At 69.6% G+C, this 49,592-nt stretch carries 49 protein-coding genes and 1 pseudogene (1 of these 50 running past the window's edge); 25 read left to right on the top strand and 25 right to left on the bottom strand.

The window, feature by feature from the left end:
- Positions 1-91: 91 nt before the first annotated feature.
- Both serC and IJ15_RS0113440 read right to left on the bottom strand, forming a co-directional pair.
- Complete coding sequence (serC, locus tag IJ15_RS0113445) at positions 92-1,210, bottom strand: phosphoserine transaminase (protein WP_031938862.1); 1,119 nt, start codon at positions 1,208-1,210, stop codon at positions 92-94.
- Between the two features lie 44 nt (positions 1,211-1,254).
- Complete coding sequence (locus tag IJ15_RS0113440; RefSeq protein WP_031938861.1) at positions 1,255-2,382, bottom strand: citrate synthase 2; 1,128 nt, start codon at positions 2,380-2,382, stop codon at positions 1,255-1,257.
- A 236-nt stretch (positions 2,383-2,618) separates the two neighbouring features.
- On the opposite strand from IJ15_RS0113440, the gene pdxH reads away from it, so the two are divergent.
- The 6 genes and pseudogenes from pdxH to IJ15_RS26700 all read left to right on the top strand — a co-directional run bounded on the left by pdxH (position 2,619) and on the right by IJ15_RS26700 (position 7,579).
- The gene (gene pdxH / locus IJ15_RS0113435; protein ID WP_031938860.1) at positions 2,619-3,269 is read left to right on the top strand and encodes a pyridoxamine 5'-phosphate oxidase; all 651 of its coding nucleotides are present in this window, start codon (positions 2,619-2,621) and stop codon (positions 3,267-3,269) included.
- Complete coding sequence (locus IJ15_RS0113430; RefSeq protein ID WP_031938859.1) at positions 3,269-4,549, top strand: MFS transporter; 1,281 nt, start codon at positions 3,269-3,271, stop codon at positions 4,547-4,549. The genes pdxH and IJ15_RS0113430 overlap by 1 nt, the downstream gene beginning before the upstream one ends.
- Positions 4,542-5,462, top strand: a complete 921-nt coding sequence (locus IJ15_RS0113425) for a carbohydrate kinase family protein (RefSeq protein WP_031938858.1) — start codon at positions 4,542-4,544, stop codon at positions 5,460-5,462. The genes IJ15_RS0113430 and IJ15_RS0113425 overlap by 8 nt, the downstream gene beginning before the upstream one ends.
- A gap of 57 nt (positions 5,463-5,519) precedes the next feature.
- The gene (locus IJ15_RS0113420) at positions 5,520-6,818 is read left to right on the top strand and encodes a citrate synthase (RefSeq protein ID WP_031938857.1); all 1,299 of its coding nucleotides are present in this window, start codon (positions 5,520-5,522) and stop codon (positions 6,816-6,818) included.
- A gap of 35 nt (positions 6,819-6,853) precedes the next feature.
- A pseudogene (locus IJ15_RS26705) lies at positions 6,854-7,192 on the top strand (FKBP-type peptidyl-prolyl cis-trans isomerase); the annotation flags it as partial.
- Between the two features lie 6 nt (positions 7,193-7,198).
- Positions 7,199-7,579 carry an FKBP-type peptidyl-prolyl cis-trans isomerase gene (locus IJ15_RS26700; RefSeq protein WP_269321482.1) on the top strand — a complete coding sequence of 127 codons (381 nt, stop codon included), beginning with the start codon at positions 7,199-7,201 and terminating at the stop codon, positions 7,577-7,579.
- Between the two features lie 157 nt (positions 7,580-7,736).
- Here IJ15_RS26700 and IJ15_RS0113410 read toward each other — a convergent pair whose 3' ends face one another.
- The 6 genes from IJ15_RS0113410 to IJ15_RS0113385 form a co-directional block, all read right to left on the bottom strand.
- Positions 7,737-8,828, bottom strand: a complete 1,092-nt coding sequence (locus IJ15_RS0113410) for an alpha/beta hydrolase (protein WP_031938855.1) — start codon at positions 8,826-8,828, stop codon at positions 7,737-7,739.
- Between the two features lie 154 nt (positions 8,829-8,982).
- Positions 8,983-11,376, bottom strand: coding sequence for a lysylphosphatidylglycerol synthase transmembrane domain-containing protein (locus IJ15_RS0113405; protein ID WP_031938854.1), 2,394 nt, complete (start codon positions 11,374-11,376; stop codon positions 8,983-8,985).
- On the bottom strand, positions 11,366-12,673 hold the full coding sequence (locus tag IJ15_RS0113400) for a sensor histidine kinase (RefSeq protein WP_031938853.1): 1,308 nt from the start codon (positions 12,671-12,673) through the stop codon (positions 11,366-11,368). The genes IJ15_RS0113405 and IJ15_RS0113400 overlap by 11 nt, the downstream gene beginning before the upstream one ends.
- The gene (locus IJ15_RS0113395) at positions 12,670-13,368 is read right to left on the bottom strand and encodes a response regulator transcription factor (RefSeq protein ID WP_031938852.1); all 699 of its coding nucleotides are present in this window, start codon (positions 13,366-13,368) and stop codon (positions 12,670-12,672) included. Before IJ15_RS0113395 ends, IJ15_RS0113400 begins: the two co-directional genes overlap by 4 nt.
- Complete coding sequence (locus tag IJ15_RS0113390) at positions 13,365-13,856, bottom strand: MarR family winged helix-turn-helix transcriptional regulator (RefSeq protein ID WP_081880725.1); 492 nt, start codon at positions 13,854-13,856, stop codon at positions 13,365-13,367. The genes IJ15_RS0113395 and IJ15_RS0113390 overlap by 4 nt, the downstream gene beginning before the upstream one ends.
- A gap of 76 nt (positions 13,857-13,932) precedes the next feature.
- On the bottom strand, positions 13,933-14,790 hold the full coding sequence (locus IJ15_RS0113385) for a fumarylacetoacetate hydrolase family protein (protein ID WP_031938850.1): 858 nt from the start codon (positions 14,788-14,790) through the stop codon (positions 13,933-13,935).
- Positions 14,791-14,902: 112 nt separating this feature from the next.
- Between IJ15_RS0113385 and IJ15_RS0113380 the strand changes: the two genes are divergently transcribed.
- From IJ15_RS0113380 to IJ15_RS0113370, 3 genes are read left to right on the top strand one after another with little or no spacing between them, the layout of a single operon-like run.
- Positions 14,903-15,565, top strand: coding sequence for a GntR family transcriptional regulator (locus IJ15_RS0113380; RefSeq protein WP_031938849.1), 663 nt, complete (start codon positions 14,903-14,905; stop codon positions 15,563-15,565).
- The gene (locus IJ15_RS0113375; RefSeq protein ID WP_197059820.1) at positions 15,565-15,939 is read left to right on the top strand and encodes a BlaI/MecI/CopY family transcriptional regulator; all 375 of its coding nucleotides are present in this window, start codon (positions 15,565-15,567) and stop codon (positions 15,937-15,939) included. Before IJ15_RS0113380 ends, IJ15_RS0113375 begins: the two co-directional genes overlap by 1 nt.
- Positions 15,936-16,889: a M56 family metallopeptidase gene (locus IJ15_RS0113370; RefSeq protein ID WP_051918851.1), complete on the top strand. Its 954-nt coding sequence runs from the start codon at positions 15,936-15,938 to the stop codon at positions 16,887-16,889. The genes IJ15_RS0113375 and IJ15_RS0113370 overlap by 4 nt, the downstream gene beginning before the upstream one ends.
- On the opposite strand, the gene IJ15_RS0113365 is transcribed toward IJ15_RS0113370, so the two are convergent.
- Positions 16,865-17,341: a hypothetical protein gene (locus IJ15_RS0113365; RefSeq protein WP_031938846.1), complete on the bottom strand. Its 477-nt coding sequence runs from the start codon at positions 17,339-17,341 to the stop codon at positions 16,865-16,867. The genes IJ15_RS0113370 and IJ15_RS0113365 overlap by 25 nt on opposite strands.
- A 116-nt stretch (positions 17,342-17,457) precedes the next feature.
- Between IJ15_RS0113365 and IJ15_RS0113360 the strand changes: the two genes are divergently transcribed.
- The 4 genes from IJ15_RS0113360 (at position 17,458) to IJ15_RS0113345 (ending at position 21,756) form a co-directional block, all read left to right on the top strand.
- A complete protein-coding gene (locus IJ15_RS0113360) occupies positions 17,458-18,189 on the top strand; it encodes a DsbA family protein (RefSeq protein ID WP_031938845.1) in 732 nt (243 codons plus the stop codon).
- On the top strand, positions 18,186-19,091 hold the full coding sequence (locus tag IJ15_RS0113355; RefSeq protein ID WP_031938844.1) for a cytochrome c biogenesis CcdA family protein: 906 nt from the start codon (positions 18,186-18,188) through the stop codon (positions 19,089-19,091). The genes IJ15_RS0113360 and IJ15_RS0113355 overlap by 4 nt, the downstream gene beginning before the upstream one ends.
- Positions 19,092-19,135: 44 nt before the next feature.
- Complete coding sequence (locus tag IJ15_RS0113350; protein ID WP_031938843.1) at positions 19,136-20,467, top strand: cryptochrome/photolyase family protein; 1,332 nt, start codon at positions 19,136-19,138, stop codon at positions 20,465-20,467.
- A gap of 95 nt (positions 20,468-20,562) precedes the next feature.
- Positions 20,563-21,756, top strand: a complete 1,194-nt coding sequence (locus IJ15_RS0113345) for an NADH:flavin oxidoreductase (protein WP_031938842.1) — start codon at positions 20,563-20,565, stop codon at positions 21,754-21,756.
- 22 nt (positions 21,757-21,778) lie between these two features.
- Here the strand turns inward: IJ15_RS0113345 and IJ15_RS0113340 are convergent, their stop codons facing one another.
- The 4 genes from IJ15_RS0113340 to IJ15_RS0113320 form a co-directional block, all read right to left on the bottom strand.
- The gene (locus tag IJ15_RS0113340) at positions 21,779-22,618 is read right to left on the bottom strand and encodes a hypothetical protein (protein ID WP_031938841.1); all 840 of its coding nucleotides are present in this window, start codon (positions 22,616-22,618) and stop codon (positions 21,779-21,781) included.
- Positions 22,619-22,856: 238 nt separating this feature from the next.
- The gene (locus tag IJ15_RS0113335; protein ID WP_031938840.1) at positions 22,857-24,770 is read right to left on the bottom strand and encodes a propionyl-CoA synthetase; all 1,914 of its coding nucleotides are present in this window, start codon (positions 24,768-24,770) and stop codon (positions 22,857-22,859) included.
- 228 nt (positions 24,771-24,998) lie between these two features.
- Positions 24,999-26,003 carry an NADP-dependent oxidoreductase gene (locus tag IJ15_RS0113325; RefSeq protein WP_031938839.1) on the bottom strand — a complete coding sequence of 335 codons (1,005 nt, stop codon included), beginning with the start codon at positions 26,001-26,003 and terminating at the stop codon, positions 24,999-25,001.
- Between the two features lie 29 nt (positions 26,004-26,032).
- Complete coding sequence (locus IJ15_RS0113320; protein WP_031938838.1) at positions 26,033-26,419, bottom strand: DUF1304 domain-containing protein; 387 nt, start codon at positions 26,417-26,419, stop codon at positions 26,033-26,035.
- Positions 26,420-26,497: 78 nt separating this feature from the next.
- On the opposite strand from IJ15_RS0113320, the gene IJ15_RS0113315 reads away from it, so the two are divergent.
- Positions 26,498-27,106 carry a TetR/AcrR family transcriptional regulator gene (locus IJ15_RS0113315; protein WP_031938837.1) on the top strand — a complete coding sequence of 203 codons (609 nt, stop codon included), beginning with the start codon at positions 26,498-26,500 and terminating at the stop codon, positions 27,104-27,106.
- 4 nt (positions 27,107-27,110) lie between these two features.
- Here the strand turns inward: IJ15_RS0113315 and IJ15_RS0113310 are convergent, their stop codons facing one another.
- From IJ15_RS0113310 to IJ15_RS0113285, 6 genes are all read right to left on the bottom strand, one after another.
- Entirely contained in the window at positions 27,111-27,959 is an 849-nt protein-coding gene (locus IJ15_RS0113310; RefSeq protein ID WP_081880724.1) for an SAM-dependent methyltransferase, read from the bottom strand.
- Positions 27,960-28,038: 79 nt separating this feature from the next.
- On the bottom strand, positions 28,039-29,553 hold the full coding sequence (locus tag IJ15_RS0113305) for an acetyl-coenzyme A carboxylase carboxyl transferase subunits beta/alpha (RefSeq protein WP_031938835.1): 1,515 nt from the start codon (positions 29,551-29,553) through the stop codon (positions 28,039-28,041).
- Between the two features lie 75 nt (positions 29,554-29,628).
- Positions 29,629-30,840 (bottom strand): ABC transporter permease, encoded by a 1,212-nt coding sequence (locus tag IJ15_RS0113300; protein WP_031938834.1) that lies wholly within the window; start codon positions 30,838-30,840, stop codon positions 29,629-29,631.
- Positions 30,837-31,736, bottom strand: a complete 900-nt coding sequence (locus tag IJ15_RS0113295) for an ABC transporter ATP-binding protein (protein ID WP_031938833.1) — start codon at positions 31,734-31,736, stop codon at positions 30,837-30,839. The genes IJ15_RS0113300 and IJ15_RS0113295 overlap by 4 nt, the downstream gene beginning before the upstream one ends.
- The gene (locus tag IJ15_RS0113290) at positions 31,733-32,278 is read right to left on the bottom strand and encodes a hypothetical protein (RefSeq protein ID WP_031938832.1); all 546 of its coding nucleotides are present in this window, start codon (positions 32,276-32,278) and stop codon (positions 31,733-31,735) included. Before IJ15_RS0113290 ends, IJ15_RS0113295 begins: the two co-directional genes overlap by 4 nt.
- 1 nt (position 32,279) lies before the next feature.
- Entirely contained in the window at positions 32,280-32,558 is a 279-nt protein-coding gene (locus tag IJ15_RS0113285) for a helix-turn-helix transcriptional regulator (protein ID WP_031938831.1), read from the bottom strand.
- Positions 32,559-32,659: 101 nt separating this feature from the next.
- Between IJ15_RS0113285 and IJ15_RS0113280 the strand changes: the two genes are divergently transcribed.
- The 3 genes from IJ15_RS0113280 (at position 32,660) to IJ15_RS0113270 (ending at position 35,103) form a co-directional block, all read left to right on the top strand.
- Complete coding sequence (locus tag IJ15_RS0113280) at positions 32,660-33,202, top strand: hypothetical protein (protein WP_031938830.1); 543 nt, start codon at positions 32,660-32,662, stop codon at positions 33,200-33,202.
- A gap of 151 nt (positions 33,203-33,353) precedes the next feature.
- Positions 33,354-33,920 (top strand): copper chaperone PCu(A)C, encoded by a 567-nt coding sequence (locus tag IJ15_RS0113275; protein ID WP_031938829.1) that lies wholly within the window; start codon positions 33,354-33,356, stop codon positions 33,918-33,920.
- Complete coding sequence (locus tag IJ15_RS0113270) at positions 33,913-35,103, top strand: Dyp-type peroxidase (RefSeq protein WP_031938828.1); 1,191 nt, start codon at positions 33,913-33,915, stop codon at positions 35,101-35,103. The genes IJ15_RS0113275 and IJ15_RS0113270 overlap by 8 nt, the downstream gene beginning before the upstream one ends.
- A gap of 11 nt (positions 35,104-35,114) precedes the next feature.
- Here the strand turns inward: IJ15_RS0113270 and IJ15_RS0113265 are convergent, their stop codons facing one another.
- Positions 35,115-36,752: an ABC-F family ATP-binding cassette domain-containing protein gene (locus IJ15_RS0113265; RefSeq protein ID WP_031938827.1), complete on the bottom strand. Its 1,638-nt coding sequence runs from the start codon at positions 36,750-36,752 to the stop codon at positions 35,115-35,117.
- 162 nt (positions 36,753-36,914) lie between these two features.
- Here IJ15_RS0113265 and IJ15_RS0113260 point away from each other — a divergent pair, with 162 nt between their 5' ends.
- From IJ15_RS0113260 to IJ15_RS0113240, 5 genes are all read left to right on the top strand, one after another.
- Positions 36,915-37,886 carry a quinone oxidoreductase family protein gene (locus IJ15_RS0113260; RefSeq protein WP_031938826.1) on the top strand — a complete coding sequence of 324 codons (972 nt, stop codon included), beginning with the start codon at positions 36,915-36,917 and terminating at the stop codon, positions 37,884-37,886.
- 12 nt (positions 37,887-37,898) lie between these two features.
- Positions 37,899-38,825, top strand: a complete 927-nt coding sequence (locus tag IJ15_RS0113255; RefSeq protein WP_051918845.1) for an FAS1-like dehydratase domain-containing protein — start codon at positions 37,899-37,901, stop codon at positions 38,823-38,825.
- A gap of 203 nt (positions 38,826-39,028) precedes the next feature.
- Positions 39,029-40,045, top strand: coding sequence for a TIGR03617 family F420-dependent LLM class oxidoreductase (locus tag IJ15_RS0113250; protein ID WP_031938824.1), 1,017 nt, complete (start codon positions 39,029-39,031; stop codon positions 40,043-40,045).
- On the top strand, positions 40,042-40,854 hold the full coding sequence (locus IJ15_RS0113245; RefSeq protein ID WP_031938823.1) for an enoyl-CoA hydratase/isomerase family protein: 813 nt from the start codon (positions 40,042-40,044) through the stop codon (positions 40,852-40,854). The genes IJ15_RS0113250 and IJ15_RS0113245 overlap by 4 nt, the downstream gene beginning before the upstream one ends.
- Complete coding sequence (locus IJ15_RS0113240) at positions 40,851-41,774, top strand: SDR family NAD(P)-dependent oxidoreductase (RefSeq protein WP_051918843.1); 924 nt, start codon at positions 40,851-40,853, stop codon at positions 41,772-41,774. Before IJ15_RS0113245 ends, IJ15_RS0113240 begins: the two co-directional genes overlap by 4 nt.
- Positions 41,775-41,838: 64 nt before the next feature.
- Here the strand turns inward: IJ15_RS0113240 and IJ15_RS0113235 are convergent, their stop codons facing one another.
- Together IJ15_RS0113235 and IJ15_RS0113230 are read right to left on the bottom strand one after the other, a co-directional pair.
- Positions 41,839-42,636 (bottom strand): SDR family NAD(P)-dependent oxidoreductase, encoded by a 798-nt coding sequence (locus IJ15_RS0113235; RefSeq protein ID WP_031938821.1) that lies wholly within the window; start codon positions 42,634-42,636, stop codon positions 41,839-41,841.
- Positions 42,637-42,697: 61 nt separating this feature from the next.
- Positions 42,698-43,495 carry an SDR family NAD(P)-dependent oxidoreductase gene (locus IJ15_RS0113230; protein WP_031938820.1) on the bottom strand — a complete coding sequence of 266 codons (798 nt, stop codon included), beginning with the start codon at positions 43,493-43,495 and terminating at the stop codon, positions 42,698-42,700.
- 220 nt (positions 43,496-43,715) lie between these two features.
- Between IJ15_RS0113230 and IJ15_RS0113225 the strand changes: the two genes are divergently transcribed.
- Positions 43,716-45,422 carry a 3-ketosteroid-delta-1-dehydrogenase gene (locus IJ15_RS0113225; RefSeq protein ID WP_031938819.1) on the top strand — a complete coding sequence of 569 codons (1,707 nt, stop codon included), beginning with the start codon at positions 43,716-43,718 and terminating at the stop codon, positions 45,420-45,422.
- Between the two features lie 70 nt (positions 45,423-45,492).
- Here IJ15_RS0113225 and IJ15_RS0113220 read toward each other — a convergent pair whose 3' ends face one another.
- Together IJ15_RS0113220 and IJ15_RS0113215 are read right to left on the bottom strand one after the other, a co-directional pair.
- Positions 45,493-46,101: a class I SAM-dependent methyltransferase gene (locus tag IJ15_RS0113220; RefSeq protein WP_031938818.1), complete on the bottom strand. Its 609-nt coding sequence runs from the start codon at positions 46,099-46,101 to the stop codon at positions 45,493-45,495.
- Between the two features lie 108 nt (positions 46,102-46,209).
- Entirely contained in the window at positions 46,210-47,007 is a 798-nt protein-coding gene (locus tag IJ15_RS0113215; protein WP_031938817.1) for an SDR family NAD(P)-dependent oxidoreductase, read from the bottom strand.
- A 195-nt stretch (positions 47,008-47,202) separates the two neighbouring features.
- On the opposite strand from IJ15_RS0113215, the gene IJ15_RS0113210 reads away from it, so the two are divergent.
- Positions 47,203-48,375 (top strand): acyl-CoA dehydrogenase family protein, encoded by a 1,173-nt coding sequence (locus tag IJ15_RS0113210; protein WP_031938816.1) that lies wholly within the window; start codon positions 47,203-47,205, stop codon positions 48,373-48,375.
- 146 nt (positions 48,376-48,521) lie between these two features.
- Positions 48,522-49,391: an IclR family transcriptional regulator gene (locus IJ15_RS0113205; protein ID WP_051918842.1), complete on the top strand. Its 870-nt coding sequence runs from the start codon at positions 48,522-48,524 to the stop codon at positions 49,389-49,391.
- Positions 49,392-49,448: 57 nt separating this feature from the next.
- Here the strand turns inward: IJ15_RS0113205 and IJ15_RS0113200 are convergent, their stop codons facing one another.
- A protein-coding gene (locus tag IJ15_RS0113200) for an MFS transporter (RefSeq protein ID WP_031938814.1) crosses the window boundary here: on the bottom strand, positions 49,449-49,592 show its final stretch. 1,323 nt of this gene lie beyond the right edge of the window; 144 of the gene's 1,467 nt are visible here — the last part of the coding sequence; its start codon lies beyond the right edge, outside the window; its stop codon occupies positions 49,449-49,451.

Raw genomic sequence — 49,592 nt, 5'->3', positions numbered from 1 at the left:
GCGCGGGGGAGGGAGGGGAGACGCAACGAGGGCGGGCACGCCTGCGCGCGCCCGCCCTCGAATGCGGAAGTTGCCGGGATCCGGCCGGAGATCAGCCGAGCTGCGAGACGACCCAGTCGATGCTCTTGGTCAGCTGGGTGATGTCCTCGGGATCGATCGCCGGGAACATGCCGATGCGCAGCTGGTTGCGGCCCAGCTTGCGGTACGGCTCGGTGTCGACGATGCCGTTGGCGCGCAGGATCTTCGCGACCGCAGCCGCATCGACCGAGTCGGCGAAGTCGATGGTGCCGACAACCTGCGAGCGGTTGGCCGGATCGGCGACGAACGGCGTCGCGTACTCGGACGCCTCGGCCCACGAGTACAGGCGGTCCGACGAATCCTTGGTGCGCGCGGTGGTCCAGTCCAGGCCGCCGTTGGAATTCATCCATGCGATCTGGTTCTCGAACATCAGCAGCGTCGCGAGCGCCGGGGTGTTGTACGTCTGGTCCTTGGTGGAGTTGTCGACCGCGATCGGCAGCGACAGGAACTCCGGGGTCCAGCGGTTCGACGCCTTGATCTCGGCGACACGCTCGAGTGCGGCCGGGCTCATCAGCGCGATCCACAGGCCACCGTCGGCGGCGAAGCACTTCTGCGGGGCGAAGTAGTAGACGTCGGCGTCGGCGGCGTTGACCGGCAGACCGCCGGCACCCGAGGTGGCGTCGATCGCGATGAGCGCGTTCTCCGAACCCGCCGGGCGGGTCACCGGCACGGCGACACCCGTCGAGGTCTCGTTGTGCGCCCAGCCGATGAGGTCGACGGAACCGTCGGCGACGATCGCCGGCGCGGTGCCCGGATCGCTCGACACGACGATCGGATCACCGATGAACGGGTTGCCCTTGGCGACCGACGCGAACTTCGACGAGAACTCGCCGTACGTGAAGTGCTGCGAGCGCTCACGGATCAGACCGAATGCGGCCGCATCCCAGAACGCGGTGGAACCGCCGTTGCCGAGCACGACCTCGTAGCCCTCGGGCAGCGCGAACAGGTCGCGCAGACCCGAACGGACGCGGGCGACGACGTCCTTGACCGGCTTCTGCCGGTGGCTGGTGCCGAACACCGAGGCGCCGACGTCGACCAGGGACTGCAGCTGTTCCGGGCGGACCTTCGACGGTCCGCAACCGAAGCGGCCGTCTACGGGCTTGAGGTCGGCGGGGATGATCGGTGTGCTCATCGGTGCGAGTTGTCCTTCTCGGTTGTGGTGACGGTCCAACTGGTCTAGCTGTGCGAGATCTGGTCCCAGCCCTCGACCGAGTCGGGGGTGCGGGGCTCCGGGCCCGTGTAGATCGCGGCCGGGCGGACGAGCTTGCCCAGGCGCTTCTGCTCCATGATGTGCGCGCACCAGCCGGCGGTGCGGCCGCACGTGAACATCGCGGGCATCATGTGCGCCGGCACCTCGGCGAAGTCGAGGATCACCGCCGCCCAGAACTCGACATTGGTCTCGATCGCGCGGTCGGGGCGACGCTCCCGCAGTTCGGCGAGCGCGGCCTGCTCGAGGGCGGCGGCCGCCTCGAAGCGGGGCGCATTCAGGCGCTTGGCGGTGGCGCGGAGCACGCGGGCCCGGGGATCCTCGGCCCGGTACACCCGGTGCCCGAAGCCCATGAGCTTCTCCTTGCGGTCGAGGATGCCCTTGACCAGTGCGCGGGCGTCGCCGGTGCACTCGGTCTCCTCGATCATCGGCAGCACGCGGGCCGGGGCGCCGCCGTGCAGCGGGCCGGACATCGCACCGATCGCGCCGGACAGCGAGGCCGCGACGTCGGCGCCGGTGGACGCGATGACGCGCGCGGTGAAGGTGGAGGCGTTCATGCCGTGCTCGGCGGCCGACACCCAGTAGGCGTCGATGGCCTCGATGTGCGCGGGGTCGGGATCGCCCTTCCATCGCGTCATGAAACGTGCTGTGACGGTGGGGCATTCGTCGATCAGCTTCTGGGGGACGGCGGGCTGGTAGATGCCGCGCGCCGACTGTGCGACGTAGGACAGCGCCATGACGGACGCGCGGGCGGCCTGCTCGCGGGCGGTCTCGTCGTCGATGTCGAGCAGCGGCTGATAACCCCAGATGGGTGCCAGCATCGCCAGACCGGCCTGCACGTCGACGCGGACGTCGCCGGTGTGGATGGGCAGCGGGAACGGCTCGGCAGGGGGCAGGCCGGGGCCGAACTTGCCGTCGACCAGCAGCGCCCACACATTGCCGAACGTGACGCGGCTACCGACGAGATCCTCGATGTCGACACCGCGGTAGCGCAGCGCGCCGCCGTCCTTGTCGGGTTCGGCGATGTCGGTGGTGAAGGCGACGACGCCCTCCAGGCCGCTGACGAAATCCTCGGGTACTACAGCGCTTGGTGCCATTGCTCCTGGACTCTCCTCATCCGAGTGCATCCCGCTTCAGGGGTTGCACTGCCTTCGACCGAATCAGCCTTCGACTACTGCGGTAACTGTCAGGTGCGGGATGCGCCGCCGGGCCTGGTACCCAAACTTTAGCCGGTGTCACCGGTCACCTGGTCAGCGCATACCCGGGGGTACCGTCTGAGGCTGTGCCACCAGATTCCCCACGCGAGGGTCCCCGGAAGTCCGACCTCTCCTCGATGCGGGTGAGCTACGGAGAGATCGGGCCGGAGCGCCCCGTCGTCGACCCCGACCTGGAGCCGTCGTGGCTCGACGACGGTTGGTCCGCGCTGGCGAGGCGCTGGGTGGAGGACGCCGTCCAGGCCGCACTGCCCGAACCCAACGCGATGGTGCTCGGCACCGTCGACGCCGACGGGCACCCCTGCACGCGCACGGTGCTGTGCAAGGGTCTCGACGCCGACGGGGTGCTGTTCTTCACCAACTACGAATCCGACAAGGGCCGTCAGCTCGCGGCGACTCCCTACGCGTCGGTGACGTTCACGTGGATTCCGCTGGCCCGGCAGATCACCGTCCGCGGCCCTGTGGAGAAGACCGGCGAGGACGTCACTTCGGAGTACTGGGCCAGCCGCCCCCGCGGTTCCCGGCTCGGGGCGTGGGCGTCGAACCAGTCCCGCCCGATCGGCACACGCGCGGACCTCGAGGCCCAACTCGTCGCCGCCGGTCAACGTTTCGGCGTCGACTCCGACATCCCGGTCCCGGCGCACTGGGGCGGATTCCGGATCCGACCGGAGTCGGTGGAGTTCTGGCAGGGCCGCCCCAACCGCATGCACAACCGGATCCGCACCCGTCTGGTCGACGGCGCGTGGATCGTCGAACGCCTCCAGCCGTGATGCGGGGACTGCTCGCCGACACCACACCGCTGCGTAACCCCGACTACCGCAGGCTGTGGACCAGCGGCATCGTCACGGTCATCGGCGGCCAGCTCACCGTCGTCGCGGTGCCGGTGCAGATCTACGCGATGACGCAGAACTCGGCGTACGTCGGCCTGGCCGGACTGTTCGGGCTGGTCCCGCTCGTCATCTTCGGGCTGTGGGGCGGCGCGCTCGCCGACGTCATGGACCGTCGCAAGCTGATCATCATCACGACCGTCGGGTTGATCGGCACGTCGGTGCTGCTGTGGCTGCAGGCCGCGTCGGGTGCGGACAACGTGTGGCTGCTGCTGTGCCTGTTCTCGCTGCAACAGGTGTTCTTCGCGGTGAACTCGCCCACCCGCAGCGCGATCATCCCGCGACTGCTGCCGTTGAAGGACCTGCCCGCCGCGAACTCGCTCAACATGACGGTGATGCAGTTCGGTGCGATCGCCGGACCCCTGCTCGCGGGCGTGCTCATCCCGCACCTGGGTTTCGCGCTGATCTACCTGCTGGACTCGATCGCGCTGCTCGCGACGCTGTGGGCGGTGATCAAACTGCCCGCGCTGCCGCCGACCGGAGTGGCGCGGCGCGTCGGCCTGCGGGTGCTGGGGGAGGGCTTCGCGTACCTCGCGACCCAGAAGGTACTGCTGGCGTCGTTCGTCGTCGACATCATCGCGATGGTGTTCGGCATGCCGCGGGCACTGTTCCCGCAGATCGCCGAGGACACGTTCGGCGACCCGAGCGGCGGCGGCCTCGCCCTGGGACTGCTGTTCGCCGCGATGTCGGCGGGCGCGGTCCTCGGCGGCGTCTTCTCCGGCTGGCTGCCGCGCATCCGCTACCAGGGCCGCGCGGTGCTCGTCTGCATCGTGCTGTGGGGGCTGGCGATGGTGGGCTTCGGCGTCGTCGTCGGCATCGCCACCCCGGGCAGTTCCGCGGTGCTGTTGTGGCTCGCGCTGGGCTTCCTGGCGTTCGGCGGCGCCGTCGACATGATCTCCGCGGCACTGCGCTCGACGATGCTGCAGCAGGTCGCCACCGACGACATGCGCGGCCGACTGCAGGGCGTGTTCACCGTCGTCGTCGCGGGCGGCCCGCGGATCGGTGACGTGCTGCACGGCGGCGCGGCGTTCCTGTTCGGCACCGCCGTCGCCTCCGCGGGTGGCGGCGTCCTGGTGGTGATCGGGGTGGTCGTCTCGATGCTGGCGTTCCCGGCGTTCGTCCGGTACCGCGTCGGCCGAACGGGCAGACCCGAACATGTCTGAGCCGCGGATCGTCGTGTGCGGGGAGGCCCTCGTCGACCTCGTACCGACGGGGGAGACCACGTTCGCGGCGCACCTCGGCGGCGGCCCCTTCAACGTCGCGACCGCACTCGGCCGCCTCGGCAGTCGCGTGGCCTTCTGCTCCCGGCTGTCCACCGACCCGTTCGGGGACCGGCTCGTCGCGGCGCTGGTCGCGTCGGGCGTCGACGTCTCGACGACGCAGCGCGGGCCCGAACCGACGACGCTCGCGGTGGCCGCCGTCGGCCCCGACGGTGGTGCCCGATACACGTTCCACGCGGCCGGCACCGCCGACCGTCTCGTCACCGATCCCGGACCGTGGCCGGCGTCGGTGGCGGCGGTGTCCTTCGGCACGCTCTCGTTGGTGTTCGAACCCGGTGCGAGCGTGTACGCCGACCTGCTGCGCCGCTCCCGGGCCACGGGACGGCTCACGATCGTCGACCCCAACATGCGGCCGGACGTGTTTCCCGCCGACTACCGCCGCCGTTTCACGGAGCTGCTGCCGTCGATCGACATCGTCAAGGTCTCCGACGACGACGTCCAATGGTTGGGACGGGGCCCGGACGGCACCACGCCGGCGCAATGGCTCGATCGCGGCGTGTCCGCCGTCGTCACCACCCACGGCCCCGACGGACTGAGCGTGCGCACACGTCGGCTCCACGTCGATGTCCCCGGTCGCCGGGTGACGGTCGCGGACACCATCGGTGCAGGTGACACGGTCCACGGTGCGCTGCTGCACTGGCTCGACGCGCACCGGGCGCTGGATTCCGATTCGGTCCGGGGCCTCGGCGGGGGACAATGGCAGGACGCCCTGGATTTCGCGGCACGTGCGGCCGAGATCACAGTTTCCAAGCCTGGGGCGGACCCTCCGTGGGCATCGGACCTCACGGGCGGCTAGTTTCTACTTGAATGTTACGAAGTTACTCACTGGTCTGAGTTTGAGAGGGATCCTTCCGTGCCCGCTGAGAATGACAACAAGCCCACACTCAGCTACCCCGGTGGCGAGCACACAATGTCTATCGCCAAGGCGACTGAAGGCAATGACGGCATCGAGCTGGGCAAGCTCCTTGCCAACACGGGTTACACGACGCTCGACCCGGGCTTCGTGAACACCGCGTCCACCAGTTCGGCCATCACCTACATCGACGGTGAACAGGGCATTCTGCGCTACCGCGGATACCCCATCGAGGAGCTCGCGGAGCGCTCGACGTTCATCGAGGTCAGCTACCTGCTGATCTACGGGGAGCTGCCCACCGAAGCCCAGCTCGAGGTGTTCACGGACAAGATCCGTCGACACACGCTGCTGCACGAGGACCTCAAGCGGTTCTTCGACGGGTTCCCGCGCAACGCGCACCCGATGCCGGTGCTGTCGAGCGCCGTCAATGCGCTGTCCGCGTACTACCAGGACTCGCTCGACCCCGACGACCCGGAGCAGGTCGAGCTGTCGACGACGCGACTGCTGGCGAAGATGCCGACCATCGCGGCCTACGCCTACAAGAAGTCCGTCGGTCAGCCGTTCCTGTACCCGGACAACTCGCTGAGTCTCGTCGAGAACTTCCTCAGGATGACTTTCGGCTTCCCGGCCGAGCCGTACGAGGTCGATCCCGAGGTTGCCAAGGCCCTCGACATGCTGCTGATCCTGCACGCCGACCACGAGCAGAACTGCTCGACGTCGACGGTGCGCATGGTCGGCTCGTCGGACGCGAACCTGTTCACGTCTGTCTCCGCCGGCATCAACGCGCTGTGGGGCCCGCTGCACGGCGGCGCCAACCAGGCCGTGCTCGAGATGCTCGACGAGATCAAGGCGAGCGGCGGCGACGTCAAGGAGTTCGTCCGCAAGGTCAAGAACAAGGAAGACGGCGTGAAGCTCATGGGCTTCGGGCACCGCGTCTACCGCAACTACGACCCGCGCGCGGCGATCGCCAAGAAGTCTGCGGACACCATCCTGGCCAAGCTCGGCGGCGACGACGAACTGCTCCAGATCGCGAAGGCTCTCGAGGAAGCCGCGCTCACCGATGAGTACTTCATCGAGCGCAAGCTGTACCCGAACGTCGACTTCTACACCGGCCTGATCTACCGCGCGATGGGCTTCCCGACGCGCATGTTCACGGTGCTGTTCGCGATGGGCCGGCTGCCCGGCTGGATCGCGCACTGGCGTGAGATGCACGAGGATCCGGCCACCAAGATCGGCCGCCCGCGTCAGATCTACACCGGCTACACCGAGCGCGGCTACGTGGACCTGTCGGCTCGCTGACCTGTCCTGCCCGACTACAACTGATCGGACACACCATGAGCACCAAGCCCGAGATCGATTTCCAGGAGGGCCCCGCGCCCACCGAACTCGTCATCAAGGACATTGTCGTCGGTGACGGCCCCGAGGCCACCCCGGGTGCCAAGGTCGAGGTCCACTACCTCGGCGTCGAGTTCGAGTCCGGCGAGGAGTTCGACTCCTCGTGGAGCCGTGGCGAATCCATCACCTTCCCGCTGCAGGGCCTCATCGCAGGCTGGCAGGAGGGCATCCCGGGCATGCGCGTGGGCGGTCGGCGTCAGCTGACCATCCCGCCGGAGCTTGCGTACGGTCCGGCCGGTGGCGGTCACCAGCTGTCCGGCAAGACGCTCGTGTTCGTCATCGACCTGCTCGATGTCGTCGTCCCGCCGAAGCCGCCGGTCATCGAGCCCTCCGAGGGCCCGGCCCCGGCCGAGCTGGTCATCGAGGACATCGAGATCGGTGACGGTGCCGAGGCCCAGCCGGGCGGCGTCGTGGACGTCCACTACCACGGTGTCGAGTACGACTCCAACGAGGTGTTCGACTCGTCGTTCCTGCGTGGGGAGTCCGTCGCGTTCCCGCTGAACCGGCTCATCCCGGGCTGGCAGGAAGGCATCCCCGGCATGAAGGTCGGCGGCCGCCGCAAGCTCACGGTCCCGCCGGAGCTCGCGTACGGTCCGGCCGGTAGCGGTCACCAGCTGTCGGGCAAGACTCTGGTGTTCGTCATCGACCTGCTGGGCACCCAGTAGCCGCGTAGCACTTACGCATTCAGGGCCCCGCACCGATCATCGGTGCGGGGCCTGAGTCGTTCCACAGGACGTGTGTGACGACGAGACGCGAAAAGAGCGCCCCGGCCGAAGCCGGGGCGCTCTTTCTGTCGCAGTGTGGTGAAGCTACTGCAGGTGACTACCGGGGGGTGCCCATGGCGTCGGCCAGCATCGGCCAGGAGTTGTTCAGATCGTCACGCCAGTAGCCCCACGAGTGGGTGCCGGCCGGCTTGAAGTCGAACCGGGCCTGATCCTGCATGCCGTTCTCGTTCACTGCCCGAGCGAGGCGGTGGGTGCACTCGTTGGTGGCCGCTTCGATGATGCCGCCGACGATGACCTGGTTGGCCAGCGTCCCGACGTTGCCGTTGATGCCCTGGCTGTCGAGGCGATCGTGCGGACCCGGCAGGCCGGACGCGTTGGACACGTACAGCTTGGGGCCGCCCTTGAGCTTGCCGATGTTGATGATCGGATCGTGAGCGATCCAGTCCGGGCTACCGACCGGGCCCCACATGTTCTCGACGTCGGCCTCGCCACGGGCCGCGATCACGATCTGGATGTACGTCTGGCCGACCGGGGTCGCGGTGTCCGCGCAGCCGCTGTAGGCGCCGACGGCCTTGTACAGCTGGGGATCCTTGAGCGCGAGGTTGAACACCGAGGTGCCCGACGTCGAGATGCCCGCCAGGGTGTTGACACCGGTGGTGCCGAGCGCCGAGTCGATGACCGGCGGCAGCTCCTGCGTGAGGAAGGTCTCCCACTTGTTGGTGCCGTGGAGGGCCTCGTCCGGCTTCTGCCAGTCGGTGTAGTAGGTGAACGCGCCCATCATCGGGGTGACGACGTTGACCTGCTTGCCGGCGAAGAACGTGCCGATGTCGGCCTGCTTCTGCCACGACGCCGAATCCTCGCCGCCGCCGGCACCGTTGAGCAGGTACAGCGTGGGGGCGGGCTTGGACGTGTCCGCGGGACGGATCACGTCGAGCGGGATGTCCCGGCCCATCGACTCCGAGCGGACGACCAGCTTCATCTTGTTGCCGTTGCCCTGGGTTGCGGACACCAGGTAGGTGCCGCCGTTGGCGTCTGCAGCCTTCGCAACCTTCGTCGCTTCGGCGCCCGACGCGGTCGGCGCCGCGGCGGTGGCCACCCCTGCCCCCATGAACACGGGAAGTGCGGCGACCGTCGCCGTCGTGGCGCCGATCAACGCTTTGAGCCGGCGGGACTTCTTGGTAACACGCATACTTACTCGCCTTCGGTGGTCGGCCGGGGAGCGTGGCTGTGCCCCCACGGTTCTGGACGTGTGTATATCACTTTCGTTATCGGGTCTACGTCACGATTTGCTACGGGTTGCCCGAAAGTTCCCCCGACGTTCCTGAATTATCGGACACAAACCATCAGACCATGTCGTTTTTCTGCAACCAACGCAGAGTCGGCCAGCCACAGAAGACCGGCAGCCAACACGTCAGGACTCGGTACAACAGTACGGACGGTACCGCGATCCCCACCGGCAGCCCGAACGCGGTGAGACCACCGATGAGCGCGGCCTCGACCGCGCCGACACCGCCCGGCGTCGGCGCGGCCGACGCGAGGGTGCCGCCGATCATCGTGACGATCGTGACGGTGACGAACGTGGTGCCACCGCCGAACGCCTCGACGCTGGCCCACAGGGCGAGAGCGGCCCCGAGGGTGGTGCCCGCACTGCCGAGCACGATCAGCAGGAATCGGCCCGGGCTGCGGGCCAGTTCCGCCAGCGACCCCAATACCTCGGTGAGCTGGGGGCGGACCTCGTCGTTGAGCCAGCGCCGCGCCTTCGGGATGAACATGAACGTGCCGACCGCGCCGAGGGCGATGCCCGCGATGAGATACAGCGTCGTGCCCCGGGGGACGAAGTGCGACAGGTCGGCGTCGCGGCCGGCCACCACACTGAAGAAGATCAGCAGTGCGACGTGGGTGACCACCTGCACCGTCTGCTGCAGGGCCACCGCCGCGGTGGCCCGGACCGTGCCGAGACCGCCCTTCTGCAGGAAACGCACGCTCAGTGCGAGGCCGCCGACGCCGGCCGGGGTGGTGGTGGCGGCGAACGTGTTCGCGACCTGCATGATCAGCAGGTGCCGGTAGCGCACCAGTTCGGAGGCACACGCCCACAGTGCTGCCGCCGCCCCGACATAGGTGAGGGCCGACACCACCAGCCCGCCCAGCGCCCACCACCAGTTCGCCGTCTGTAGTTCGGTGAGGAACGTCGGCACCTGGCTGATGAACGGGTAGGCGACGTAGACCAGGCCGATCAGCAGCACCAACTGGATGATCTGGTTCCGGGTGAATCGGGTGACCTGTTCGGGGGCGATCTTCTCGATGTCGGTCTGCCGACCCACCTCGTCGCGGATCGCCGACAGCATCGCCGCCGAGTCGGGGACGGGTTTGCGCAGCCGCGACGGCATCGCCGACTTGGTGAGCCGGCCGGACGCGGCGAGGATCCGGTCGCGGCCCTGCGCCTCCAGCGCGGCCCGGACGGCCGGTTCCACGCCGAACAATGCTGCCGTGGTCAGCAGCAGCTGCGCGGTGTCGGAGAGGATCTGCGCCTCGGTCGGCCCGAGTTCGGCATACGAGAACCCGTCGAACAGGGCCCGGCCGTCGTCGATTCGGATCTCGCTCGCCCTCAGGTCCCCGTGGGTGATCTGGCGGGTGTGGAGCTCGCCGAGCGATCGCCACGTCATTGCGAGCAGGGCGTCGCGGGGTTGCGGGTGATCGGTCGCCAGCGTCGCGACGGGCACGCCGTGCGAGGCGGGATGCGCGTACAGCTTCCAGCCACGCTCCAGGGCGGACACCGCGATCGGTTTGGTCGCCGCGAGATCCGCATCGGCGACCGCGATCGACATCAGGGCGCGATGCTCGACGGCCCTCGCGAGCGACGCGTGCACGGGCGCGCTCTCGCTGCTGCGCAACGCCAGCCACTGCGACACCTGACGGATGGCGCCGCGGCTGCGCTGATTCTGTCCGTACAGTTCGACGATCAGTTCCGGTTGCCCGTCGTCGCGTGCGGCGCCGAGGACCAGCGGGCCGCTGCCCGCCGGTGAGATCACCCGGAACGCGGTGATGCGGTGACCGAGCCGCTGCAGCGACTCGACGGCCGACTCGAGCGGCACCTCCAGTGCCGGTGTGCCGACCACCAGGACGATGACGGCGCCCACCAGGTAGCCGACCGCGAGCCCCAGCATCGACCGGGCGGGGACGATGGAACTGACGATCAGGTGGATCGGCGCGAACGCCAGCAGCAGCGCCCACCACAGGCGGCGCCAGCGCTTGGGCAGCCACGGTCCCGACACCGTCAGGACGGCCGCGAGCATCGCGATCCAGCGGGGGTCGTCGAGGAACTGGGACAGGAACGTGTCGACGCGGTCCGAGACGTCGAGGTGCCACTGCGGCGCGGCCAGGCCAGTTCCGGTGAAGGACAGGGCGACGCCGGCGATCAGCCCCGCAGCGGCGTAGCCGGCCAGCAGCTTCCAGCGGCGCCCGATGATCAGCTGGATGAGGATCGCGAACGGCAGCGCGAGGATCGCCACCCCGTACAGGAGGTAGACGGTGTCCGAGACCCCCGGCGACAGGATGCCGACGATGTCGGACACCGACGTCTCGAGCGCGTCCCACTCGCTGCGGGTGATCACCGAACCGGCGATGACCGCGCCGAGCAGGATCACCGCGACGACCACCCGCAGGATGTCGCTGGTGCGCCGGACCAACGGCTGCAGCAGACTGCCGGCGACCGGGATGTCGCGTCCGTCAACCCGCAAGGGACACCACCAGTCGCGCGCCACCGAGTGGGCTGTCCTCGAAGTGTGCCCGGCCACCGTGGAGGTGGGCCTGCTGAGCGATCAACGCGAGACCCAGTCCGGACCCGCCCTTCGCGGCGCCGCTGCCGCGACGGAAGCGTTCGAACACCTCGGTTCGTTCCTCCTCGGGAAGGCCGGTGCCGTCGTCGTCGACGGTGACGGTCACGGTGCCCGGCGCGCCGCGGGTCGCGCGGATTGCCACGTGCCGCGCGCCACCGTGACGGACGGCGTTGGCGATGGCGTTGTCGAGTGCCAACCGCAGCCCCGCCGGCAGCCCGCGCAGTACGAGCCCGGGGGGTGCGTCCACGGTCACCGCGACGCCGGGGTGCTGACGTCGGGCGTCCTCGGCGGCGAGGTCGCACAACTCCGTCAGATCCGTGTCGACGTGGTCCTTCTCGCTGGACAGTTCGCCCGACGCGAGCCGCTCGAGTGCGGTGAGGGTGGCCTCGACGCGCCCCTGCGTGCGGATGAGGTCGCCGAGGATCTCGGCGCGCTGGGCGTCGGACAGGTCGAGGGTGTCGAGCACCTCGAGGTCGGTCCGCATCGCGGTGAGCGGGGTCCGCAGTTCGTGCGCGGAGGCGGCGGCGAAGTCGCGTGCGGTGTCGAGGGCGGCGGCGGTGCGGGACTGCGCGTCGGTGACGTCCTGCAGCATTGCGCCGGCGGCGGCGGCGAGTTCGTCGGCCTCGCGGACCCCGGAGGCGGCGGTCGCGAGGTTGCGGTCGCGGCGACTGACCCGGTGGGTCAGTTCGACCAGGGGCCGCACCGCCCGCCCGCCGAAGATCCAGCCGAGTCCACCCGCGGCGACGATCGCGAGCACGCTCACGAGCACGACTTGCTGCTGCTGGTCGGTGGTCGGGTCCTTCGCCTCGGCGAGCGGGACGGCCACCGACAGCAGCGCAGCGGAGTCGGGGCCGAGCGGTGCGGTGAAGGCCCGGAACGGGGTGCCGTCGACGTCGACGGTGTGCGATCCCGGTTCGAGCACGGGAAGACGGCTCGACGTGCTGGAGACGACCTTGTCGCCCACCCGGATGGTGACGGAGAATGCGCCGCCGTCGCCGAGGATGTTGAGGAACGGTGCGGCGGCCGGCGCATTGACGACCAGCACCCGGGACGCGGTCTCGAGCCGCCGATCCAGTTGCTGCAGATTGTTCCGGGCGATCGCGAGCGCGAGGAAGACGCCGACGGCGGAGACGATGATGACGGCGCCCAGTGCCGTCGCCATCGCGACGCGCGCGCGCAGTGAATGCGCGCGACTCACGCCGGTTCCCGGAGAACGAATCCCACGCCGCGCACCGTGTGCAGCAGTCGCGGTGTGCCGTCGGCCTCGAGCTTGCGCCGCAGGTAGCCGACGAAGACGTCGACCACGTTGGTGTCGGCGACGAAGTCGTAGCCCCACACCAGGTCCAGGAGCCGCTCCCGGCCGAGCACCACCCCGGCGTTGCGGGCCAACACCTCCAGCAGTTCGAATTCGCGTTTGGTCAACGGAATCTCGTTGTCGCCGAGCCATACTCGACGGCCGGCGAGGTCGATCGACAGCGGGCCGACGGTCAACGGTGGCTCGGTGACGGGGCCGACGGCCGTCGAACGGCGCCGCAGCATCGCGCGGATCCGGGCCACGAGTTCGGCCAGGACGAACGGCTTGACGAGATAGTCGTCGGCGCCGGATTCGAGGCCGGCGATGCGCTCGTCGACCGAACTGCGGGCGCTGAGGACGCAGATGGGGATGTCGTTGCCCATGCCGCGCAGCGCGGTGACCACGCCGGTGCCGTCGAGGACCGGCATGTTCATGTCGAGCACCAGGGCGTCGGGTTCGACGTCGGCGATCACGCGCAGCGCGATCGCGCCGTCGGCGGCGGTGAGGACGGTGAACCCGGACAACCGCAGCCCACGCTCGAGCGAGGCGAGAACGTCCGGGTCGTCGTCCACGACCAGGACTGTTGCGGGGGTGCTCACGTGAGCATTGTGCCCGGTCGCGCGGAACCGGGGCCCGGAAGCGGGGCTGCCGGGTGTGGCGTCGCGGCGCGGCGGATGAAGATGTCGGCCACGGACACGAAGGCGTCGAGGTCGTGCGCGGGAATGCCCTCGAGCAGCGCTTCCGCGGTGAGGCGGCGCAGTTCGCGGATGCGTTCGGCCACGGCGCGTCCCTCACCGGTGAGCGTGACGATGTGGGCGCGTCGATCGCTCGGGTGCGGTTCGCGGGTCAGGTGGCCGGAGCTCTCGAGGGCATCGACCAGTGCCGTCACCTGGCGGGTGCTGCACCGCAGCGCAGTCGCGAGGTCGCGCTGCGTCATAGGGGGGTGCTCGTAGATGCAGAAGAGCGCTCGCGTGCGCGCGGTGGTCAGCCCGAACTGCCGCGCGCCGTCCTCCATCGATGCCGACAGGTGATCGGCCAGGACGAACGCGCGGTCGATCGCGTCGTGGCGGGCGGGCGTCTCTGTCACGGGATGTGACGTTAGTTCATTGTGAATCCTGTTCACCAGTTCGGCGGAGCCGCCCGGCCCGACGCGGGGGCACCGGTCAGCCGGCGACGCAGCGCTGCACCAGGGCGCCGATGCCCTCGATCCGAGTGGTGACGACGTTGCCGGGGGCCAGGAACCGCTGCGGACTGCGCCCCACCCCCACACCGGCCGGTGTGCCGGTGAACACGATGTCACCGGGACGCAGCGTGCACACCGCGGACAGGTGTGCGATCAGGTCGGCGACCGGGAACATCATCTGCGACGTGCGGCCCGACTGGACCGTCTCGCCGTCGATCGCGCACTCGATGGCGAGGTCGTCCGGGTCGGCGAACTCGTCCGGGGTGACCAGCCACGGTCCGGTCGGCCCGAAACCGGGGTGCGACTTGGCCAGCGAGAACTGCGGTGCGGGACCCGCCATCTGGGAGGTCCGTTCCGAGAAGTCCTGTCCGACAGTGAGTCCGGCGACATGCTTCCACGCGTCGGCGGCCGTCACGGCGGTTGCCTCGCGGCCGATGACGGCGACGAGTTCCACCTCCCAGTCGACGGTGTCGGTGGGCAGGCGCAGATCCGTCTCGGGTCCGGTGAGACAACTCGCGAACTTGGTGAAGGTGGGCGGTGCGTCGGGTGCGTCGAGTCCCGTCTCCGCCGCGTGGTCGCGGTAGTTGAGCCCGATCGCGAACACCTGACTCGGCGCGGGTGAAGGGGCGCCGAGGTCGCGGACGTCGAATCCGTCGCCGGAGGTGGGATCCGCGCCGGAGGTGGGATTCGCGGCGGCCGCCCACGCGGTGAAGGCCGGCCACTCGGCGTAGACGCCGGGCAGGTCGGGTCCGAAGCGTCCCGCGCTGGCGGTGTGGACGTCGACTGCTCGATGCCCGTCGGTGAGAACTGCTCGTCCGGAGAGGTTGGCGATGCGCACGGTCGTCACGTCCTGTCGGTGGTGGGTGACGACCAGTACATCCGAGAAGTGTCGGAAAGGCAATATAATTTCGAAACTTGACTGGCGATCCGCATCACCCTGTACTTGCGGCATGGCACGAGAGAGCGGAACCCGCGCTGACGAGATCCACGCGCGGCTGCGGGCCGACATCCTCGGCGGGGCACTCGCACCGGGGGAGAAGCTCGCGTTCGGCCGGTTGCAGGAACGCTACGGCGTGAGCACCGGTGTCCTGCGGGAAGTCCTGCCCCGGCTCGTCGAACAGGGGCTCGCGGTCTCCGAGGCGCAACTCGGCTTCCGGGTGGTGCCGGTGTCCGTCCCGGACCTGTCGGAGCTCACCGAGACCCGCGTGTTCATCGAATCCGAGGCGCTGCGGCAGTCGATCGCGCACGGCGACATCGAGTGGGAGTCGGCGGTGCTCGCGGCACGGCACACCCTGGCGCGGACGCCGGCCGTCGACGCGGACGGCCGCGTCACCGAGGCGTGGCTGTCCGCGCACGGCAACTTCCACGGCACACTCCTGCGGGCCTGCCCCAACGGCCGACTGGTCCGCATCGCCGAATCGCTGCGCGACGTCTCGGAGGTGTACCGCTGCTGGAGTGTCCGCGGCGCGGAGTCCGGCCGGCGCGACGTCGGCGCCGAGCACGACCGGATCGCCGCGGCCGCCGTCGACCGGGACGCCGACCGCGCAGTCCACGAACTGCGCCGGCACATCGAATTGACGACCGCCCTGCTGATCGCCGGGGTGGACGCGTGATCGGACTCGGTGAGCTCGAGACCGCCGTGATGGACGTGTTGTGGAGCGTGGACGAAGCGGTGCGGGTACGGGACGTGATGGATCGACTGCGGTCGCCGCGTCCGCTCGCGTACACCACCGTGATGACGGTGCTCGACAACCTGCACACCAAGGGCATGGTGTCGCGGGAGCGGATCGGACGGGCCTATCGGTACCGCGCCGCGCGCAGCAGGGAGGAGACCGCCGCCGATCTGGTTCGGCAGGTGCTCCGGTCCAGCGGCGACGCCGAACAGGTCATGTTGCACTTCGCGAACTCCGCATCGGAGGACGAGTCGAGGATCCTCCGTCGCGCCGCCCGCCGAACGCAGACGCGCCGACCGGGTGATGCCGGATGATCGCCGCGGTCGGTCTGGCCGTGGCCGCGGCGGTCCTCGGGTTCGCGGCGCCGCGCTGGCTCTCCCTGCTCGCCGCACCCCACCGGCACCCACGGGTGGCCCTCGCGGCCTGGCTGTCGTCGCAGGTGCTGTTCGTCGCGGTGGTGGCGGCCGTGCCGCTCGTCCTGTGGATGAGGCCGGGGGACCGGTGGCACCTGCTGCCGGCGTCGACGCTGTCGTGCGTCAACTCCCTGCGCCGGAACGGTACCGTCCCTTGGTTTTCCGCGGTCGAGGCGACGTTCTGGGCCGTCGGCCTGCTCGTGCTCGGACGGATCGTCGTGGTCGTCTCACGGGCGCTGCTCCGTCATCGCCGGGTCACCGCGGAGCACGCGTCGGTGCTGCGCCTGGTGGGGCGTCCCACCGGGGCCGACGGCGGCGACGTCTTTCACCTCGCCGGGCACGGCGGCGCCGCGTACAGCATCGGCGGCCGCACCCCGGCGATCGTGCTCGGATCGGGTGCGATCGCACTCGAACCGTCGGCCCGGGCGGCGGTCCTCGCTCACGAGCGCGCCCACCTGACCGGGCGTCACCACCTGCTGGTGGCGTGGGCCGGCGCGTTGCACGCCGCCGTCCCGGTGCTCCCACTGGCGCGGGTGGGGGCGACGTGGATCCGGGTGCTGGTGGAATTGTCGGCGGACCGGCACGCCGCCGCGTCGTGCGGTTCGGGGGCGGTGTGCGCCGCGCTGGAGAGTTGGCCCGGTGAGGCGCGGGATGCCCGGCCGGCGGCGATGTCGGCCGCGGGTTTCGTCGAGGACCGGGTGGTGTGGCTGTCGGGATCGCGCGCGTCGCGTCGGGGCGCGCAGGCGCTGCACTATCCGCTCGCGCTCACCCTGTCGGCGCTGCCGGTGCTGACGGTGTTCTCCGGCGTCGTCGCGGCGTTCGCGGCCTACTGCGCGATGCTCGGGGCCTGAACCGTTTCGGGCCGCTCGGCGGGGACGGCGCAGTCCGGCCCGCACAGGCTCTGACGGCGGCGCAGCACCACGGCCACCGTCAGCACGGCGAGCGAGACCACCGCGAGCACCGGTTGCAGCGGTGCCCAGAACCCCAGGGCGCCGCTGGTGCCGATCGCGAGCAGGACGATCTTGTTGCAGACCGGGCAGCCGACGGCGAACACCGCGAGCATCACGCCGGCCATCGCGCCGGTCGGACGGGTCTGCCGGGCGCCGGGCCGGATCCCGAACCACAGGGCGGTCAGCACGACGGTGGCGGCGAGCACCGGGTACTCCCACCAGCGCACCGGCACCTCGCGCCCGAAGAACGGGGTGTCGATGATGTCGGTCGGTACACCCACCACGAACAGGGTCACCGCACCGGCTGCGAGTGCTCGTAGCAAATGGATTCCGCTGCTGGAAGTTTCGGCCACGGTGCTCGGTATCCCTTCGTCGGCGGACGCCCTGAACTACTAAGCAAGATAGTAGTTGCATGTAGTATCCCCGACAGTAGTCATGGGTGAGATGTGGGCGAACGGACGGAGGACGGATGGCGTCGCGGAGCAAGCTGCTCGGGATCAGGCGGGACGTGTGGCTGCTCGGGGTCCTCGGCGTCGTCGCGCTGCTGCTGGTGGGATTCCTCGTGGTCGATCGGGTACGCGACTCGGACGAGGCGTCGGCGCCGGTGGCCGCCGCCGAGGACGACCTCGCGACCGGAATCGGGCCGGTCGGCGACCTGTCGCGCCGGGTGGACGGCGATCCGCTGGCTCGCGGACCGGTCGACGCCCCGGTGGTGCTGGTCGTGTACTCGGACTACCGCTGCCCGTTCTGCGCGAAGTTCAGCCGGGACACCGAACCCGCGCTCGTCGACAAGTACGTCGAGGCGGGAAAACTGCGGATCGAATGGCGTGACCTGCCGATCTTCGGCGAGGAGTCGATGATCGCCGCCCGCGCCGGCCGAGCCGCCGCCGCGCAGGGCCGGTTCTGGGAGTTCAACTCGGCGCTCTACGCCGCCGCACCCGATCGCGGACACCCGACCTTCGACCAGGCCGCTCTCCGCGGATTCGCGGAACAGGCGGGTGTACCCGACCTGGACCGCTTCGTGGGTGACGCCGCGGACACCTCGCTGGACCGTGAGATCGGCTCGGACGTCCTGGAGGCCAACATGATCGGGGTGGCCAGCACTCCGTCGTTCATCGTCAACGGGTATCCGGTGCTCGGCGCCCAACCGCTGTCGGTCTTCGAGCAGTTGATCGAGAAGACCGGTGGGCAGTTGCCGTGACCGACATCGGACTGCTCGGTGCGCTGCTGGGCGGCCTGCTCGCGCTGGTCAGTCCCTGCTCGGCGTTGCTGCTGCCGTCCTTCTTCGCGTACGCCTTCGACGGTGTCGGACGCCTCGCCGCCCGGACCGCGGTGTTCTACGTCGGCCTGGCGGCGGTGCTGGTACCGCTCGGCGCCGGTCTGGGGGCGATGGGATCGTTGCTGACCCGGCACCGCGAGACGGTCACGACGGTCAGCGGCCTGGTGTTGGTAGTGCTCGGCGTCATGACGGTGTTCGGTCGGGGATTCGCGTTCGCGCCCGCGCAACGCGCGGCCGGGTCGGTCCGCATCTCCGGAACCGTGTCGGTGCTCGCACTCGGCGCGGTGTACGGCTTCGCCGGGTTCTGCTCGGGCCCCCTGCTCGGCAGCGTCCTCACGATCGCGGTGGCCGGGGGCGGCGCCGGCTACGGCGGTCTGCTGATGGCGGTCTACGCGCTGGGGATGACCGTCCCGCTGTTCGTGCTGGCGTTGCTGTGGGACCGCTTCGACCTGGGGCGGCGTCCGTGGTTGCGGGGCCGGCCGATCACGCTCGGGCCGGTGCGCACGCACACCACGTCGCTGGTGTCCGGACTGCTGTTCGTGGCGCTCGGGATCCTCTTTCTCGTCACCGACGGCACCGCGAACCTCGGGTCCGTGATGGGCGTCGACGAGCAGTTCTCGCTTCAGGTGACGCTGAGCGAGTGGGCCCGGACGGTGTCCGACACCGGCATCCTGCTGGCGGTCGTGCTGGCGCTGTTCGCGGTGGTGGCGGTGCGGGTGGTGCGTCGGCGCCGGGCCGAGGCCGAGTCGGAGGCCGAAGCTGCGGCTGGGTCCGAGGGCGTGGCCGCCAGGTCCTCGGAGCCGGATTCGGTTCGCGACCGCTGAACTACCGTGGGGTGCACGCACGCATCACCGACGGAGAGGACGACGTGACCGAATCGCTCGTGTGGTTTCGGCGCGATCTGCGCCTGGCGGACCTACCGACGCTGACGGCGGCGGGGGAGCGGCCACTGGGGGTGTTCGTGCTCGACGACCGGTTGCTCGGCCCGTCCGGCGGTCCCCGCCGGGACTTCCTGTACCGCAGCCTCACCGCGCTCGACGAGCAGATGGGCGGACGCCTATTGGTGATGCGCGGCGATCCCGCCGAGGTGATTCCACGCGTCGCGAAAGCAGTTGGTGCGCAAGAGGTGCACGTCAGCGCGGACTACGGGCCGTACGGCCGGGAGCGGGACGCTGCGGTCGCCGAGCAGGTCGGGCTGGTGGCCACGGGATCGCCGTACGCGATCGCGCCCGGCCGGGTGACCAAGGACGACGGGAGCCCCTACAAGGTCTTCACGCCGTGGTTCAAGCGGTGGCTCGACCACGGCTGGCGCGCGCCTGCGTCGACCGGCGCGGACACCGCCGTGTGGACCGATCCCGACGACGTCGACGGGCTGCGCGGGCGTGTCGCGATACCGGCGCCGTCGGGGCCGGGGCTCGCGGCCGGCGAGCTCGCGGCGATGGCCCGGTGGCGCGAGTTCTGCGACGACGACCTGATCCGCTACGACGACGAACGCGACCGCCCGGACCTCGACACCACGAGTCGGATGTCGGTGTACGTCAAGTTCGGCAACATCCACCCGCGCACCATGCTCGCGGACCTGGCCCGCCGGCGCAGTCACGGCGCCGAGCAGTATCGGCGGCAGTTGGCGTGGCGGGACTTCTACGCGGACATCCTGTTCCAGCGCCCCGACAGTGCGCGAGGCAACTACGACGGCAAGTTCGACGCGATCCGCCACGACACCGGCGCGGAGGCCGACGCCCTGTTCGCGGCGTGGTGCGCGGGCCGCACCGGTTTCCCGATCGTCGACGCCGGGATGCGCCAGTTGGCGGCCGAGGGGTGGATGCACAACCGGGTGCGGATGATCGTCGCGTCGTTCCTGGTCAAGGATCTGCACCTGCCGTGGTGGCGTGGGGCGCGGTACTTCATGGATCGGCTGGTGGACGGCGACCTCGCGTCGAACCAGCACGGCTGGCAGTGGACCGCCGGATCCGGCACCGATGCGGCCCCGTACTTCCGGGTGTTCAACCCGATCAGTCAGGGCGAGAAGTTCGATCCGACCGGTGACTACGTGCGGCGGTGGGTGCCGGAACTGCGGGGCGTCGACGGCAAGGCGGTGCACGCGCTGAAGGCCGGCCGGCCGGATGGCTACCCCGGCCCGGTCGTCGACCACGCCGAGGAACGGCGCGAGGCGCTGGCGCGGTACGGCGAGTTGCGCTGACGAACCCAGGGGCATCCCACTGGTTGGACACCCCCACTTTCGAGACCGCTGGCATCGGTATAGCCTCGGCGCGTCCCTCGACGGAAGGTTCCGCGGTGTCCCAGATCACTCCCCCCGATGTGTTCGCGCCGGTCAAGCTCGGCCCGGTCACGCTGCGCAATCGCATCATCAAGTCCGCGACGTTCGAGGGGCGGACGCCGAAATCGCTGGTCACCGACGAGTTGATCGACTTCCACCGGCGGCCCGCAGCGGGCGGTGTCGGCATGACCACCGTCGCGTACTGCGCCGTGCAACCGGAGGGGCGCACCGAGCGTGGGCAGCTGTGGATGCGTCCGGAGGTGGTCCCGGGACTGCGCCGGTTGACCGACGCGATCCACGCGGAGGGCGCCGCGGCGTCCGCGCAGATCGGGCATGCCGGTCCGGTCGCGAACGAGAAGTCCAACGGACTTCGTGCGCTGGCACCGTCGAAGCTGTTCAGCCCGCTCAGCATGAAGCCGATCGATGCGGCGACACCCGCCGACATCGCCCGGATCACCCAGGCCCACGCCGACGCGGCCCGGACCGCGATCGAGGGCGGATTCGACGCCGTCGAGATCCACTTCGGGCACAACTACTTCGCGAGTTCGTTCCTGAGCCCCAAGCTGAACCGCCGCAAGGACAACTACGGCGGATCGCTCGAGAACCGGGCGCGGATCGTGCGCGAGACGGCGCGGGCCGTCCGTGAGGCCGTCGGCGACCGGATCGCGATCCTCGCCAAGCTCAACATGGACGACGGCGTGCCAGGCGGCTTCTGGGTGGACGAGGCGATCCAGGTCGCCCGGTGGCTCGAGGCCGACGGCAGTCTCGACGCACTCGAGTTGACGATGGGCAGTTCGCTGCTCAACCCGATGTACCTGTTCAAGGGCGACGCCCCGGTCCGTGACTTCGCGAACGCGATGCCGCAACCGGTCAAGCTGGGTGTGCAGATGGTGGGGAAGGCCTTCATCAAGGCGTACCCGTACGAGCCATTGTTCATGCTCGAGCAGGCACGCCAGATCCGGGCTGCGGTGACGATGCCGCTGGTGCTCCTCGGCGGCGTCACCGACCGCGCCGGCATGGATCAGGCGATGGCGGAGGGGTTCGAGTTCGTCGCGATGGCGCGCGCCCTGCTGCGGGAGCCGGACCTGGTCAACCGCATTCAGGCGGAGTCGGGCACCCGGTCCCTGTGCATCCACTGCAACAAGTGCATGCCGACGATCTTCTCGGGCGCACGCTGCGTCCTGGTCGACCCGGAACCGGCCCACCGCTAGCGCGGCCGGGCCGGCCGGGCCGTCAGATGCACGCCCACGCGTACTCGACGGCCGCCCGCACGTCGGCGGCCCACTCGCTCCACACCGACTCGTGGGTCAGCAGGTCGGCCACCGAGCACAGCGCGTCCGTGGACTCGCGCACGATCTCGAGCACCAGGTGGAACTGGTAGCCGCCGACGGTGGCCAGGTGCTGGTAGTCGGTCGGGTGCGGCGAGGCCAGCAGCGCGTCCACGTTCAACGGTCCGCCGTCGCGTGCGGTGGCGGCGCCGAGACCGACGAGGTCGATCAGCGCGGCCACGGGCTCGTGCGGCGCGGGCAGCGGAATCCTGTCGGGTTCCGTCGCGGCGGGATCCGCGGAGACGAACGCGGCCGGGAGGTCGAGGTCGAGGTTGTCGGACGCTGCCGCGGCGGCGAGTCGGCCGCGCGCGCGTGCCGATGCGGCCGCGAGTTGCCCCGCGACCCGGTCGCCCGCGGGCGATTCCAGCGCGGCCAGGATGCGCAGTCGGTCCGCTGCGGACCCGAGCAGTGTCCACACCGTCGTCGCGCGTCCGGCCTCGAGGGGGACGACGGCGTCGAGCAGCGTGTTCAGGATCTCGTCGTACTGGGCGATCGCCGCGACGAGGCGCAGGCCCGGTCCGGCGGCCCACTCGGGGTCGGTGGACCGCTCCTTGCGCTCCGATTCGCGGAGCGCGTTCAGGTCGTGTTCCAGGCATGCCTGGACCGTGGTGACGAACTCACGGATGAGGGCGGCCTGGTTCGACAACTCGACGCCCTCGGGATCGTGCAGGAAGTGGCGGCGCGGGCTGTTCGCGACGAGATCGCGCAGGATGGCGTGGACGGACGGCGTGGCGATTGCGGACAATTCTCCCCCTCGGGCAAATGCGAATCGGTGGCGTCGGAATCGAGGGTCGGGTGAAACCCTGTTCGTGAATATACCGTGATCATACCGTGATCGTCAACCCTCGCACTGGTCCTGACCTGCAGGTTTGGGTTCTTTAACTTATATGTCGTTTGGTTGATTTGGTTCGAATAATCCTATTTGGCCGAAATGAGAAAAGGCTCCGCACCGTGTGGTGCGGAGCCTTTCCTGTGGGTGGGTGTCAGCCGCGTAGCAGCTTCTCGAGGTCCTCGATCACCGACGGATCCTCGATGGTCGACGGGACCGTGTACTCGACGTTGTCGGCGATCTGACGCATCGTCTTGCGCAGGATCTTGCCGGAGCGGGTCTTGGGCAGCGCCTGCACGACGGTGACGTCGCGGAAGGTGGCGACGGCGCCGATCTGCTCGCGCACCATCGCGACCAGTTCCTTGCGCAGCACCTCCTCGTCCATCTCGGCACCTGCCTTGAGGACCACGTAGCCGCTGGGGCGCTGGCCCTTGAGTTCGTCGTGGATACCGATCACCGCGCACTCGGCGACCGCCGGGTGCGCCGCGACCACGGCCTCCATGCTGCCCGTCGAAAGGCGGTGCCCGGCAACATTGATGACGTCGTCACTGCGGCCGAGGACGAAGACGTAGCCGTCCTCGTCGATGTAGCCGGAGTCGCCGGTGAGGTAGTAGCCGTCGAACGTCGACAGGTACGACTTCACGTAGCGATCCTCGTCGCGCCACAGCCCGGCCAGGGTACCGGGAGGCAGCGGCAACGCGATCACGATGTTGCCCTCGGTGCCGGCCTCGACCGGGGTGCCCTCGCCGTCGACGATGCCCACCCGGTAGCCGGGGACCGGGACGGTGGGGGAGCCGGCCTTGATCGGCATCGGTTCCAGCCCACGCATGTTCGCGCAGATCGCCCAGCCGGTCTCGGTCTGCCACCAATGGTCGATCACCGGGACGCCGAGCTTCTCGGTGGCCCACACGTACGTGTCGGGGTCGAGGCGCTCACCGGCTGCGAACAGCGTCGTCATCGACGAGATGTCGTACTTGGCGAGTTCGGTCGCCTCCGGGTCGGCCTTGCGGATGGCGCGGATCGCCGTCGGCGCAGTGAACAGTGCGGAGACGTTGTGCTCCTGGATGATTCGCCAGAATGCACCGGCGTCCGGGGTGCCCACCGGCTTGCCCTCGTACATCACCGTCGTCGCACCCGCGAGCAGTGGCGCGTACACGATGTAGGAGTGCCCCACGACCCAGCCGACGTCGGACGCGGTCCACATGACCTGGCCGGGGCCGATGTCGTAGATGTTGCGCATCGACCACGTGAGCGCGACGGCGTGACCACCGTTGTCGCGGACGACGCCCTTGGGCTTTCCTGTGGTGCCGGAGGTGTACAGGATGTACAGCGGATCGGTGGCCGCGACGGAAACCGGGTCGGCATCGCTTGCGTCCGAGGTCAATTCGTCCCAGTCGAACCAGGCGGCTCCGCGGTCGCGGTAGTCGGCGGCCGACCCGGGAATGGTTTCCCGGTTCTTGACGATGACGGTGTGCGGCGGGTGCGCCGACATGCCCAGCGCCTGATCGACCATCGGCAGGTACTCGATGGTCCGGCCGGGCTCGAGACCGCCGGACGCGGTGACCAGCACGACGGGCTGGGCGTCGTCGATGCGGGTGGCGAGCTCCTTGGCCGCGAAGCCGCCGAACACCACCGAGTGCACGGCACCGATCCGCGCGCATGCGAGCATCGCGATCGCGGCCTCGGGGATCATCGGCATGTAGATCACGACGCGGTCGCCGGCGACCACACCCTGCTCGGACAGCACACCCGCGAACCGGGCGACCTCCGCCAGCAGTTCGGCGTACGTGTACGTGCGCTGCGCCGGGACCATCGCCGAGTCCCAGATCAGCGCGGCCTGGTCGCCCCGGCCGTCGCGCACGTGCCGGTCGAGCGCGTTGAAACACGTGTTGAGGGTGCCGTCGGGGAACCAGCGGTAGGAGGGCGCGTCGGTGTCGTCGAGGGCACGGGTCGGTACGGCGTCCCACTCGACGGCCTCGGCGGCGGTGAGCCAGAACTTCTCCGGCTGCTCCACACTGGCGCGGAAGGCTTCGGCGTACGCGCCTGCTGCGTGCTCGGCTGAGCTCATCGATTCGTGTCCTCTCGGTAACTGACCACGCATCTGTGATGCACACAACACAGTATTCGACCGGTGGTCGTTCGGCGCGCCCCGCGGTGCCGATGGGAATCGGCGAGCGCCGGGCGGTGTCGAACGGTCGGTGAACGGCACGGATCGGCCTGAGCGCCCACTCCCGGGCCGAGCGGGCGGGAAGCCGCGTCGAGCCCGAAGGAATGGGCACTCAGGCCGAACTCGGCGTCAGATCTTCACGAGCATCTTCCCGACGTTGGCGCCGTGCATGAGTTGGAGGAAGGCGTCGACCGAGTTGTCGATGCCGTCGACGACGGTCTCGTCGAACACCACGTCGCCGGCCGCCAGCCAGGGGCCCATCTTGGCGGCGAACTCGGGGAAGAAGTGGGTGTAGTTGCCGAGGGTGAAGCCCTGCAGTGTCAGGCCCCGGACGATGATGTTGGCCATGTTGTCGGGGCCGGGGGTGCGCTCGGTCGCGTTGTAGGCGGAGATGGCCCCGCACAGCGCGGCCCGGCCGCCGTTGCGCATCACGTCGAGGGCTGCCTCGAGGTGGTCGCCGCCGACGTTGTCGAAGTACACGTCGATGCCGTCGCCGGCGATCTCCCGCAACTGTTCCCGCACGGGCGCCTGCTTGTAGTCGAACGCCGCACTGTAGCCGTAGCGGTCGGTGAGCAGTGCCACCTTCTCGGCGGTGCCCGCGGAACCGATGATCCGGGAGGCCCCTTCGAGCCGGGCGATCTGTCCGGCGGCGGTGCCCACGGCGCCGGCGGCACCGGAGATGAAGACGGACTCGCCCGGCTTCAGGTGGGCGATGTGCATCAGCCCGACGTACGCGGTCAGTCCGGTGAGCCCGAGGATGCCGAGGTACGCGGAGATCGGCACTCCCGGAATGTCCTCCACGACACGGAAACCCGTGGCGTCACCCTGTGCGACGTCGCGCCAGCCGAGGTCGTGCACGACGACGGCGCCGACGGGGTGGGCGGGTGATGTGGATTCGACGATCCGGCCCACCGCGCCACCGGTCATGGTCTCGCCCAGCGCGAACGGCGGAATGTAGGACTTCACGTCGTTCATCCGGCCCCGCATGTACGGGTCGACGGAGAGGAATTCGTTGGCCACCCGTACCTGGTTGGGGGCGAGGTCGGGTAGGTCGACGGAGACGGTCCGGAAGTTGTCGGGCGTGGGCCATCCCACCGGGCGGGCGATGAGCTGGATCTGGGTGCTGGTCGACATGGGTGTGTCCCTTCGGTGGTGTGCGGGGTTCAGAGGATCAGTCCGAGCGCGAGGAGAACGACGGTGAGGAGGGGGAGCGTGCCCTGGGTGATTGCCGCCTTGGCCTTGTCCGGCGACGACAGCAGCAGTACGAGCGCCGCGAGGAGCATGGATCCGGTTCCGGCGAACGCCAGTGCCGAGCCCACCGCGGTCGCGCCGATCAGCACGCCGCCGATGCCGACGGCTGTGACGATCGCCAGGAAGAGGTTGTAGAAGCCCTGGTTGAAGGCGAGTTCCTTGGTCGCGGCGGCCTCCTCGGCGCTGGTGCCGAAGGTCGCGCGGGTGCGCGGGGCGGTCCAGCGGAGGGACTCGAGGACGAAGATGTAGACGTGCAACGCGGCGGCGAGCGCGGCGAGGATCAGTCCCGCGACGACCATGGGCACTCCTCCTTTTTTGAACTGATCGTTTCAATATATACTGTAATGGTCGTTGCACAACCGGAAGTGAGGGTCGTCATGCCGCGAACACAGGAGTTCGACACCGACGCCGTGGTCGGCCATGCTCGGGACCTCTTCTGGGACACGGGCTTCGAGGCCACGTCCATCCCTGACCTCGAGCGGGCCACGGGATTGAACCGGTCGAGCCTGTACAACGCCTTCGGCAGCAAGCGCGGCCTGTTCGACGCCGCCGTGCAGGACTACCTGGACCGCGTCGTGCGCCCGCGCCTGCGCATCCTCACCGACGAGCCCACCGCGCCCGATGCCGCGGCCCGCTACTACCGCAGCGTCGTCGAGGCCATCGAATCCCTGCCCGACGACTACCCGGGCCGTGGCTGTCTGCTGCTCAACAGTGCTGCCGGCTTCGCGTCGCACGACGACGCCCAGCGGGCGGTCGTCGACGCCTACCGATCGGAGTTGGCCGCGGCCCTGGCCCACGCGCTGCGTGCCCTCGACCCCGACACCCCGGCCGATCGGATCGTCCATCGCACCCGTCTCCTGACGTCGCTGTCGATCAGTGCGCTCCTGCTCTCCCGCGTCAACCGGGACGAGGCTGCGGCGCTTGCGCGAACCGCGCTGGACCAGTTGGCGGAGTGGTCCGCGGCGCGCGGCCGGCCGATCTCTTAGGTCGTCACGCCCTGGTGGCCGAGACCATCCAACGGTCTCCCGGGCGGTTCCGGTGCAGGTGGTCGACGTCGGGGAGGGTGCGTCCGTACTCGACGGCGAGGTCGGCGGTGGGAAAGGCCCGCGCCCGCCAGCCGTACTGGTCGAACCACGCGACGGGGTCGTCCGGGCCGTTGGAGCGCAGCAACTCCAGCCACTCCTCGCGGCTGAGGGGGCTGTCCTGGAAGATCGGCGCATCGTCCATCACGGCCGTGGCGTCGACGGTGGTGACGGTGGCGCCCAGGGTGCTGCCGGGGGCCGACAGCTCGCCGACGTGGGTCATCAGGGCGTCGACGTCCTCGGGTGTGAGGTACATCAGCAGTCCCTCGAGCACCCACACGGTCGGGACGTCGTCACGGAATCCGGCGTCGTGCAGGGCGGTGGGCCAGTCCTCGCGCAGGTCCACCGGCATCGGCACCCGGGTGGCGTCCGCGGCCGGTGCGGCATCTGCCACCACCGACGCCTTGAAGTCGAGCATGTCCGCGGTGTCGAGTTCGTACACCGTCACCGGCGCCGGCCAGTGCAGCCGGAACGCCCGGGTGTCCAACCCGGCGCCGAGAAACACCAGTTGACCGCAGCCTCCGGCGACTGACTCGAGCACGAAGTCGTCGAGGAATTTCGTCCGCGCGGCCATCCAGGTGGTGAGTTCCTCGCGACCGGCCTCGGCGAGTACCTCGGCAGGGGGACTCCAGCCCGATGCGCGGACGAAGGCCCCGGCCCACGGATCGTCGAAGAGTCGATCCTCGCGCCGGCTCTCCAGGGCGCGTGCCGCCGCGACGAACACCGCCGTCGCGCCGACCCCTCGAGGTTGATTCATGGTGGCCCCTTCCTCGTCCCCCGTGTCGTGGTCCCGAGCAGGTGTGCCCCTCCAGTGTCCTCCGTGTCGACGGGTGGGGTCAGCGCTGTGCTGTTCCCGGCATCCCCAACGTCCGATAGCGGGCGACCCGGGCGGCGATCCGGTCGTCGCCCGGCATGTCACCCAGGGTGACGAGTTCACGCGCGATGGCAGCGCCGACGCGCTTGGAGAATTCGACGGGTTCGAGGGCCGCGTCGGGGAGTTCGGGGATGACCGCGTCGACGACGCCGTCACGCAGTAGGTCCCGGGCGCGGATGCCTTGCGCCGCCGCCATCTCGGGGGCGTGGGCGGTGTCGCGGTGGACGATCGCGCTGGCGCCCTCCGGCGGCAGCGGTGCGAGCCAGCCGTGCTGGGCGCTGAGGACGCGGTCGGCGGGCAGCAGGGCAAGCGCGCCGCCGCCGGTGCCCTGACCGAGCAGCACCGACACCGTGGGGGTGCGGAGGGTGACGAGGTCGGAGATGCACCGCGCGATCTCCGGCGCCAGGCCGCGTTCCTCGGCCTCCTTCGACAGCGCCGCACCGAGCGTGTCGATCACCAGCACCAGCGGCAACCGCAGTTCCGCCGCCATCCGCATCCCGCGGCGGGCCTCGCGCAGCGCGGCGGGGCCCATCGTGTTCAGCGCGGACTGGCCCGCGCGGTCCTGTCCGAACAGCACGCACGGCCGGCCCTGGAAGCGGGCGAGTGACAGCAGCACGGTCGAATCGACCTCGCCCTGGCCGGTGCCGCTCAGTGGCACCCGGGTGGAGGCGGCGTGCCGGACCAGTTCGCGGATGCCGGGGCGGTCGGCGCGGCGCGAGATCATCACGGACTGCCACGCGGGGACGTCCGGAACATCCTGTTCGGCAACGGGATCCGCCGCGGCGGGCAAGGGATCCGCGGGATCGACGAGCACGTGCAGCGCGCGCTCGACCAGGTCCCGCAACTGCGTCGTCGACGCGACGCCGTCGATCACACCGTTGCGGTACAGGTTCTCCGACGTCTGGACGCCCTCCGGGAACTTCTCGCCGTACAGCGCTTCGTAGACGCGGGGCCCGAGGAATCCGACGAGGGCGCCGGGTTCGGCGATCGTGACGTGCCCGAGCGACCCCCACGACGCGAACACGCCGCCGGTCGTCGGGTTCCGCAGGTACACGAGGTAGGGCAGGTGTGCGGCCTTGTGCGCCGCGATGGCCGCCGCGATCTTCACCATCTGCACGAAGGCGAGCGTGCCCTCCTGCATCCGGGTGCCGCCGGACGTCGGCGACGCGAGCAGCGGCAGTCCCTCCGCGGTCGCTCGCTCGATCGCGGCGACGATCCGCTCGGATGCCGCCACCCCGATCGAGCCCGCGAGGAACGCGAACTCGCACGCGATCACCGCGACCCGCCGTCCGCCGAGCGTCGCGGTGCCGGTGAGGACGGACTCGTCGACGCCGGACTTCGCCGCGGCCGCGTCGAGTTCGGCCCGGTACTTCGGATCGGGGGACACGTCGACCGGGGCGGTGTCCCACGAGACGAAGCTGTCGGCGTCGAACACCTGACCGATCAGCTCACGGGCCGAGATCTTCTTCGGGGCCACGGATTTCCTCCACTTCGCTACGAAGCGGCCGCCGCCGCTCGAGGAGCGGCGGCGGCCGTCACGGCTCCAGCCTAGTTACCGGGCGAGGGCCTCGCGCCACGAGACCGTCGCACCCATCCGCAGGATCGAGCGCTTGTAGATGCGTGCGGCCAGGGCCGACATCGCGATGGTGACCACCGCCATCAGTGCGATCGTGCCGGCGATCTGCGCGGCGGACGCGACACCCGCGGCGATGCGCAGCGGCATCAGGATCGCGGAGAACGGCGGAATCCAGCTGAGCACGTTCGACAGCGTGCCGTCCGGATCCTGCACGGCGGTGAACGCGGAGAAGAACATCGCCATCACGAGGACGGTCAGCGGCATCGCGGTGGAGTTGACGTCCTCCTGGCGCGAGACCATCGAGCCGGTCGCGGCGTAGAGCACCGCGAAGAACGCGAAGCCGAGCACGAACCAGCCGAGGGTTCCGGCGAGCGTGCCCCACGCGGTGCCGCCCAGCGTCAGCACCCCGGTCGCGACACCCGTGCCGACCCCGGCGACGCCGTAGGCGGTCAGCTGGGACAGTCCGACCGCACCGATGCCGATCACCTTGCCCCACAACAGCTGCAGTGGCCGCAGCGTCGACAGCAGCAACTCCACGACGCGCGACGACTTCTCCTCGACGACGCCCATCGCGACGTACATGCCGAACACCATGATCTGCATGTAGAGCAGGAAGACGACGGCCGTCGAGAGCGCGATGCGCTGTCCGCGATCGGGGTCCGGCGGATCGATCGACTCCACGGTGACGACGGCGTCCGCGACGGTCGCGGACAACTGTGCGGCGTCCACGCCCTGCGCGGCGAGTGCCGCCGACTGGGCCTGCGCCGCGACGGCACCGTCGAGCACGACCCGCAGCGCCGCGTCGATCTCGGACTCGGTGATCGCGGTGACGCCGTTGCCGGTGCCCGGGAGCAGTGCGACGTCCAGGTCGCCGCTCTCGACCTGGGTGCGGGCGGTCTGCTCGTCGGGGATCTCGGTCACCTCGACCGGGTTGCCGGCCGCGTCCCCCGTCGCGATCAGGGAGGCGCTCAGCGACTGGTCACCGACCAGTCCGACCTTCGCGCGGTCGTCGTCGTCGCGTCCGGAGAGAAGGGACACGGCGAAGATTCCGCCGACGATGGCGATCAGGATGATCGCGTTGCTGATGACGAAGCTCTTCTTCGACACCTGCGTCAGGAATTCGCGGCGGGCCACCAGCGCGATCGCGCGGACCGGGCTGATTCCCGCCCGCTCTCGTGTGCCGCTCATGCGGACACCACCTCTCGGAACAGGTCGGTCAGGGACGGCTTGCGGACGGTGAACTCGTGCACCGGACCGGTCTTGCGGGCGGCGTCGAGGACGGCCTGGTCGTCGGCGTCCGCGCCGAGGGCGAGCAGGGTGCGTCCGTCGGTGTGGCTGACGGTGGTGACGCCGTGGAGGTGGTCGGCCCACCCGGGCGGCGCCGCGGGAGCGTGGACCTCGAGGCGGACGTCGCCGCGGCTGCGGAGTTCGTCGACGGTCCCGATCGTGCTCATCCGTCCCTTGGCCACGATCCCGACCCGATCGCACAGCCGCTGCACCAGGTCCAGCTGGTGGCTCGAGAAGATCACCGGGACACCGGTTTTCGCCTTCTCGACGAGGACGTCGCTCATGACGTCGACGGCGACGGGGTCCAGCCCCGAGAACGGCTCGTCGAGGATCAGCACCGCCGGATCGTGGACGAGCGCGGCCGCGAGCTGCACGCGCTGCTGGTTGCCCAGGCTCAAGGCGTCGACGGTGTCGTCGACACGCTCGGCGATGCCGAGTCGCTCGGTCCACCGGCGTACCGCCTCGGCGGCCTCGGTGCGGGACAGCCCGTGCAGTTCCGCGAAGTACGCGAGCTGGCTGCCCACCTTCATCTTCGGGTAGAGGCCGCGCTCCTCGGGCATGTAGCCGATCGACCGACGCACCTCGAGGTCGACGGGCTTGCCGCCGAGACGGACCTCGCCGCTGTCCGCGGCCAGGACGCCGAGCGCGATCCGCATCGTGGTGGTCTTGCCGGCGCCGTTGCTGCCGACGAACCCGAAGATCTCGCCGGGGCGGACCTCGAAGCTGAGGCTCTCGAGGGCCACGAGATCGCCGTAGCGTTTCGAGATCCCGTCGAAGGTGAGGGTCTGTCCGGTCATGCGGGCTCCAGGTGGTCGTCGGGGTCGGGGTCGGGGAGGGTCCAGGCGAGGATCATGGCGGGCAGGCAGCCGCCGAGGAGCAGCGCGGAGAGAACGGTGCTGCCACCGGCGTAGGCGAGGGCTCGATGGTCGATGCCGTCGAAGCCCGCACCCCAGACCAGCGCGAAGATCGGCAGCAGAATCAGCCACTGCAGCGTGGTCAGTCCGATCGACCGGGCGCTGTTGCGCTCGGTGATCTCCCGTTCGTCCAGCGCGAGCCTCGGCGCGTCGGACTGCCGGCTGGACACGATCTGCAGAATCGTCCACGTCGGGAGGAACGGCACGGCGAGGACCAGCCAGCCGAGCGCGAACGCGTCCGCGAAGTACGAGCCGATCGAGGTCACGAACATCCCGGTGAAGAAGACGGCCAGGACGACGACGAGGGTTCGACGGCGGGCCCGGGTGCGCCAGCGTGGTAGCCAGTTCGCGGTCTGGGCCTCTCGACGGAGGAATCGTCGTGTGCGGAAGTCCTCGTAGCGGTCGACGAGGGTTGCGCCGGACATGTCAGCCTTTCTCGGCAGGGTGGATCGGGTAGAGCTCGGCCGACATCGGGCCGAACTGTGTGCGGGAGAAGACGGCCTCCACGGGAAGCTCGAACACCGCGCAGATGCGCAACGCCAGATCGAGACTGGGGTAGTGGTCGCCCCGCTCGAGCGCGCCGACGGTCTGAGGGTTCACCTCGATCAGTTCGGCGAGTTGCGCCCGGCTGATCCTGCGTTCGGCGCGCAGCACTCCGATGCGGTTGTAGATCGGGAGGTTGGCCCCGCGCCGCACCGGACTCATGCAACAGAGTGTTGGGAAAACCCAACAATCTGTCAAATCGAATGCGCGGTCGGTATCTACCGGGGGCCGGACCAAACGACGCCCTGTAGTAACCTCTGGGCATGCGTATCGGCCCAGGTGAGGAGCTCGCACGTCAAGTGCGTGGCATCGCCGTCGCCGGGTCCTCGGTCGCGCTGGCGATCGGTGCGCACGGGATCGCCGGGGGCGGAGCCCCACACGGACTGACCCTGATGTTGCTCGCCGGTGTCGCCACCGTGCTGGCCGCGTGTGTCGTCGCGGTGCCCGCGCTCGCCGTCCGGCGAATGTGGCTCGTGCCCGTCGTGGCCGCCGGTCAGGTGCTCTCCCATCTCGCGCTGTCGCTCGGTGACGCGCACGCCGGCATCCACACGGGTTCGCACCTGACGGGGCCGATGCTGCTCGCGCACTCCGCCGCCGTCGTGCTGTGCGCCGCCCTCATCGCGGGTGCCGAACGAATCGGCCCCCGCGCCTACGCCGCGCTGCGCCGCATCCTGCCGCGGATCCTCGCGGCCCTGCCGGTCCGGCTCGAGCCGGACGCGCCGCACGTCGTTGCCGACGTCCGCCCACTGCTGTCGGTGGTGCACGCCGGTCCCATTGCGCGCCGCGGGCCACCAGCCTTCCGCTGACCACTTCACCTCACCGCGTCACGGCCGTCTCGCGCCGCCGACGCGTGTCCTCCCACGCCCCGCGGGCAGCGCCCGGCACAACGCAGCCGGCCGCGCCTACGCGCGCCTGTGCGGCTGCCGCGCGCCCGCACACCAAACAAGGAACACACCCATGAAGGCATTCACCCGTACCCGCACCCTCGTCATCGGCGCGAGCGTCGCCGCCGGCCTCGTCCTCACCGGTTGCAGCAGCGACTCCGACACTTCCGGTGCCAAGACCGACACCGCCGCCGTCTCGTTCCAGGACTCGTGGATCAAGGCCGCCGACGGCGGCATGACGTCGATGTTCGGCACCATCGTCAACGACTCGGACTCCGAGGTCACGCTCACCGCGGTGACCACCGGGGTGTCGCCGCGCGTCGAACTGCACGAGATGGCACCCGACGGCACCGGTGCGATGAAGATGCGTGAGAAGGACGGCGGTGTCGTCATCCCCGCGAACGGTTCGTACGAGCTGAAGCCGGGTGCCGACCACATCATGCTGTTCGACCTGCCCGCGCCGGTCCAGGCCGGCACCGATGTTCCGTTCACGTTCGAGTTCGTGGACGGTGCCACCACCGAGTTCACCGCCCAGGTGCGTGACTTCACCGGTGCCCGTGAGGATTACAGCGGCGGCGACCACGGTGCGGCGCCCGCCGGTGCAGAGGAAACGACCCACGGTGAGGCGCACAGTGGCTGAGTTCAGCCGTCGTCGGTTGCTCGGGGCCGGTGCCGCCGCTGTCGGCGGTGTCGGTCTCGGTCTGGGGGCGGGCGTCGTCGTCGCCCGCCCCGCCGCGGCAGAAGAGGTCTCGCCGGTGGTCCCGTTCCACGGGGAACATCAGGCCGGTATCGAGACGACACCGCAGGCCCACACCACGTTCGTCGGACTCGATCTGCTTCCCGGAGCCGATCGTGCGGCGCTGATCCGGTTGATGCGGGTGTGGACCGACGACGCGGCCAGGCTCACCGCCGGCCGCGGCGCACTCGCCGACACCGAACCCGACCTCGCGACGGCGCCGGCCCGGCTCACCGTCACCGTCGGATTCGGCCCGGGCGTGTTCCGTGCCGCCGGACTCGAGGATCGGCGGCCGTCGTGGTGCAGGCCGCTGCCGCCGTTCGAGATCGACCGGCTCGAGGACCGCTGGAGTGACGGCGACATCATGTTGCAGGTCGGCTCCGACGATCCGATCACCGTGGCACACACGCTGCGGGTGCTGCTCAAGGCCGCCCGCAACACCGCGACGGTGCAGTGGGTGCAGCGGGGGTTCCGTCGCGCCCGCGGCAGCGAACCGGACGGCACCACGATGCGGAATCTGATGGGGCAGGTGGACGGCACCGTCAACCCGCAGTCCGGCAGCGACGACTTCGCGCAGGTGGTTTGGGACGACGGCGCCGAGCAGTCGTGGATGGCCGGCGGGACGTCGATGGTGATCCGGCGCATCCACCTCGACCTCGACGGGTGGGACGAACTCGACACCCCCGGCCGCGACGAGGTGATGGGCCGACGGATGTCCGACGGTTCCCCGCTCACCGGTGACTCCGAGCACGACGCACCGGATTTCGAGGCCACCGGACCCGGCGGACTCCGGATCATCTCCGAGTTCTCGCACATCGCGCGGGCCCGGCCCCACGGCCCGCGCGAGCGGTTCCATCGCCGGGCGTACAACTACGACGAGGCGCCCGACGGTGTCGGGATCTCCGACTCGGGGCTGATCTTCGTGACCTACCAGGCCGACGTCGACGCCCAGTACGTGCCGGTGCAGCAGCGCCTCGCCGAGTTGGACATGTTCAACCAGTGGTCCACGCCCATCGGGTCCGCGGTGTTCGCGATCCTGCCGGGCTGCCGCGAGGGCGAATACCTGGGGCAGGCCCTGCTGGGATAGGCGCGAAGTACCTACTCCTCCGACAGGCGCCCGTCGTTCATGCGCCATCGGCGGGTGCTGCGGGTGGATCCGAGCATCCGCCGGTCGTGCGTGACCAGGAGCAGGGTGCCGGTGAACGATTCCATCGCCTGCTCGAGCTGTTCGATCGCGGGCAGGTCGAGGTGGTTGGTGGGTTCGTCGAGCACCAGCAGGTTCACCCCGCGGGCCTGCAGTAGCGCGAGTGCCGCGCGGGTGCGTTCGCCCGGCGACAGTGACGACGCGGGCCGCACGACGTGGTGCCCCTTGAGGCCGAACTTGGCGAGCAGGGTGCGGACCTCGGCCTCCGGCCAGTCCGGCACCTGCGCGCCGAAGGCGTCGGACAGCGGCTCGTCGCCCTCGAAAAGTCCACGCGCCTGGTCGATCTCGCCGACAGCGACGCCCGATCCCCGGGTCGCCGTGCCCTCGTCGGGGGTGAGCTTGCCGAGCAGGACGCTCAGGAGTGTGGACTTGCCGGATCCGTTGGGGCCGGTGATGAGGATGCGGTCACCCCAGTCGACCTGTGCGGTGACCGGGCCGAACGTGAATCCGTCGCGGCGCACCACGGCGCCGTTCATCGTCGCCACCACCGCGCCGCTGCGGGGGGCGGCGGCGATCTCCATCCGCAGTTCCCACTCCTTGCGGGGCTCCTCCACCACGTCGAGCCGTTCGATCCGGCGCTGGGTCTGCCGCGCCTTGGCGGCCTGCTTCTCGGTGGACTCGGCGCGCGCCTTGCGGCCCATCTTGTCCGAGTCGCCGCCCTTGGCCTTGCGGCGCGCGTTGCGGACGCCGTGTTCGAGCCAGTTGCGCTGCATCTGGGCGCGGTCCTCGAGCGCCGACAGGTTGCCCGCGTACTCGTCGTAGGCCTCGCGCGCGTGCCGCCGGGCCACTTCGCGTTCGGCGAGATACGACTCGTACCCACCGTCGTACACCGCGATCTGCTGCTGCGCGAGATCCAGTTCGACGATCCCGGTCACGGTGCGCGCCAGGAACTCCCGATCGTGGCTGACGACCACCAGGGCGGTGCGGGTCTCCGCGACGAACTGCTCGAGCTGCTCGAGGCCGGGCAGGTCCAGGTCGTTGGTCGGCTCGTCGAGCAGCAGGACGTCGTAGCGCGACAGCAGCAGCGACGCCAGGCCGGCCCGTGCGGCCTGGCCGCCGGACAGGTCCGTCATGTGGGCGTCGCCGGTGACGTCGAGGCCGAGGTCGGCGAGGACCTTCTCGGCGCGCTCGGCGAGATCGGCTCCGCCGAGCGCGAGCCACCGGTCCAGGGCGGGGGAGTAGAGGTCCTCGCCGCCGTCCACGAGGGACTCGGCCGCGATGTTCATCGCGGTCTCGGCGGCGGCGACGCCGGTCCGCCGGCCCAGGAACTCGAGCACCGTCTCGCCCGCGATCCGGTCGGGTTCCTGCGCGAGGTAGCCGACGGTGGCGTCGGGCGGGCTGAGTGTGACCGTGCCCTCGACATCCGCGCTCCCGACCCCGGCGAGCGTCGTGAGCAGCGTCGACTTCCCGGCCCCGTTGGCGCCGACCAGGCCGATCACGTCGCCGGGGGCGACGGTGAGGTCGAGGTCGGAGAAGAGCGTGCGCTCGCCCCGGGACGCGGAGAGGCCGGAGATACGCAGTGTTGCAGTCACGCGTCGATTATCCCCGGACGGTCCCGGCCCGGAGATTCGCGGTGTGTGTCGTTCCGTTCAGCGGAACCACCGCCGGTGACGCGTCGATCGTGTGGGATGTTCGCGGAGGTGGGCGTAGGCCGAGGTCCATCGATCGCCGCCGAGTCGAGGAGCCCACACCTGATGCGAGCCGCATTCCACACCGAGCAGGGCGGTATCGACGTCCTGCGTGTCGGGGATCTGCCGGATCCGACGCCGGGTCCCGATGACGTCCTGATCCGGGTCCGGGCGACGGCGCTGGACCGAGTGGACGTGTACTGGCGCGAGGGATCGCACGGTATGCGGATCACACCTCCGCACGTCGGCGGTCGCGACATGGCGGGCACGGTCGTGGCGGTCGGCGAGGCCGCGCGGCACACGTATCCGGATCTGGTCCCGGGGGCGGACGTCGTCGCGATCGGAAGGCACGGCGCCCATGCCGAACTCGCGGTGGCTCCGGCGGTACGGACCCTGCCGCTGCCCGCCGGCTGTTCGTACGAGCAGGCCGCGGCGATACCGACGGCCGGGCGTAGTGCGTACGACGCGTTGATCAACCGGGCGCAGATCCGTCCGGGTGACGACGTCCTGGTGTTCGCGGGCGGCAGTGGTGTCGGTAGTTTCGGAATCCAGATCGCCCGCGCCGCGGGCTGCCGCGTCATCACGACGGTGGGCAGTGACGACAAACGCGCGAGTGCAATCGAACTCGGTGCCGAGGTGGTGATCGACCACTACCGCGAGGACATCGTCGCGGGTGTTCGGGACCATACCGGCGGGGCGGGTGTGCACGTGGTGCTCGATCATGTCGGTGCGCCCGTCTTCGCCGACGCCGTCCGTTCGTTGCGGCCCTTCGGTCGCTACGTGACGACCGGTGTCACCGCAGGCCACCTCGCCGAACTCCATCTCGGTCGGGTTTTCGAGAAGGGTCTGTCGATTCTCGGCGTGGGGCGCCCCGACGACCAGAGCATGCGCCGGGTGCTGACCGGTCTGTTCCGTCTGGTCGAGCAGGGATCCGTGAGGCCCGTCGTCCACGAGGTCTTCCCACTCGCCCGGATTGCCGACGCGCACCGGCTCATGGAGTCGTCGGACTTCTTCGGCAAGATCGTTCTCTCCGTCTGAAGGGCAGGTCGTATGTACCAGTTCGTCGTTCACGGTTCTCATCTCCTGCAGTTCGCGCGGGCGATCGGGGACACCGACCCGGTGTTCGAAGACATCGGGAGGCTGACGCGCACCGGCCCGGACGCCCTGGCCGCGCCGCCGACCTTCCTCATGGCGGCAGACCACTTCGATCCCACCTACTCCCGGCGGCCGCGGCCGGGAATCGCGTGGGTCGGATCCCAGCCCCGGGACGGCAGTCAGCAGTCCGGCTTCCACATGGAGCAGCACTTCGTCTTTCATCGGCCCGTTCGCGCCGGGGATGTGCTGACGGTCGATTCGCGGCCCGGGGCCACCTGGGAGAAGCGTGGCCGCCGCGCCGGCGTCATGACGTTCACCGAGATCCTCACCGACTACCGGGACATCGAGGACGAGCTCGTCGCGACCGCCCACTGGATTTCGGCCATGGTCGAGCACAAGCCCGCGTCGGCCGGCGGATCCGGGCCTGCCGGCAGTTCGACCGAGGTGATCGACGAGGTCGACTCCATCTCTCCCCCGGGGGATCTCGCGGTCGGCAGTGCCTGGTCCGTGGTGCTCGCCGAGAATCTCTCGCGCACCCAACTCGTCATGTACGCGGGTGCGTCCGGCGACTTCCACCCGTTCCACAGTGACGACGTCTACTCCCGGGAGCGCGGATTTCCCGGAGTCTTCGCGCACGGCATGCTCACGATGGGAATGACCGGGCGGGCGATCACCGACCGCTTCGGTCACGCCGCTGTCCGGGCCTTCGGCGGGCGCATCATCTCGCAGGTCTGGCCCGGTGATTCCCTCACTGCCCGTGTCGAGGTCACCCGGCTGCACAATCACGACGGCGGAGGAACGGTTGCCGATCTCGCACTCGTGACGGTGAACGGAGCGGGCGCGACGGTGTTCAGCGGAGAGGCGCAGGTGCTGCTCGGCTGAATGCCGGCGGCGGATCGCGACACCGCGCACCGCATCGAGGGGAGGTGCCGGTGCCCGGGGTGCCCGATCGAACCTCCTTGGTGCGCAGCAGTTTCCTGCTCGATTCCCGACCACGGGTCCGGATAACGTGTTAGCGTGTAACGTAATACATGGGACTCGCCGCATGCCGGCGACTTCGCGGCCGGGGCGAGAGGGCGAGCACTGTGAAGATCGATGTCCAACTCGACGGCAGGCCCGAGGCTGCGGCCGCTCGGTCGCGGGAACTCGTGAGCCTCGGCGTCGACGGCCTGTTCACGTTCGAGGGCCCGCACGACGTCTTCCTGCCGCTGGTCGCGGCCGCCGCCGCGGTGGACGTCGACCTGATGACCAACGTCGCGATCGCACTGCCGCGCAGTCCGATGCACCTCGCGCACACCGCGTACGACCTGCAGGTGCTCAGCCGCGGCCGGTTCCGGCTCGGGCTCGGCTCGCAGATCCGTCCGCACATCGAGAAGCGGTACGGGGCCCAATGGTCGCGTCCGGCGGCCCGGATGCGCGAGACGGTGCTCGCGATCAAGGCGATCTTCGATGCGTGGGAGGGGAATTCGCGGCTGCGGTTCGAGGGGGAGTTCACGACGCACACGCTGATGGCGCCCACCTTCGACCCCGGCCCCAATCCGTACGGCCCGCCGCCGATCTGTCTCGGCGCCCTGGGGCCCATCATGACGAGAACCGCCGCCGAGGTCGCCGACGGTCTGCTCGTCATGCCGTTCAACAGTGCCCGGCACTTCCGTGAGCGCACCCTGCCGGCGGTGGCGGAGGGACTGGCGCGGGCCGGCCGCACGCGCCGCGACCTGGAGATCTACCCACAGGTCATCGTCGGTGTCGGACGCACTGCAGAAGAGTTGGCGGCGGCGTCCCGGGGCGTGCGCGTGCTGCTCGCGTTCTACGGATCCACACCCGCGTACCGTCCGGTGCTCGAGGTGGAGGGCCGGGCCGATCTGCAACCCCGGCTCAACGCGCTGTCGAAGCAGGGCGAGTTCGCGGCGATGACCGACCTCGTCGACGACGAGATGCTCGCGACGCTCGCGGTGCACGGAACCCCGGAGGAGTGCGCGGCGGAGATCGTCGCGCGCTTCGGCGAGCACGCCGACCGGGTCTGCTGCTACTTCCCCGGGTATCCCGTCCGCGACCGGCACATCGCGGAACTGGTCGCGGCCGTGAAGGCTCTCGCGCCGTGAGCGACGTCCGCCTCGAGGTCGCCGACGGTGTCGCGGTGCTCACGCTCGACCGACCCGAGCGGCGCAACGCGTTCACCGGCGAGATGGGCCGGCTGCTGGGGCAGATGTATCGCGAACTCGACGAGGACGACGACGTCCGCGTACTGGTGCTCACGGGCACGCCCCCGGCGTTCTGTGCGGGCGCCGATCTGACGCCGGGGCCGGACACCTTCGCCGCGCCCACGCGCGACGACTTCACCGCCTCCCCGGTGACCCCGCCTGCGTTCGAGCTCCGCAAACCGGTGATCGCGGCGGTGAACGGGCACGCCATCGGGATCGGCCTCACCATCGCGATGCAGGCCGACATCCGCATCGTGGCCGACGACGCCAAGTACGCGATCCCGCAGGTGCGGCGCGGTGTCGTTCCGGATGCGATGTCGCACTGGACGGTTCCCCGTGCAGCCGGCATGGCCGCGGCGGCGGAGATCTTGTTGACCGGACGCACCTTCGACGGACCCGAGGCGGTGCGGTTGGGCATCGCCGGTCGCAGCCTGCCCGCCGACGAGGTGCTCCCCGCCGCACGGGAACTGGCACGGGACATCGTCACCAACGTCGCACCGATGTCGGCGGCACTGAGCAAGCGACTGCTGTGGGACAGTGCGCGATACGGTTTCACGCCGCAGCAGGTCGCCGACTACGAAACCGGGCTCCATCATCGCGTGATGGGCAGCGCCGACGCCGCCGAGGGGGTGCGGGCGTTCCTCGAACGACGCGAACCGGAGTGGACGTCGCGGGTATCCACAGATTGGAAGGAATTGCCTTGGGAATGAACGTTTTCGGATCCGAGACCGTCACCGATGACGTGCTCGACGGCATCGACCTGACGGGTCGGACCGCAGTGGTGACAGGGGCGACGAGCGGTCTCGGCGGGGAAACTGCCCGGGTGCTGGCCGCATCCGGTGCGACGGTGATCCTCGCAGCCCGGGACGGCGACGCGGCCACTGTCGTGGCGGACGGTATCCGTGAAGTCGTGCCCGGTGCCGAGCTGCTCGTCACCGCACTCGACCTGACCGACCTGGCGAGCGTCCGCGCCGCGGCCGAGTGCCTGGACGGGCAGCCGATCGACCTGCTGATCAACAACGCCGGCGTGATGTACACCCCGTTCGCGCGCACAGCCGACGGATTCGAGTTGCAGTTCGGGACCAACCATCTCGGCCACTTCCTGCTCACCACGCTGCTGCTGCCGAACCTGCAGTCCGCGGCGGAGCGGTCCGGCGCGGCGTCGCGCGTGGTGACGGTGTCGTCGGACGCGCACCACGCGCACGCCGTGGATCTCGCGGATCCGAACTTCCGCGAGCGGCCGTACGACAAGTTCGTCGCGTACGCACAGTCCAAGGCGGCGAACGTGCTCATGACCGTCGAACTGCAGCAGCGGTATGCGGACGGAGGGGTCCACGCCTTCGCCGTGCACCCCGGTGTGTGCGCGACCGGGCTGTCCCGGCACATGTCCCGGGACGATTTCGCGGAGATGAAGGCGATGAGTGCCGGCAAGCCGGGCCTGCTGACGAACCTCAAGTCGATCCCGGCCGCGGCCGCGACGTCGGTGTGGGCGGCGACAGCACCCGAACTCGTCCCGGCGGGCGGCGCCTATCTCGCCGACTGCGCCATCGGCCGCGCGTCGGACCACGCCGTGGATCCGGCGACCGCCGAGAAACTGTGGGAGCTGTCCGAGCGGCTCGTCGGCCGCTGACAGCCCTTGGAACGAGATCCGGGTTCGGTCGCGCCGGCGCGACCGAACCCGGAAAGCGCTGTAACTACACCGTTTCCGGTGGAAGCATCAGCAGCGCCTCGTCGTGCGCGTCGAGCAGGATCTGGATGCGGTCACCGCCGCTGCGGCGCTCGGCCTTCTCCTCGTTGCCCTTCGTCACGAAGACAGGGCCGTTCCCGATGTTCGCCACGGCCTGTGCGGCCACGTCGGCCGGCTCGGAGACATGCAGGCCCGGGATGTCCATGTTGAGCCCGGCGCGCTCCATCGCGGGGGAGCGGGTGACGCCCAGGACCATCTCGAGGACGTCGACGTCGTACTCGCGCATTTCGAGCCACAGGCCCTCTGCGAAGGTGCGGCAGAACGATTTCACGCCCGCATAGATGCTGATCCGTACCGACCCGGTCAGGCCCTGCATCGAACCCATCAACATCAGGCCACCGCGCCGGCGCTCCTTCATCGGGGCGCCGAAGTGCTGGATCAGCTTCAGCGAAGTGGTGATGTTGAGGTCGATGACCTGCTGGAACCGGTCCAGGTCGCCGGTGACGAACTCGTGGCCGTAGGTGTTGGCGCCCGCGTTGTACACGAGCAGGCCCACCTCGAGATCGTCCGTGACAGTGCGGATCTTGTCGAGAACATCCGCCTCGGTGAGGTCGACGGACAGCGTGCGCACCTCGACGCCGTTCGCGCGTGCGCGCTCCGCGGTGGCCTCGAGCGGTTCGGGCTTACGCGCCAGCAGGACGAGGTTCAGTCCGGCCTCGGCGAGTTGGACCGCGAGTTCCGCCCCGACACCCTCCGAGCCACCCGCGATGACGGCCCACGGCCCGTACTTGGCGATGTCGATCATGATCCGATCCCCTCGTCGTTCGAATCTGCCTTGCAGTAGATGCTTTTCGTGGTGCGGCGGGCTACTTGGATTCCGGCGGAAGCATCGCCTTCGAGGCGGCCTGCGCGGCCAGCAGCATCTTGGCGCGGTCGCCACCGCTGCGCTTCTCGACGGCCACCTCGTTGCCCTTCGCGACCACCACCGGGCCGTTGCCGAGGTTGGCGAGAGCCTGGGCCGCGACGTCGGCGGGTTCCGAGACGTTGAGGCCGGGGATGTCCATGTTGAGCCCGGCGCGGGCCATCGCGGGGGTCCGGGTGACGCCCAGGACCATCTCGAGGACGTCGACGTCGTACTCGCGCATTTCGAGCCACAGGCCCTCGGCGAAGGTGCGGCAGAACGACTTCACGCCCGCATAGATGCTGATCTGGGCCGAGCCCAGGAAGCCTGCCATCGAGCCGACGAGCAGCAGGCCGCCGCGCCGGCGCTCCGTCATCGGTGCGCCGAAGTGCTGGATCAGCTTGAGCTGTCCGGTGATGTTGAGGTCGATGACCTGCTGGAACCGGTCCAGGTCGCCGGTGACGAACTCGTGGCCGTAGGTGTTGGCGCCCGCGTTGTACACGAGCAGGCCCACCTCGAGGCCGTCGGTGACGCTGCGGATCTTGTCGAGCATGTCCGCGGCGGTGAGGTCGACCGACAGCGTCCGGACCTCGACGCCCTTGGCGCGGGCCTTCTCGGCGGCGGCCTCGAGCGGTTCGGGCTTGCGGGCCAGGAGCACCAGGTTCAGTCCGGCCTCGGCGAGTTGGACGGCGAACTCCTCGCCGACACCCTCCGAGCCACCCGCAATGACGGCCCACGGCCCGTACTTCGCTGCGTCGATCATTGATCGGTCCCTTCGTGTTTCGATCCCGACGTTTCGGGAAATGGCCTGCCTGATCGGTGGTCCGTTCAGACGAGATGGCCCGAGTATGGTGTGACGTGGGTCGCAAAAACGCCCCCGATTCCACTGGCCGGGACCCGTTCTCCCGCCGAATGGGACCGCCGCCTGTCGGGGGGCGCCGGATCTCCTTATCGTGCTCCCACAACCAGGCGAAGGAGCACTCATGGCTATCAGTCCTGCAGCGGCAGCACCCACCGCGCACGACATCACCGTCGACCTGCTCGTGGTCGGTTCCGGCACCGGCATGGCCGCTGCCCTGGCGGCGAAGGAGCTGGGACTGTCCGCGCTCATCGTCGAGAAGACCGAGTACGTCGGCGGATCGACGGCCCGCTCGGGCGGCGCCTTCTGGCTGCCCGACAATCCGATCCTGCGTGAGGCCGGCGCCGGCGACTCCCGCGAGCGAGCACAGACCTATGTCGATGCCGTCGTCGGTGGCACCGCGCCCGCCGAGCGGGGCAAGGCCTTCGTCGACAACGCGGCGGCCACCGTCGAGTTGCTGCAGCGCACCACCCCGATGAAGTTCTTCTGGGCGGAGGGCTACTCGGACTACCACCCCGAACTGCCCGGCGGATCGGCGATCGGGCGCACCTGTGAGTGCCTCCCGTTCGACGCCTCGGTCCTCGGAGCCGAGCGGCCGCGTCTGCGCCCCGGTCTGATGGAGGCGCAGTTGCCTATGCCGACCACCGGCGCCGACTACAAGTGGATGAACCTCATGGCGCGGGTGCCCACCAAGGGCATCTCGCGGATCGTCAAGCGTCTCGCCCAGGGCGTCGGCGGCCTCGCGCTGCGCCGCGAGTACATGGCCGGTGGGCGCGCGCTGGCCGCGGGCCTGTTCGCGGGCGTGGTGCGTGCTGGGATCCCTGTGTGGACCGAGACCGCACTGGTGCGGCTGATCACCGAGGGCGGCCGGGTCACCGGTGCCGTCGTCGAGCAGGGCGGCCGCGAGGTCACCGTGACCGCGCGCCGCGGCGTGGTGCTGGCGGCCGGTGGCTTCGACCACGACATGGCGATGCGACACAAGTACCAGTCCGAGCAACTCGGTGAGCACGAGAGCCTCGGTGCGGAAGGCAACACCGGTGACGCGATCAAGCTGGCCCAGGAAATCGGTGCGACGACCGACCTGATGGACCAGTCGTGGTGGTTCCCCGCCGTGGCGGCCCTGCCCGGGCGTCCGCCGACCGTCCTGCTCGCCGAGCGCTCGCTCCCCGGATCGTTCATCGTCGACCACACCGGTCGCCGGTTCATCAACGAATCCATCGACTACATGTCCTACGGTCAGAAGGTCCTCGAACGCGAGCGCGCCGGTGACCCCGTCGAGTCGATGTGGATCGTGTTCGACCAGAAGTACCGCAACAGCTACATCTTCGCGGCCGGGCTGTTCCCGCGTCAGCCGCTCCCGGAGTCGTGGTACAAGGCGGGCATCGCGCACCAGGCGTCCGATCCGGCCGAACTGGCACGCAAGGTCGGGCTGCCGGTGGAGGCGTTCGCGGAGACGTTCCGAAAGTTTAACGAGGACGCGGCCACCGGGACCGACAGCGACTTCCGGCGGGGCCAGAGCGCCTACGACCGCTACTACGGCGATCCCACGCAGCAGCCGAATCCCAACCTGCGGCCGCTGACGAACGGGCCGCTCTACGCGGTGAAGATGACGCTGAGCGACCTCGGCACCTGTGGCGGCGTCCAGGCCGACGAACACGCCCGTGTCGTGCGCGAGGACGGCACCCCGGTCGAGGGCCTGTACGCCATCGGCAACACGGCGGCCAACGCGTTCGGGCACACCTACCCGGGCGCGGGCGCGACGATCGGCCAGGGTCTCGTGTTCGGTTACATCGCGGCGCGCGACGCCGCGGAGCGGACGATCAAGGACTGATCCGGGACTGATCCAGGCCTGACGCCCTTCGGAGCGGCCCACCACATCGACGATGTGGTGGGCCGCTTCGTCAGTTGCGGACCAGGCGGAAGAATCTGGGTTCGGCCTTCGCGAGGATGCCCGGCGCGCTCGAGGCGTCCATGGGTTCGTCCCCGACGACGGTCCAGCCGCCGAGGGCCCGCTCGACATCGGCCCGCGCCGCGCCCCGGGGCAGCGGGCCGCGGTGGCCGGGTGAGAACGCGAACATCAGCAGCTGCGCACCGGGTGTGGTGACCGCGGTCAGGCCGTTGCCGTACGCGGTGCGCTGCGCGTCGGTGAGGCCGTGGAAGCATCCGACGTCGAGGGCGAGGGTGTACCCGTGATCGACGTACGCGGGCAGGTTCGTGACGTCGCCCAGCACGAACGTCACGTCGGCGCCGGCGATGGGCAGTTTCGCGCGCGCTCGCTCGATCGCGAGTGGGACCGAGTCCACCGCGGTGACCGACCAGCCGCGGATCGCCAGCTCGATCGCGTGGTCACCGGTGCCACAGCCGAGGTCGAGGGCCGTTGCCGCGCCCGATTCGGTGGGTGGCCGAACGCTGCCCAGGAGGTGGTCCAGTTGCCGGCTGAAGACGCTGCGGCCGGCGTTCTCCCAGGGTGTGAAGCCGAGCCGATACGCCAGCCGGTATCCGAGGTTCATTGCCTGCCCCTTTCCGGAGATCAGACCACCTGGATCGAAGATAGGCCCAACGGTGACGGCAGCGCAACGGCGCGGACGGCGGCCCGGGACGGGTGATCGGCGTGATCGTCAGCGGGCGTAGGCGTTGAATCCGCCGTCGACGTACAGAATCGTGCCGGTGACGAAGGAGGCCTCGCCACTGCTGAGAAAGACTGCGCTGTCGGCGATTTCCTCCGGGCGGCCGAACCGGCCGAGCGGTGTGCGCTCGAGGATGCTCTTCGACGCGGAGTCGTCGGCGCGCGTCGTCGCCGTCATCGGGGTCTCCGTGAACCCGGGGCCGACGGCGTTGACCCGAATTCCGTACTCGGCCAGTTCGATCGACAGCGCCTTGGTCAACATCCATGCGCCGGACTTCGACACGGAGTAGGCCGTGGCGTTGCCGCTGGTCCAGGCCGAGGAGATGGATGCGATGTTGACGATGGATCCGCCGCTGCCCGAGGCGATCATGTGCCGGGCCACCGCACGGTTGCAGTACATGAGCCCGTCGAGGTTGATGTCGAGGACGCGATGCCACACCTCGGTCGACCAGGAGAGCCCTGCTCCGAGTCCGTCGTGGTCGAGGGGATCTCCGGGCTGGGATGCTGCGCTGATCCCCGCCGCGGCGATCAGGCCGTCGAGGCCGCCGAACGACTCGACGGCGAAGTCCGCCATCTCCTCGCAGCGCACCGTGTCGGTGACGTCGACTTCGAACGCCTGTGCCTGCCCGCCTGCGGACGAGATCGCGGACGCCACCTCGAGCGCCCCACCCATGTCCCGGTCGGCAACCACGACCGCCGCACCGGCCTCGGCGCTGCGCACCGCACAGGCCCGGCCGATCCCGCTCGCCGCGCCGGTGACGACGATCGTCCTGTCCGAAAGCCGATTCACTTCCCACCTCTTCTCTCGTTCTTGCCTACAGCGGTCGACTCAACCAGCGCCGCGATCGTCGCGGACACGGTCGTTCTCAGCCAGCGGGAGGGCGAATCTGGACGCCGGTCGGCCTCTGGGGTGAGATGTGGAGTCACGGCGTGCCGGTGGGTTGCCGATTCATCCAAATGTTCGTTCGCCGATGAGGAGCCGACGATGTCAGCGTCGCTGTTGAACCACGTTCGAGACGCCGCCGGGGAGATCGCCGACGGAGCCCGGCAGACGGACCGGACCGGACGGCTGCGGCCCGAGGCCATCGCCGCGCTCGTCGAGATCGGCGTCTTCCGGATGATGACTCCGGCCGGGTTCGGGGGCCTCGAATCGACGCCGAGCGAGGCATTCGACGTGGTCCGAATCGTTTCGCGTGCATGCACATCGACCGGCTGGGTCGCCGCCACGCTCATGGTCAATTCCTGGCAGGTGGGACTGTTCGACGAGCGGGCACAGAGCGACGTGTGGAACTCCGGCCCCGACAGTCTCGTCGCCTCGTCCTATCAGCACACCGGACAACTGTGTCCGCACGGAGACGGCTATCGACTGTCCGGCCAGTGGCGGTTCGTCTCCGGTCTCGCGGAGAGCGACTGGGTGTTCGTCGGAGCGCTGATCCTGAACCAGGCAGGCGACCCGGTCGAACACGGACTGGCACTCGTCCCCCGTGCGGACGTGGAGATGACGGACGCCACCGAGTGTGTCGGACTCCGCGCTGCCGCGAACGCGGACGTCCGGATGACCGATGTCCCGGTGCCGGCATATCGGGTGTATCGCACGAGCCGACGGAATGTGCGCGCCAGTCGCCGGGGAAGCCTGTCGCGCAGTTCGTTGTACCGGCATTCGCTCGCGTCGCTGTTCTCGACGGCGCTGACGGTACCGCTGATCGGTGCGGCGGAGGCGGCCTACGCGGCACTGATAGCGCAACTGCAGGACGCGCCGACCGACACCCTCACGGCAGGAACGGGTTCGGGGCAAGAACGTGTCGCCGCGGCAGTGGGGCGTTGTGCCGCCGAGATCGACCAGGCCGTCATGCTCCTCGACCGGAACACGCGGGAACTCGAGGTGATCGCGGCGACCACCCGCGACACACCTGTCGAACTGCAGGCTCGGGCTCGGCGGGATCAGGTACTCGCCGGCGAACTGGCCCTCACCGTGGTCGAGCGACTGGTGCGCCTCGGGGGGCGCGCCTGCCTGTCGACGGATTCGCCGGTGCAGCGTGCGTGGCGGGACGTCCATGTGGGTTGCTCGCATCGGGTCAACGATCTCGAACCCATGCTGGCGGTGTTCGGCCGGAGCGAAATGGGCAGGGACATCGAGGAGGAACTGGTCTTCCTCTGACCTCCTCACCGATCTGTCGTCGCGTTCTCACTGGGTGGAATGTGGCGGGTGTCACGTGCCGGATCTCTCTATCGTTCCTCTCCACAACCGGGGAGGAGATCGTTCTGCACACCGCATCACCCACGACCAGTTCTCGAGGCGCATCAATGGTCGGCACCACCGAAGTCGCCGGGGATCGACAAGATCGCCGCACGTCGATGATCGAGCGGATGACCATGATCGTCAGGGCGTTCGAGACGCCGCAGTCCTGCCTCAACGGTGGCGACATCGCCAGCGCGTCGGGGCTTCCGCGCTCGACGACGCATCGCATCATCGACGAGATGATCCGGTTCGGCTGGCTGCGCCGGGTTCAGGACGGATACATGCTCGGTGGCGGCATCCTCTCGGCGCGAGAACCGACGGACCGCTTCCGACTTCGCGTCGCCGCTGCCCCGTTGCTGCAGGCACTGGCCGACGAGACCGGGCTGGTGGCGCATCTGTGCGTCGAGGACGGAGCTCACGTGGTCGTGCTCGACAAGATCGGTGGGAGCGGTGCTGCGTCGGTGCCGACTCGCGTCGGTGCCCGGCTTCCCTTGCACGCCACTGCTGCCGGTAAGGCCATACTCGCGTCGCACGAACCCGAGATCGTCGACAGGCTGCTTCCGGCGACCCTCGTCAAGCGCACGGCGTGGACGATTCCGACCAGGACCGAACTGCATCTCGAACTGCACCGAACTCGGCGCCGGGGAGGCATCGGGCATGCGAGAGAAGAGGCCTTCGTCGGAATCAGCGGAGCTGCGAAGGCTTTTCGGAACAGCGACGGTACCCATTCGGCATTGACTCTCACCGGCCGTATCCGCCCGAACGCCCTCGACCGGCTCGGGCCGATGCTGACCGAAGCCACGCGGCGCGTTGTCGCCGGCATGTCGAACGAGGGTGGCGGCGAACCGCAGCGCTCGATCTCGTCGACCAAGCGTGTCCCCGACGCCATGATGATCAAGCTCCTCGGCTCCGTACACGCGGGGGACTGGGTGTGACGACTCGGTGGTGCGGCCCGCACTGCGGGCCGCACCACCGAGTCGGGTGTGGTCGGTCTAGTGGGTGGCCGCGACCGCGTCGGCAGCGACTCCACCGGTGGCCGGGGTGCGGCCGTGCCGCATCAGGAGGGTGGCGACGATGGTGACGACGCCGGTGACCGCCAGGACCATGTACGCAGACTGGTAGCCGTCCATGCCGAA

Origin of the sequence: Prescottella defluvii, from assembly GCF_000738775.1 — a bacterium.
Taxonomy (GTDB): Bacteria; Actinomycetota; Actinomycetes; order Mycobacteriales; family Mycobacteriaceae; genus Prescottella; species Prescottella defluvii.
This window is presented reverse-complemented; position numbering and strand designations above follow the sequence as displayed.

Bases quoted from the DNA above. Each gene is read 5' to 3' on its own strand.
- serC (WP_031938862.1), bottom strand. From the start codon at position 1,210: ATGAGCACACCGATCATCCCCGCCGACCTCAAGCCCGTAGACGGCCGC.
- IJ15_RS0113440 (WP_031938861.1), bottom strand. From the start codon at position 2,382: ATGGCACCAAGCGCTGTAGTACCCGAGGATTTCGTCAGCGGCCTGGAG.
- pdxH (WP_031938860.1), top strand. From the start codon at position 2,619: ATGCGGGTGAGCTACGGAGAGATCGGGCCGGAGCGCCCCGTCGTCGAC.
- IJ15_RS0113430 (WP_031938859.1), top strand. From the start codon at position 3,269: ATGCGGGGACTGCTCGCCGACACCACACCGCTGCGTAACCCCGACTAC.
- IJ15_RS0113425 (WP_031938858.1), top strand. From the start codon at position 4,542: ATGTCTGAGCCGCGGATCGTCGTGTGCGGGGAGGCCCTCGTCGACCTC.
- IJ15_RS0113410 (WP_031938855.1), bottom strand. From the start codon at position 8,828: ATGCGTGTTACCAAGAAGTCCCGCCGGCTCAAAGCGTTGATCGGCGCC.
- IJ15_RS0113380 (WP_031938849.1), top strand. From the start codon at position 14,903: ATGGCACGAGAGAGCGGAACCCGCGCTGACGAGATCCACGCGCGGCTG.
- IJ15_RS0113370 (WP_051918851.1), top strand. From the start codon at position 15,936: ATGATCGCCGCGGTCGGTCTGGCCGTGGCCGCGGCGGTCCTCGGGTTC.
- IJ15_RS0113360 (WP_031938845.1), top strand. From the start codon at position 17,458: ATGGCGTCGCGGAGCAAGCTGCTCGGGATCAGGCGGGACGTGTGGCTG.
- IJ15_RS0113335 (WP_031938840.1), bottom strand. From the start codon at position 24,770: ATGAGCTCAGCCGAGCACGCAGCAGGCGCGTACGCCGAAGCCTTCCGC.
- IJ15_RS0113325 (WP_031938839.1), bottom strand. From the start codon at position 26,003: ATGTCGACCAGCACCCAGATCCAGCTCATCGCCCGCCCGGTGGGATGG.
- IJ15_RS0113320 (WP_031938838.1), bottom strand. From the start codon at position 26,419: ATGGTCGTCGCGGGACTGATCCTCGCCGCGCTCGCCGCCGCGTTGCAC.
- IJ15_RS0113315 (WP_031938837.1), top strand. From the start codon at position 26,498: ATGCCGCGAACACAGGAGTTCGACACCGACGCCGTGGTCGGCCATGCT.
- IJ15_RS0113310 (WP_081880724.1), bottom strand. From the start codon at position 27,959: ATGAATCAACCTCGAGGGGTCGGCGCGACGGCGGTGTTCGTCGCGGCG.
- IJ15_RS0113300 (WP_031938834.1), bottom strand. From the start codon at position 30,840: ATGAGCGGCACACGAGAGCGGGCGGGAATCAGCCCGGTCCGCGCGATC.
- IJ15_RS0113295 (WP_031938833.1), bottom strand. From the start codon at position 31,736: ATGACCGGACAGACCCTCACCTTCGACGGGATCTCGAAACGCTACGGC.
- IJ15_RS0113290 (WP_031938832.1), bottom strand. From the start codon at position 32,278: ATGTCCGGCGCAACCCTCGTCGACCGCTACGAGGACTTCCGCACACGA.
- IJ15_RS0113285 (WP_031938831.1), bottom strand. From the start codon at position 32,558: ATGAGTCCGGTGCGGCGCGGGGCCAACCTCCCGATCTACAACCGCATC.
- IJ15_RS0113280 (WP_031938830.1), top strand. From the start codon at position 32,660: ATGCGTATCGGCCCAGGTGAGGAGCTCGCACGTCAAGTGCGTGGCATC.
- IJ15_RS0113275 (WP_031938829.1), top strand. From the start codon at position 33,354: ATGAAGGCATTCACCCGTACCCGCACCCTCGTCATCGGCGCGAGCGTC.
- IJ15_RS0113260 (WP_031938826.1), top strand. From the start codon at position 36,915: ATGCGAGCCGCATTCCACACCGAGCAGGGCGGTATCGACGTCCTGCGT.
- IJ15_RS0113255 (WP_051918845.1), top strand. From the start codon at position 37,899: ATGTACCAGTTCGTCGTTCACGGTTCTCATCTCCTGCAGTTCGCGCGG.
- IJ15_RS0113240 (WP_051918843.1), top strand. From the start codon at position 40,851: ATGAACGTTTTCGGATCCGAGACCGTCACCGATGACGTGCTCGACGGC.
- IJ15_RS0113235 (WP_031938821.1), bottom strand. From the start codon at position 42,636: ATGATCGACATCGCCAAGTACGGGCCGTGGGCCGTCATCGCGGGTGGC.
- IJ15_RS0113230 (WP_031938820.1), bottom strand. From the start codon at position 43,495: ATGATCGACGCAGCGAAGTACGGGCCGTGGGCCGTCATTGCGGGTGGC.
- IJ15_RS0113225 (WP_031938819.1), top strand. From the start codon at position 43,716: ATGGCTATCAGTCCTGCAGCGGCAGCACCCACCGCGCACGACATCACC.
- IJ15_RS0113220 (WP_031938818.1), bottom strand. From the start codon at position 46,101: ATGAACCTCGGATACCGGCTGGCGTATCGGCTCGGCTTCACACCCTGG.
- IJ15_RS0113210 (WP_031938816.1), top strand. From the start codon at position 47,203: ATGTCAGCGTCGCTGTTGAACCACGTTCGAGACGCCGCCGGGGAGATC.
- IJ15_RS0113205 (WP_051918842.1), top strand. From the start codon at position 48,522: ATGGTCGGCACCACCGAAGTCGCCGGGGATCGACAAGATCGCCGCACG.